Below are 56,293 nucleotides of genomic sequence, written 5' to 3'. Positions count from 1 at the left end.
GGGGGGGGGGGGGGGGCGGCGGGGGCGGGCGCCGCGCGGGCGGGGGCCCGGCGCCCCCGGCCCCCCCGCCCCCGCGCCCGGTCCCGCGGGGGAGGTCGGTGCCGCGCCGAACCCGAGATCCACACACACACCGGGATCGCTGGGTTGCCGGGGCGCCGGCCACCGCCCGGCCGGCGCCCCGGCCCCCACGTCGGCGCCGGGGGGGCTGGTGCCGTGGCCGTCACGGTGGGGTGCACGGGGGCTGAGCTGGGTGGACGGGAAACTGTCGTACCCGCGTTCTAAGTTTCCGCGCATGGTTACCGCGGCTTACTCGTATCTCGCGTCGTCGACACTGGACGACGGGCTCACCCTGCAGACCTCCGGCGGGCCGGCGGCGCACCCGCGATTCTTCACCGGGTTCCTGACCGATCCGGGGGCCGCGGCGACCGGGCTGCTCGCCGTCGCCGAGGTCGCCCGGACGCGGTATTTCCGGCCGCTGCCGCCGGCCAGCCTCGATCCGGTGGTGACCGCCGGGGCGGACCGGCTGCGGTTCGAGTCGTTCTCCGGGTGCTGCGGGGTCTACGCGCGGATGGACGTGCTGCCCGGCGGGCTGGACGGGGAGATCGTCGCGCACGGCACCACCAACGTGGACGTGAACCTGCCGCTGCAGCGGGCGCTGGGCCGGGTCGGGCGGGCCGACCCGATGCACGTGGCGGTCGGGCCGGACGACCTGACCGTGACCACGTTCGACGGTCCGCTGGTCGAGCGGAAGGTGCCGCTGCCCTCGCGCTGGCTGCGCGGCTTCGCCGAGGCGCAGGTGCTGACCTCACGCTTCGACCCGCGGGCCGAGATCGGGGTGGCCGACGCGCGGCTGCTGATCAACCGGCTGCCGGTCACCGACCGGGCGGTGCTCTGGGCGGTCCCGGCCGGGCGCGGCCTGCGGCTGACCTCCCGGCCCGCTCCCGGTGCGGTCTGCCTGCCCGGTGCCGGCCGCCTGACGGCCCTCAAACCCTTCCTGCGGTACGCCACGGCGCTGCGCGTCTACGGCCCCCCGGTGACCGCCGGGAGCGGGCCGGTCGCCAGCACCTGGGAGCTGAGCACGCCGTCGCTGCGCCTCTCGCTGACCCTGTCGCCGGAGCCGCAGCGCGGGTTCTCCGGTGAGGGGGCGGTCCTGGAGTCGCTCGCCGGCGACGAGGTCTCCGACGACGCCGACCTGATCAGCGCCCTGCTCTCCTGGGACCCCACCATCGACGTGGACGGCCTGGCCACCGCGGCCGGGCTGCCCGCCGGGCGGGTCCGGGACGCGCTCACCCAGCTCGGCACCGCGGGGCGGGTCGGCTACGACGTCGCGGAGGCCGGCTACTTCCACCGGACGCTGCCGTACGCGGCGGACGCCGTGGAGCGGATGAACCCCCGGCTGCGCGGCGCCCGGTCCCTGGTCGAGGCGGGCGCGGTGACCGTGGGCGGGGAGGTGTCGGCGGTGGCCAGCGGCGCGGAGACCTACCACGTACGCCATGCGGCGCAGTCCTGCACCTGTCCCTGGTGGGCGAAGCACCGCGGGGAGCGCGGGCCCTGCAAGCACGCGCTCGCGGTCCGGATGGTCCGCAGCGGCGAGACGGCCGGCGCGGAGCTCGACGAGGTGACCGCATGAGCCTCACCTGGGACGAGATCGACCACCGGGCACACCACGCGAAGCCCGCCCGGCTCACCCGCGAACTGCTCGCGATCTCCGAGGAGGAGCGGCTGGCCCTGGCCCCGGCGATCGACGCGGGCATCAAGGCCGCCGACCCGGACCGCTGGTGGAGCCGGGACGGCCAGAACCCCAACCCCGGGTACGCGCTCGCCGTGATCGCCTGCATGCCGTCCGCCGCGCGGGTGGCCGCGGCGCTCTCCCGGCGCGGCATGCGCGGGTGGAACAGCACGGAGCCCGACCACTTCCTGGAGATCGCCCGGGCCCGGGAGCTGACCTGGCTCGGCGACCTCGGCGAGCGGCTCGCCCGGAAGGTGCCGGCCCGGGAGACCTGGGGCGGCGAGTGGCCGTTCGCCGCGGCGGTGCTGGCCGCCGGGGGCGCCGAGCCGCCGGTCACCGAGGGCGTGGTGCGGAGCTGGATCAACGGGCTGCTCCGGCCCGGCCGGCGGGAACCGGTGCCGCCGCTGAGCATCCGGATGCGCGAGGACCCGTTCCTGCACCTGCTGCTCCCGGCGGTCTTCGAGATCGACGGGATGGGCGCCGAGCTCGGCGGCGGGTACTGGGACGAGGCGAGCAGGGAGTGGCAGAGCACCCCGCGGCTGCCGGCCGTGCTCGCGCACCTGGTCGCCGACGGCACGTGTGAGCGCAAGACGATCCTGGACGCCACGATCGACCGGCTGCTGCGCCCGGACAAGCCGGCCGTGCTGCGCCCGTTCGTGATGATCCACGACGCGCTCGCGCCGACCCTGGACGAGTGCGCCGCGCACGCCCTCGACTACGCGCGGATGCTCCCCGAGGCGCCCGGCCCGATCGCGACGCTGGCCCAGCGGGCGCTGCGCACGGTCGGCGACGCCGGGCGCCTGGAGCTGGAGACGCTGCTGGAGGCGAGTGTCCCGGTGCTGTTGCGCACCGAGAAGTCGCTGGTCAAGGCCCAGCTGACCTGGCTGGACCGGGTCGCCCGCCAGGAACCGGAGCGGGCCGGTGAGGTCTGCGAGACCATCGCCGTCGCGTTCGGGCACCCGGCTCTGGACGTACAGGAGAAGGCTCTTGATCTGGTGGGGAAGCGGGTCGCGGCGCTCGATCCCGGCACGGTCGAGCGGCTGGCCGACGCCGCGGTGGCGCTCACCGGTGACCTGCCGGCGCGCGCGGCCGGGCTGTTCGGGACGAGCGTGGCCGAGCCCGCGTACCTGCCGGAGCTGCCGCCGCCCCCGCCGCCGGCCGTGATGCCGGCGCCGATCGCCTCCGCCGCCGAGCTGGCCGAGGAGGTGGTCACCCTGGTCCACGAGCCGTCCGCGGTCGGCTGGGAGCGGGTCCTGGCCGCGCTGGTCGCCCTCTACGCGGCCGGGCGGCAGGCCGACCTCGCCGCCGCGCTGCAGCCGGTCCTCGACCGGTACCCGGGTGACTTCGAGGAGAACACCTGGAACCGCGATGCGGTGACGATGATGCTCGGCGAGGTGATCCGGGCGGCGAGCGGCGCGCCACAGCACCGGAACGTCACCAACTGGATGCAGAGGTCGCTGCGGACGGCATGGCAGGAGGGCCGGCGCGGCGGGACCGACTCGATGTTCTCCGCGAAGCCGGACGGCGTGCTGGCGGTCCGGGTCGCGGAGGTGGCGATCCAGCTGACGGCCAGCATGGTGCCGATGACGGTGGCCACCCCCACCCACGTGACCGGCAGCCTGGACGCGGCCGAGCTGCTGGCCCGCCTGCGCCGGGCCGAGGCCGAGGGCTGGCAGCCGTGGCCGTTCGACTTCGAGCAGGCGCTGCTGCGGCTGCCCCGGGAGACCGATCCGGCGGTCCGCGCCGGTGCCGCCGCGCTCACCTCGCCGGCCGGGCGGCAGTTCGCCGCGTGGATCGACGGCGGCGGGCTGCCCGACCCGGTGGTCACCCGGTTCGAGCAGGCCTCCGACCCACGGAAGCGGCACTGGGAGACGGAGCCGCAGCGCCGGGTGGTGGCGGCCCTGCGACCGGCCCGGGACGGCGGGCTGCGCCTGGAACGCCAACTGGTCACGCTGACCCCGGACGCCGAGCCGGACAACTGGCCGGACGACTTCGCGGACCGGGCCGGGGTGCTCGCCATGGTGCTGCCGCATCACCGGGAGTTCGCGGCGGCGTGGGCGCTGCCCGAACTGGCGGCCCAGGCCGACGAGGACAAGCGCGACGGCGGCACGCTGCTCCCGGTCATCGCCGAGCTGGGCGGGCCGGCCGGTCCGGCGCTGGCGCTCGCGGTGGCGTACGCGTTCGGCGCCCGCCACGACGCCAACCGGGTCGCGGCGCTCGACGCGTTCCTGCTCCTGGCCGCCCGGGGCGAGCCGTCCGCCGCCGCGACCGGCGCCACATCGTTCCCCGCGGCGGCCGGTGCCGAGCTGGGCGCCCTCGCCGCGGCGGGCCTGCTCAAGCTGAGCCGGGCCGTCCCGGCGCTGACCGACGCCTACCGGGCGGGCGCCGCGGCGGCGATGTGGGAGCTGCTCGCGGCGGCGCTCCCCGCGCTCCTCGCGACGACCCCGCGCGGGCTGCCCGACCTGCTGGAGCTCGCCACCCAGGTGGCGGGCACGGTCGGCGCCCGCACCGCGATCCCGGGGCTGGCCGGGGTGGCGGCGCGGCCGGGCGGTACACGGGTGGTGACCGAGGCGAAACGTCTCTGTACCGTGCTCGGACCGGAGGCGGCCGCATGATCCCGCGATGATCATGAGTGTGGCCGCGTGGATCGTGCGGCACCGGCGGCCGGCGCTGATCGGCGCCCTCGGCCTCTGGCTGGCGGTGAGCCTGATGCCGAAGCGGGCGGACGGTCACGCCGGCGTGGCCGGCGGCGCCGTGCTGGGACTGACGTTCATGATCTTCATGCTCCTCTCGATCACCGACCGGGAGGCCGGGCGGACGTACGCGCTGGAGCTCGGCGACCGGTCGCTGCGGACCCCGCGGGGCGGGTTCTTCCCCGGGCTGGGCCTGGCAGGCATCTGGGTCGCCACCCCCCTCAGCGCGGTCGGCGTCTGGCCATGGGTGACGGCCGTCCCGCTCCTGCTCGCCGGTTACTTCGGCGGGCGGTTGTTCGGGAGCGGCCACGCCGTCACCCTCACCCCGGAGGGCCTGGTCGCCGAGCGGTCGCGGGGCACCGTCACCGTGCCGTGGACGGCGATCGGCGGGGTGCGCAACCCCAGGGACGGCGCGGTCCGGCTGGAGATCGCCGAGCCGGAGCTGATCACCGTCACCGGCCGGGTGCGGCACCGCAAGCGCCTGCACGCGGAGCGGCTGAAGGACCGGTACCTGAAGGCCACGATCCGCTACTTCCTCGACCACCCGGAGGAGCGAGAGGCGATCGGGACCCGGGACCGGGTGGAGACGGGCGCCCTGGGACATCTCCTCGACGGCGTGCACTCCTTCACCGGGTGGTGCGCCCTCCCGCTGTTCCTCCGCTCGTTCCTCGACCTCATCGAGGTGCTCGCCGTGCGCGGCTCCCGCGCCACGAACTGACCCGGAGGATCCGCAACCGCACGGCACCGTCACGGGTCCCGGACGTACACCCCCCGACCTGGAATCTCTTTCACATGCCCGGCGGGCCACACCGCCGGACAGACTCGGGGGAGATCTGATTTTGCGTTCGACGCTGCGTAAGACTGTTCTGACGCTGGCCGCTCTCGTCGCCGGTGGTGCCGGCGCCGCGATGGCGACCACGCCGGCTCAGGCCGCGCCGAGCACCACCAAGGCCACCACGAGCACCACCTGCACCACCGACGCGAAGCTGGTCCCGAGCTGCGGCATCCTCTGGGGTGGCGCGGCGGGCGGCTTCACCAGCGCCCCGCGTGACACGGCGCTGAAGAGCTGGGAGGCCGCCAGCGGCCGCACCGCCACCGTGTTCCACGCGTACCACAAGGGCAACGAGCCGTTCCCGACCAAGTCCGAGATTGCGATGACCAGCGACGCCGCGAACCCGCGCGTGCTGCTGCTCAACTGGAAGATCGCCTACAAGTCCACCTGGGCGGCCGTCGCGGCGGGCGAGCAGGACGCCCGGATCGACGCTTTCGCCAAGCGCGCGAAGGCGTACGGTAAGAAGTTCTTCCTGGTCCTGAACCACGAGCCGGAGAACGACGTCATCGCCAAGGCCGGCTCCGGCATGCAGGCGAAGGACTTCGCGGCGATGGAGCGGCACACCATCGCCCGGCTGCGCGCGCAGGGCGTCGGCAACGTCGTCAACGTGCTCGCCTACATGGGCAACGAGAAGTGGATGGCGAAGTCCTGGTGGGCCGACCTCTACCCCGGCGACGACGTGATCGACTGGATCGGCCTGGACTCCTACGTCTCGGTCGAGAAGGGCTACCACTTCGGTAAGTTCGCCGACCTGCTGGACCGTAAGCCCAAGGGTGGCCTCGGCTTCTACGACTGGGCGACCACCAAGCACGCCGCGAAGCCGCTGATGGTCGCCGAGTGGGGCGCCTACCACCGCGTGGGTCACGTCGCCGACAAGTCCGCCGTCTACCGCAGCGTCCTGCCCGAGCTGGCCAAGCGCCCGGCGATCAAGGCGCTCGTGCACTTCGACACCAAGCACGACGACCAGGGCGACCGCGACATCAGCATCGACAGCACCAAGAACGGGCTCGCCGCCTTCCGCAAGCTCGCCGCCGACCCGATCTTCAACGTCAAGATCGGCTGACCTCACCCTCCCCTCACGGAAGTGCCGCCCGGTCCCCCGCCGGGCGGCACTTCCTTTTTGCGGGTACGCGTCACGGCCCGCCCGCCGCGCTCAAGAGGTGCTCCGCCGGCCCGCCCTCCGGGACCGCGCCCCCTTCACCCCGGCCATGATCATGCCGCCGCCGATGATCGCGAACGCGAGGAGCAGGTTGGCGGCGCTCCCCCAGAAGCTGTGCGCGCCGAGGGCGTCCTCGGCCCACGATTCCCCGACGACCGCCCCGAGGAACAGCGCCACGCCCCCGGCCAGGTTCCCCACGACCGCCCGGAGCGACGGCGGCTCGCCCGCAGGCTCGGTGACCGGGCGCGGCTCGACGGCCGCGCGCAGTCGTTCGTACCCGGCCTCGGTGCCGATCGAGTCCCGCTCCGCCGGGCGATCGACGAAGTGCCGGATCGCCACGGCGAGGGGCTGCGGGCGGATCAGCTCCGCCTCGACCCGGTCCTTGCGGAACACCACGCCGGTCGTCGTGACGAGCTCGGGCCGCGCGAAGCTCAGCGTCACCGCGCCGGTCTCCCCCGGGCGGTGCACGCCGCGAAGCGCCTCCCACGGCACCGTCACCGTGCCCAGTTTCCGCTCCGTGACCAGGCCGTCCGGGGTAAGGGTCACCCCACTGCCGTACCAGAGGGATCGAAGAAAGAAGAAGACGCCGCCCCCGAAGAACGCCACGAGCGCCGCCCAGGCCGGATCGAACCGGACGTGGGTGGACTCCCGGACGCCGAGCCCGGCCAGCAGGTTCGCCATCGTGATCAGCAGAAGCCCGAAGGCGACCGGGAAGCCGCTGCTCCTAGTCCGCAGTTCGCCGTCGCGGCGCTCCAGGGTGAACTCCCGCACCCGCCCCGGCTCGGTGAACCCGATCAGGCTGAGGACGAGGACCGCGCTCCCGGCCAGGATCGCGTCGATCACGGCGACCGGGGCGCCGGCGCTCTCGGCCGACGCCGCGATGGCCGTGAGGAGTACCGAGAGCGAAACCGTTCCCCCGACCAGCGCCCTGCGATACCGCACCAGCCACTGCGAAAGCCCCGTGATCATCGCGGCAGTGTAGGCGCCGGGCTTGCCAGGCGTGCCGGACGTGCCGGGCTTGCCGGGCTTGCCAGGCGTGCCGGGCTTGCCGGGCTTGCCAGGCGTGCCGGGCTTGCATCGGCGCTCGTCACCCGGTAGCCAGGGGTCATGACGTGGATCTTCGACGGGCACAACGACCTGGCCATGCGCCTACGGGAAGCGCACGGATCGAGCGTCGAGGGCCTCGGCACCCACCGCCCGGAGTTACAGACCGACATCCCCCGCCTACGGGCCGGCGGGGTGGGCGCCCAGTTCTGGTCCGTCTACGTCCCCTCCGACCAGCCCGAACCGCTCGCGGTCGCGCACACCATGGAACAGATCGACCTCGTGCACCGCCTGATCGCCGCGTACCCGAACGATCTGGAACTCGCCCACACCGCCGACGACGTCGAGCGCATCGTCGCCGCCGGCCGGATCGCCTCCCTGATCGGCATCGAGGGCGGCCACTGCCTGAACCGCTCCCCCGGCGTGCTGCGCTCCTTCGCCCGCCTCGGCGTCCGGTATGTGACGCTGACCCACAACCACCACACGGCCTGGGCCGACTCAGCGGCCCAGGCCCCGGGCTCCCAGCCCACTGCCGCCCAGCCCTCGGGCTCCCAGCCCTCTGTCGGCCAGCCCTCTGTCGGCCAGCCCTCTGTCGGCGGCGGGCCGACGGGTTCCGGGGAGGCCGGTGACCGGGGCCCGGGCGGCGGCGGCCTGACCGGTGAAGGCCACGCCATCGTCCGCGAGATGCAGCGGCTGGGCGTGCTCGTCGATCTCTCCCACGTGGCGCCGCAGACCATGCACGCCGCCCTGGACACCGCCACGCTCCCGGTGATCTTCAGCCACTCCGGCGCCCGCGCGGTGACCGACCATCCCCGCAACGTCCCGGACGACGTCCTGCCCCGCCTGCGCTCCAACGGCGGCGTCGTGCAGGTCCCGGTCGTCGCCCCGTTCGTCTCCCCTGCCGTCCTGGCCTGGCACCGCGCCGCCGACGCGGAGTGGCAGCGCCTCGGCCTGCCCGCGCCGGAGGACGAGTGGCCCCGGGCGCCGTACGCCGGCGAGCCCTCCCCACCGCGAACCCGCTACCACGACCGCGCCGGCGAACCTCGTTTCCGGCCCTGGCTCGCCGCCCACCCGAAGCCCTCCGCGACCGCTCACGACGTGGCGAACCACCTGGACCACATCCGCGACACCATCGGCATCGACCACGTGGGCCTGGGCGGCGATTTCGACGGCACGTTCGAGGTCCCCGCGGACCTCCCCGACGTAGCCTCGTACCCGACCCTGCTGGCGGAACTCCGCACCCGCTCGTGGTCCCCGGCCGACTTGACGAAGCTCACCCACGCCAACGCATTGCGGGTGCTCCGCGCGTCCTCCCAGCACCCGGATCGTCCCTGAGCTCCGTTTTCGCGCCCGCCGCCCTGCCCCCGCCTTAGCCGCCCTGCCCTTAGCCGCCCTGCCCTTAGCCGCCCTGCCCTTAGCCGCCCTGCGCGCCCGCCGCCGTCCCACCCTCAGCCATCCCACCCGCCGCCGGCCCGCCCTTAGCCATCCATCCTTAGCCGTCTCACCCGCAGCAGTTGGTCATTTGGTGCACTGAATCGTCACACAGGGTTATTTTGATACGGAGCGCGTCACGGCAGGTGATCTCGCGACACGTCACGGAAGGTAATCTTGCGGCGCGGTGCGCTCGACACCCCGCCCCTGTCACGGCGGCTCCACCAGGGAGCGGGCCAGCGGCAGCGAGGCGGTCTCCCCGAAGACGGGGCTCCTGGGCGGCGGCGTTACGCTGCGCCGCCCAGGCTCCGGCATGGTGTTTCCGGCCGGAAAGAGTGCGGATCCGCCGGCACCCGCACCTGGGGTTCGCATGCCGGTCGACCGGCGGATCGGCCGGCTCGCACCGCAAAGCTTCTTGGGCTCCACGACGACCACCGGATGATGAGCGGGGTAGCTCGCTCAAACATGAAGATCATACGGTTTAGCGGGCACCCCTCTCACACCCGACCCCATCCATCGATCAAGCCCCTTTCCCGCAGACCGGGACACTCCACATTGACCATTCCCACTACACCGGCTGCCACCTGCCCAGATCTCCCCGGCCGCCGGGCAGGGCGCGCCACCCGCTCGTCCCAGTAACGCTCCGGCGCCGCCGTGAGGTCACGCTACGCAGCCACCCGTCCGGCTTGCCGCAGGCTGGCGCGTCTCTTCCGGAGTGAGCATCCCCTCCGGCGATACGGCTCCGCCGCCCCGGGCCGGCATGCCCACGAACGGCACGAGCGCGACGCCGCACGCACACGAACGGCATGAGCGGGGCGACAGACGCACACGAACGACACGAGCCGGACGACAGACGCACACGAACGACACGAGCCGGACGACAGACGCACACGATCAACCACAAGCGGGGGCGGCAGGTGCCCACGATCCGCGATCGTGTACTTGCACAGCCGCCAGAGGGGCGCCAGAACGACTCAAGCAGCGATCGGGAACTCCCACCGCCCCGGCCAGCCATGATCGTGAACCCGGACCGCCCACAGCACCTATCACTCACGAAGAAACACCCCGCAGGCCACGGCCCGTCCGGCTGCCGCAGACGACGACCCGGCCGGCTGCCGCAGACAACCATCCGCCGGGCTACGCCGGGCAGCCGCCGTTCAGCCCTGCGGGCGGCCGCCCGTAGGGCTATGCCGGGCAGTCATCTGTCCGGCCGTACCAAGCCGCCACGGCCCAACCGCGCTCATATGCCGGGCAGTCACCTGTCCGGCCGCGCCAAGCCGCCACGGCCCAACCGCGCTCAGCGGCTATTCGCGTTCCTCTCCCGGGCTGGCCGGTCCACGCTCTTCGGACGGGCTTGTAGAACTACGCTCCCGTGACGAATCGGTGGCCCCGTCGCCCTCTGCAGGCCCGTCGGCCAGCCCCTCAGCTGCTTCAGTCGCGGGCGGCTGTGGCGGGCGACGGCCACTCCTCGGTCGCGGGGCGGGTCGTCGCCGGGGCCGGTCCGCCGACGCCGCTCCGGCCGGAGTGTTCCCGTTGCTCCCGGACTGCGGAAGGTCGTCTCCGGAGACATCGTGCGCGCCATCACTGCCAGCCGACGCCTCGGGAGACTCGGCCGACTCCGGTCCTTTCGCCGGGGTCCCCTTCACCGGGGTCCCCTTCACCGGGCTCCCCTGAGCAGCGGTTCCCGTCGCAGCGGGCCGCGCCGGGGTAGCCCGCTTCCGAGGCGCACGCGCTCGCTTCGCCGGAGGCACGGCCGGTGTCGCCTCCGGCGCCGGTTCCTCCGGCACGACCGCGGTCGGCTCCTCCGGCACAAGCGGGGTCGGCTCCTCCGGCACAAGCGGGGTCGGCTCCTGTGACACAAACGGGGTCGGCTCCTGTGACACGGTTGCCGGCGGCTCATCCGTGGCCGTCGCGGCGGGCTTGCTTTCGGTAGCCGTCGCGGGCTCCTTCACCGCGGGCTCCTCGACGGCCGTAACAGCCGGCTCCTCGACGGCCGTAGCGGCGGGCTTCTCGGCATCGCCGACAGGCTTCTCCACCACTGCGGACTCCTCCAGCACCGCGGGGTCTTCCAGCACCGCGGGGTCTTCCAGCACCGCGGGGTCCTCCAGCACCGCGGGGTCCTCCAGCACCGCGGAGGTCTCCTCGGTGGCGGAGAGGAGGCCCTTGGGTGCGGTCGGCTCCCGCCCGGCGGTGGGCTCGGCGGGCGGGAGGCCGGTGCCGATGGCGGCGTAGACGGCGGGGCGTTCGCGGCCCAATCTGCGGCCCCACCAGATACCGAGGACGTACACCAGAAGGAATGCCAGCGGGGCCGACCAGACCTTGGCCGGGTTGTCGGAGCCGAGCAGGTCGCCGAAGAAGGCGACGGTGAGCAGCAGCACGAGCACCAGGAAGACGGCGGAGATCCACGGCGCGACCGAGCGCCGCCATCGGCTCTCGCCGTGCGCGTCGCGGCGGAAGAATCGGATGACCGCGATCGCGGCGATGGTCATCAGGGCCAGCACGCCGAGGCCGCCGGAGACCGTACCGAAGAAGAACAGGTCGGTCGTCGGGTTCCAGGTGGCCAGCGCGAAGATCACCAGCACGACGAGGGCGAGCGCGGACTGGGAGAGCGACGCGGTCACCGGGACGTCGTCGCGGGTGCGGGCGAGGTAGCCGGGCAGCACTCCCTCGCGGGCCACGGTCAGCGCGTACCGGGCGACGGTGTGATGGAAGGCCAGCATCGCGGCGAACAGGCTGGTCGCGAAGAAGATCCGGGCCAGGTCCAGCACCGCGGTCGGCAGATAGGGCTCGGGCAGCACGAAGAACAGGTCGCTGAGGTGCTCGGAGGCCACCTGGATGATCTGGTCCGGGCCGGCGACCACGGACATCGCCCAGGCCGATCCGCCGTACAGTACCGCCGCGACCAGCAGTGTCAGGAAGATGGCGCGGGCGACCGTACGGGACGGGTCGCGGGCCTCCGCCGCGTACACCAGCGGTGATTCGAAGCCGACCACCCCGGCGACCGCGCCGACCAGCAGCGACACGCCGCCGACGGTGGCGATCAGGGCGGGGTCGAGAGTCGCGAAGGAGACCGTGCCGCCGGCCGGGTGGCCGACCATGGTCGCGTCGAAGGTGAGAACGATGAGCACCTCGGCGCAGACCAGCACGGTGAGGATGCGCGCGTTGAGGTCGATCGCCAGCCGGCCGAGGAGGGCGACGACCGCCCAGCCGAGCAGCGCCCAGACGATCCACGACACGTCCAGGCCGAACGCGTCGAGCGCGCTGTGGGCGGCCACCCCGAACGCGCCGTAGAGGCCGATCTGCATCGCGTTGTAGGCGAGTAGCGCGACGAAGGCGGTGCCCACGCCGGCCGGCCGGGTCAGGCCCTTGGCGGCGTACGCGTAGAACGCGCCGCTGTTGGGCACGTGGCGCGCCATCGCGGTGAGGCCGACCGCGAAGATCGCGAGCACGATCGCCACGGTGACGTAGGCGACCGGAATGCCTTTCTCCTGCACCTGGCCGTACCCGAGGGGCAGCGCGCCGGCCACCACCGTGAGGGGGGTCATCGCGGAGACGGCGATGATGAACACCGCCCAGGTGCCGAGTCTGCGGGTGGGCTGCCGGGTATGCACCGTCTCGGTCACGGCGCCTCCTGTCCATAGCGGATCAGTGTCAGCAGGCAGAAGATATCGAAAGTACCCGATCTTGGGGGGCCTAGTTTCGGCTGCGCCCGAGACGGGTAGATTCGCCCGGTGCGAATCGGACCTCAACCCCGTGGCCGCCGTGGCACGGTCGAGGAGCCGTACAGTCCGCTGAACCTGCGCCTGGCCCTCGCCGCGTTCGGCATGCTGGTCTGCGCCGTGCTGTCGGTCCTCCTGCTGCGCGCCGGCTGGACCCTGCCGGGCTGGCTGCTCGCCGGGTGGGCGGCGGTCGCACTGATCGACATGGCCGTGATCCAGTTGCGCCGCCGGGCGCGCGATCGCAGCGAGCCGGGCCGGAAGCACTCCCTCTTCGAATGACCCGCGGGGCCGTCCCGCCGATGCCCGCGAGCGCTTCCCGGAGGCACCGGAGAAGGCCCACGCGTCGATGGTGGGGCGGTCAAGATCGGCTGGCGCGTGTCGGGCTCCAACACTCCCGTGGCGCGGTAACGTCCGCTTCGTGAATTGCACCCGTTTTGCCTTTCTTGCGGCAATCGCGGCACTGAATGCGCTGCTCATGTCACCCGCCCAGGCGCAATCGCGGCACGTCGCCCCCGCACCGCGAGCCCAGCAGGGGACGGTGCCCGCCGAGGACGGCCGGGAGCTCACCCGTACGCGATTGACGCTGAACGGGCACCCCCTGCCCGCCGCCCGCTATCGGCCGCTGCCGGCGGCCCGCAAGGCGCCCGGCCGGACCCCGCCGGTCGGCACGGTGCGCAAGTGGGTTGGGCTGAACGACATCACCGGAGATCTGTACCGCAAGGAGTACACGCTGCGGTCGGTCGGCCGGCACATCGAGGTGTGGGTCGCCAACGACATCGCCTTCCCGGCGAACGACTGCCGCAAGAACGCCACCGAGATCACCGATGCCCAGGTCGCGGACCTGACCCACGAGTTCGACACGAACATCTACCCCAAGGAGACGGCGGCGTTCAGCGTGCCACCGGATCGCTCCGGGACCACCGGGACGATGGAGGACGGCGACTTCACCGGCGACGGCGACAAGACCGTCACGCTGGTCGACAACGTACGGGACGACAACTACTTCGACTTCCCGGCGAAGCCGACCTACATCGCGGGGTTCTTCTCGGCGCAGCTCAACGAGTTGTTCGACCGCAACGTGATGACCATCGACGCCTACGACTGGGCGCACCGGCTGGGTCGCCGCCCGGCCAACGACGCGACCGACGACCTGTGCACCAGCCGGCCCTCGCGGCCGCGGATGTACGAGGGGACCTTCGCCCACGAGTGGCAGCATCTGCTGGAGTATTACGTCGACCCGGCGGAGTCGGACTGGCTCAACGAGGGCCTCTCCGATTACGCGCAGACCCTGGTCGGGTACGTCGATGTGCACCGCAGCGTCTACCACCGCGGGTACGACACCCATATCGCGTGTTACCTGGGCTTCGGCAACGTGAAGACGACCTACAACGCCAATCCGCGGGAGTGCGGCGGGCCGCAGAACTCGCTGAACCTCTGGGACGAGGGCGACGCCGACGACGTGCTCGCCGATTACGGCATCTCGTACGCGCTGATGGTCTATCTGCGCGACCGGTTCGGCCCGGCCCTGCTCTCCACGCTGCACCGCGACGCGAAACACCAGGGGATGCCCGCGCTGGTCGCCGCGATGCCGCCCGGGGTCAGGCTCCCCGAGGTGCTGCACGACTTCCAGATCATGACGCTGGTCGACAAGGAGGTCGGCGACCCCGGCGGCACGATCACCGGGGTGCCCCGGAAGCGGGTCACCTCGCCGAGCCTGCGCTCGACGGTGAACCTGGCGAACAAGACCTGTTACGAGACGCCGGGAGCGGCACCGAACGGGGCGGACTTCGTCCGGCTGCCGCGCGGCGCGCTGCACACGGTGACCTTCAAAGGCGCGGACACCCTGACGCCGGCACCGCTGGCCTGGAAGCTCGAGGGCGGACGGCTCTTCGACGGCGACACCCCGGGCACCGACGCGGCCGCGGTCCACCCGGCCGAGGTACCGGCCGCCGACCCGGTCCTGCGGTTCACCTCCACCTACGCCTTCGAGGACGGGTTCGATTACGGATACGTCGCGGTCTCGGACGACGGGGGCAAGACCTACCGGATCGTCCCCGGTGACCGGACCACCAAGGGGCCGCTGGGTCCCGGCATCACCGGCAAGGCCACCGACGCCGAGCTCACGTACGACCTGACCGCGTACGCCGGGCGGAAGGTGCTGCTGAGCTTCCGCTCGGTCACGGACGCCGCGGTGAACACGGGCGGCTGGCACCTCGGCGCGGCCACTGTCGGCGGGACCGCACTGGACACCGGGACCCTGACCGGCTGGAGGTCGCCGACCGAGATCCATCCGGTGGCGGTGCACGGCTGGCGCGTCAGCCTGGTCGGTCTGGGCCACAAGCGCGCCGCCGTGGTGCCGGTGCGGGACGTCGCGGCGCTGCGCGGGTTCCCGAAGGTGGTGGCGATCGTGTCCTACGACGACCCGACCGGCGAGGTCACCCAGTACGCCCCCTACACACTGACGGTCGACGGTGTGGTGCAGCCCGGCGGCTCGGCCGCGGCCTCCGGCGTGGCCGCTCATGCCGGCGGCAGTACGCCGTAGATGAGCGCGGTCGACCCCGACCCGCCCCTGTTGATCTGCCCGCCGCACAGGACCCATGCGCCGGTGGCGGGCAGATCCGCGAGATGGGCCAGCACCTCGAGGCTGATCCGGCGGCGCTGGTAGATCGTCCGCGAGACGGCGAATCCGGCGTCGGTGCTCACATCCGGGCTGAACGCGTCGGTGCCGGTGCCGCCGCGCTCGCCCAGCCGCCCGGTCTCGACCAGCCAGCGTGCGGTCTCCGGAGCGAACCCGGGGTGCTCGGCGAACGCCGGGGTGCCGAACCTCTCCTCCCAGCCGGTCCAGATGACCACCACCGCGTCGTCCGGGATGCGCCCGTGCCGGGCCTCCCACGCCTCGAGGTCGGCGACCGTCACCGCATAGCCCGGGTCGGCGGCGCAGGCGGCCCGGACGTCGACCTTGACCGCGGGCCGGAACAGGTCCGCCGGTTCCAGGTCGTCGGCGAGGGCCGCACCGGCGGTGAAGTGCCCCGGAGCGCCCCAGTGCGTGCCCGTGTGCTCGGCCGAGCACACGGCCTGCAAGTAGTAGCCGTGCTCGCCGAGGGTCGCCACGGTCGCCAGCTCGAAGGGCGGATCACCCGGATACACGCTGATCCGGTCGGGGTCGTTGACGTGCGACAGGCTCACCAGCCTCAGCTGATCCAACATCTCGGTGCCCTCCGGTCTCCGCCGTCATTGCCAGTACGACGACATTGACAGTGTCATGGTGACAGTGTCAAGCTGTTTGGCATGTGGACGATGGAGCAGTTGGTCGAGAGGGTCCGGGTGGCCCTCGCCGCGGAGTACCCCGGCGCGCCCAACGGACGCGTCCGGGACGTGCCGGACCGGCGCTCGATCCGCTGGTACACGACGACCGGCCTGGTCGACCGCCCGCTCGGCACCCGCGGCCGCAACGCGCTGTACGGTCGCCGGCACCTGTTGCAGCTGGTCGCGATCAAGCGCCGGCAGGCGGCCGGGCGCACGCTCGCCGAGATCCAGGCGGAGCTCGCCGGGGCCTCCGACGAGGTGCTCGCCGCGGCCGCCCGCGTGCCCCCGGTGCTGCTGTCCGACGATCAGCCGGTGGCCGACCCGGCGCCGGCACCGCGCCCAGCCTTCTGGAAGGCGGCGCCCACCGGGCGGAATCCGTGGCACGCCGCGGCCGACGATCTGCCCGCCACCTCACCCGCCCCTGCCGAGACGCTGTCGGTGGGCGCCCGGCAGCTTCTGGACGACGGCCTCTTCACCGGCGTGCCGCTCGGGATGGGCGTGATCCTGCTCGTCCCCGGCGCTCTGCACGTCGACCGCCGCGACCTCGACGAGGCCGCCCGACCCCTGCTCGACCTGCTCGCCTCCCGTGGGCTCACCGATAGGAGAGATTCATGATCATTTACGTCAATCCGATGGGGGCCGCCGAGCTGGAGCGCGTCCGGAGCCTGCCCGAGACCGGGTTCGGTGCGCTGCGGACCGACCGGGGCAACCTGCCCCTCGACAGGCTCGACGTCCGTGCCGCCGTCAGCGGCCTGGTGGCACGCACCGAGGTGACCGCCGAGTTCGTCAACACCCACGACACCGCACTGGAGGCGACCTACATCTTCCCGCTGCCCGACCGGGCCGCCGTCACCGGCATGACCATGACCGCCGCGGACCGTACCGTCACCGCCGAACTGCAGGAGCGCGGCGCGGCGCGGGAGCAGTACGACCAGGCCATCGCCGCCGGGCAGCGTGCCTCGATCGCCGAGGAGGAGCGGCCGGACGTCTTCACCATGCGCGCCGGCAACATCCCGCCCGGCGAGCGCGTCGTCGTCCGGTTACACCTGGTCGGCCCGCTGCCGTACGAGGACGGCGCGGCCACCTTCCGGTTCCCGCTGGTCGTCGCGCCCCGCTACGTGCCGGGCGCCCCACTGGCCGGACCGTACTCGGGCGACGGGCAGACGCCGGACACCGACGCGGTGCCGGACGCCTCCCGGATCTCGCCACCGGTGCTGCTGCCCGGCTTCCCGAACCCGCTGCGCCTCTCGCTGGAGGTCACCGTGGACCCGGCCGGGCTGGAGCTCGGCGAGGTCCGCTCCAGCCTGCACACCGTCGCCGAGGAGGACGGCACCCTGCGGATCCACCCCGGCGAGCGCGCCGACCGCGACTTCGTGCTGCGCCTGGAGTACGCACCCGGCGGGCAGACCGCCGTGGCGGTCCCCGACGGCGAGGGCGGCGAGGGCACCTACCAGCTGGTAGTGCTGCCACCGGCCGAGGCGGCCCCGCCACGCCCGAAGGACGTCGTCCTGCTGCTGGACCGGTCCGGCAGCATGAGCGGCTGGAAGATGGTGGCCGCCCGCCGCGCCGCCGCCCGGGTGATCGACACGCTGACCGACGGCGACCGGTTCGCCGTGCTCACCTTCGACAACACCGTGGAGCATCCCGACGGCCTGGACGCGGGGCTGAGCCCGGCGACCGACCGCAACCGGTACCGCGCGGTCGAGCACCTGGCCCGCGCCGACGCCCGCGGCGGGACCGAGATGCTCACCCCGCTGACCAGCGGTCTCGGCCTGCTCACCGACAGCAGCGGGCGTGACCGGGTGCTGGTGCTGGTCACCGACGGCCAGGTCGGCAACGAGGACCAGATCGTCCACGAGGTCGTCCCGCTGATCGGCGCCACCCGGCTGCACACGGTCGGCATCGACCGCGCGGTCAACGCGGGCTTCCTGGGCCGGCTCGCCGCGCTCGGGGCCGGGCGAGCCGAGCTGGTGGAGAGCGAGGACCGGCTGGACGAGGCGATGGAGCACATCCACCGCCGGATCGGCGCGCCGCTGGTCACCGGCCTCGCCGTCGACGGCGAGGGGATCACGGTGGCAGACGGCAGCCGGACGCCGCGGCGGCTGCCCGGTCTCTACCCGGGAGTGCCCCTGGTCGTCACCGGCCGCTACACGGGTGCTGCCGGGGGCGCGTTCACGGTCACCGGGCGTACCCGGGACGACCAGGAGTTCCGGACCCGTGTGACGGTCGAGGAACGCACCGAGCCGGCGGTCACCGCCCAGTGGGCCCGGGCCCGGCTGCGGGACCTGGAGGACGCCTACGCCGCGGGCGATCACCAACTGGAGAAGACCATCGTGGACACCTCGCTGCGCTTCGGCGTGCTCTGCCGCTTCACGGCTTTCGTCGCTGTCGACGAGCGCGTCGTGAACGAGGGTGGACAGGTCAAGCGGGTGACCCAGCCGGTGGAGATGCCGTCCGGTTGGGAGACCCCGGCGCCGGCACCGCCCGGGATCGTCCTCGCGTCCGCGGTGTCGCCGTTCCCCGGCGGGCCCGTCGCGGCGGCGGCGCCGATGTTCGCGCCGTCGCCCTCCGCTGCCCCGCCGTCCGCGCCGGGCTTCGCACCCATCGGCTCGGTCCAGGCCGACATGTCCCCGCCACCGTTCGGCGGAGCGGCCGGTGACCTCCGGGCGGTGGGCTCTCCCGCACCGCGCGCCCACCTCAAGCGCGCCCGGTCGAGGGGCGCGCACTCCGGCGGGGGCGCGCTCACCCTGGACGAGGTGCGCGCGTTGGTCGCCGTCGAGGCCGACCGGCTCCGGGAGGCCACCGGCCGTCCGGCCTACGAGCGGCGCGATCTGCTCGACGACCTGTCCAGTCGGCTGACCGTCCTGCTGACACCGTTACAGGAAGCCGATTTCACCCCGCTCCGCGAGCTGGTCGACCTGCTCGGCGGCGACGGGACGCTGGAGGAGAAGTGGGAGGCCGCCCTGAACGTACTCACCATGTTCGGCGAGGATCCGGCCGCGTCGTCCGACCAGACCCGCAAGCCGTTCTGGAAGCGGTGACCCGACGGGCTCGGGGTGGCCGGGCGCCCCGAGCCCGGCACCCTCGCCGATCAATCCTCCACACGGGAGCAGACGACGAGGGCGCCGATCACGGCGCCGGATCCCCATCCGTCTCAGACACGGGCGGGCGGCAAGTCCGGCGCGCGAAGCCCGCAGAACTGCATGAGAATCCGGCCGGCCGCCCGCCGGCAGCGGCAGCGGCATGCGCGGGCACGGGCACGGGCACGGGCACGGGCACGGGCACGGGCACGGGCACGGGTGACAAGGGCACCGATCGCAAGCGGGAGGGCAGAGGGATGCGGGCCGTGAGGGCACCGGGCAACGGTGATGGGCACCTGGGCTGCGACGATTCTCGCGCGGCAGGCGCCGCCGGAGCGGATGGTGCCGGCATGACCGAACGGCCGCCGCGCGCCTTCGACGATCACGGTAAGTTGGTGCACCGATGTCGATCGAGGGGTGGCTTCGTCAGTGAGCGACGAGGATTTCGGCGACGAGCGCGAGCCGTTGCTGGTACGTCCGTTCCTGACACAGGACGAGCAGTCGGCCGAGCCGGAGCAGGCGGGGACCACGTGGCCCTCGGGGGCCTCGGCGGACTCGCCCACGCAGATGCTCCCGGTGTTCCCGGACTCCCCCACGCAGGCTCTCCCGGTCGTCCCGGAAACGCCGACGCAGGTTCTTCCGGTCTTGTCGGGTACGCCCACCCGGGCTCAACCGGTCGCGTCGGGTACGCCCACGCTGGTTCACCCGGTCACGGCGGGCACGGCCGCGAGGAGCGCCGAGCAGGCCGAGCCGACCGGCCCGGAGCGGCGTCGTCGTCCCCTTCTGATGGCCGGCGCCGGAGCGGCCGTGATCACCGTGCTGGCCGTGACCGGGTATGCGGCCCTGCGGCCGGCGTACGCGCCGACCTGGGCGGACGACTACCCCAACCACGGGCTTCCCGCGGTCACCGGGCCCAGCCCGGACGCCTCGGATCCGCTCGGCGAGGCCGTGACGGGTGGCCCGGACACCGGAACGGCCGGGAACTACGGCGGTGGCTGGATCGGGGGCGGCTCGTCGACCACGGTGCCCACCAGTTCGGTGAGCTCCTCGCCCGCGGCAGCCGGCGACGCCTCGGCCGGGCCGACGGCGAGCGCCACCTCGAACGCACCCGCCGAGGCATCGCCCTCTACCGTGGCACCGGTCACCGGGCCCCTGGTCAACGGCGAGGGGCTCTGCCTCGACCTGCCGGGCGGGTTCACGTTCGACGACAACGTCATCCAGGTGTTCGGGTGCAACGGGTCGTCCGCGCAGGACTGGACGCTGCAGGAGGACGGCACCCTCCGGGTACTGGGGAAATGCGTGATGCTGGTCGGCGATCGCACGGTCCACCTCGTCGGCTGCGACGGCCGGACCACCGCCCAGTGGCAGCTCACCGACGACCGGGAACTGGTGAACGCCGCCAACAGCGACTGCCTGACCGACCCGTCGTCCGGCAAGCGCCCGATGGCCCGGGTCGTGGTCAACGACTGCAACGGCCGCACCAACCAGCGCTGGACGCTCGGCTGACCCCACGGCACGACCCCAACAGCACGACAACCGGCGGACGGTCCGGCCGTCGGCCGGTTGTCGGCGAGCCCTACCAGCGCGGCCAACTGCTGACGCGACCAACTGCTGACGCGGGCAACGACAGCGCGCGGGTGGCGACAGGACACGGGCGGCTGGTGAGCGGGTACCTGGTGAGCGGGTAGCTGGTGAGCGGGGTGGGCGCGTGGATCAGGGGTGGCCGGTCATGGGTGCATCGAGGCGCCTTTGAGGATCTTGTCGACGGCGTTGCGAGGGCCGTGGAGGGCGAGGCCTACCAGGTCGAGTGATGTGGTGGGGACCGCGCGGACGGCGGCGCGGTTGGCGGCGTCGTGGCCGGTGGTGAAGAGGTCGGAGGTGAAGATCGACAGGCGGACGTCGCGGGACAGGGCGCGGGAGTGGGCCGTGGTCAGCAGTTCCTTGCCGCCCTGGAAGACCAGCACCGGCTGGCGGAACATCGGGAGGTACTCGACGTCGCCGCCGTCGCGGTAGGGCTCGCCGATCAGATTCGGGTCGGCTACGGCGAGGCCGCTGACGAGGAAGGCGGTGACGTTCAAGCGCTGCCAGCCGAGGAGGTCGTCACGGAGCAGGACAGCGATCTTGGTGGTGAATCCGGTCATGCCGCTCATCGTCGTGGCTCGGCGTTCACCAGGTCTTGTACGATTTTGACGTGCCGGAGGCGCCCCTGATCCGAGCCTGGCGGCCACCGGTCGACGGTGTCGTGGAAGTGCTGCACGCCCACTTCGGCGACCATGCGTACCCGATGCACGCCCACGACGCGTGGACCGTGCTGCTGGTCGACGACGGAGCGGTCCGGTACGACCTCGACCGCCACGAACACGGGGCGTTCCACGGCCAGGTCACCATCCTGCCGCCGCACGTCCCGCACAACGGCACGGCGGCGAACGCGTCCGGGTTCCGGAAACGGGTCCTCTACCTGGAATCGTCGCAGCTCCCGGCACGGCTCGTCGGCGCTTCCGTCGACAACCCGGCCGTCGTCGACCGCGCGCTGCAACAGCTCGTCTCCGCCGTCCATCGCCTCGCCCGCACGCCCGGTGACGAACCCGCCGCCGACGCGCCGCTCGCCCTCGCCCTCGAACGGCTCCGCGCCCGGCTCGGCGATCATCCCGGCGCGCCGCCGCCCTCCGGCGGCGTCGCTCGCGACCTTCGCGACCTGCTGGAGGCCAACGTCGTCTCCGGTGTCCCGTTGCGTACGGCAGCGGCCGAGCTCCATTTCGCGCCCGCCCATCTCGTCCGGGCGTTCGGCCGGGCGTTCGGCATGTCCCCGCACCAGTACCTGATCTCGCGCCGCGTCGACCTGGCCCGCCGCCTCATCCTGGCCGGGGAGCCGCTGCCGGCCGTCGCGGTGCAGAGCGGCTTCTACGACCAGCCGCATCTGGTCCGCCACTTCAAGCGCATTCTCGGCGTCAGCCCGGGCGTCTACGCACGCTCCCGCCCCTGACCCCCGCACGATTCCAGGCCGGCGCCCGAGGAACGCGGGCGGGCGCGGGGCACGAGCGGGCGCGGGGCGCGAGCGGGCGCGGGGCGCGAGCGGGCGCGGGACGCGGGGGCACGAGCGGGCGCGGGACGCGGGGCACGAGCGGGCGCGGGACGCGGGGGCGCGGGGCGCGAGCGCGGGGGCACGGAGCCGGGCTACATGGGGTGGGTGGGGATCATCCACGACAGCAGTGGGGTGGCCTGGAGGGTGACCAGGAGGCACATGAAGAGGAGCAGGAGCAGGCTCCAGATGAGGACGCGGCGGAAGATGTCGCCCTCGCGGCCGGCCATGCCTACCGCGGAGGCGGCGATGGCCAGGTTCTGAGGGCTGATCATCTTGCCGAGTACGCCGCCGGAGGAGTTGGCGGCGGCCAGCAGGACCGGGTCGAGGCCGGCCTTCGTGGCGGTCTGGACCTGCAGGGCGCCGAAGAGGGCGTTGGAGGACGTATCGGAACCGGTCACCGCCACCCCGATCCAGCCGAGGATCGAGGAGAGGAAGACGAAGACCGTGCCGGCCGTGGCCAGGAAGGCGCCCAGGGTGGCGGTCTGGCCCGACTGGTTGAGGACGTACGCCAGGGCGAGGACCGCCATCACCGTGACGATGGCGTGGCGGAGCTCGTGGTACGTGCGGGCGTAGGCGCGCAGGGCCGCCGTGGGGCGGATGCGCAGGACGGCGGCGGTGAGGACGCCGGCGACGATCATCAGGGTGCCGGCCGCGGGGAGCCAGCCCAGGGTGAAGTTCGTGGAGGAGAGGGGCTTGCCGGTGGCGCCGAGGACGTGCAGGCCGGGCCAGGCGAAGACCACCGTCCACGGCGGATCGGCGAGGGCGGCCTTGATCGGGGGGAGGTTCACGATCGAGAAGATGGCGATGATGATCAGGTACGGGGCGTAGGCGCGGGCCACCTCGGGAGGAGTGTCGCGCGCGGCCACCGCGACCGCCGCCGGTGCGGGGGCGGGGGCAGGGGAAACGGGGGCGGGAGGCGCGTCGGGAACGGGGGGATCGGGAGTAGGGGAAACAGGGGCGGGGGAATCGGCGGGAGGGGTGGGTGCGGACGCGGTTGATGGGCCGGTGGCGGGGACGGGCGGAACGGCGGCGGGGGGCTCTGGGGGCTGGGCGCCGCCTTTTGAGGGGGTGGGTGCGGGAATGGGCGTACGTGAGAAGGGAGGGTGCCAGAAGCGCAGGAGAAGGACCACCGAGGCCGCCGCGGCCAGCGAAGCGACGATGTCGGTGAGCGGGACGCTGATGTAGTTGGCGGCGAGGAACTGGGCGATGCCGAAGACGACGCCGGCGGTGAGGGCGGGGAGCCATGTCTGGCGGAGGCCGCGGCGGCCGTCGACGACCGCGACCAGGATCAACGGGACGACGACGGCGAGGATCGGGGTCTGGCGGCCGACCATGGCGCCGAGCGTGTCGGTGGTGAGGCGGGGGTCCTGCGCGGCGCCGGAGGTGACCGTGCCGAGAGTGACGATCGGGGTGGCGAGGGCACCGAACGCGACCGGGGCGGTGTTGGCGATCAGGGCGACCGAGGCGGCCTTGATCGGCGGGAAGCCGAGGGCCATCAGCATGACGACCGTGACCGCGACCGGAGTGCCGAAGCCGGCGAGGGCCTCGAGCAGGGCGCCGAAACAGAACGCGACGATGATCGCCTGAATGCGGGTGTCCGGGCTGACGCGTTCCATGGAGCGGCGGAGTACGTCGAAATGGCCGCTGACCACGGTCAGGTTGTAGACCCAGATTGCGTTGATCACGATCCAGAGAATCGGGAAGAAGCCGAAAGCGGCGCCCTCGGAGGCGGAGAGAAGCGCCTGGCCGAGCGGCATGGAGTAGACGGCGATCGCGATGATCAAGGCGACCAGCAGGGAGATCAGGCCGGAGAGCCAGGCGCGTACGCGGAAGACGCCGAGCAGCAGGAAGAGCGTCACGAGCGAAAGAACGGCGAAGAGCGCGGAGAGGGCGACGGAGTCACCGATCGGCGCGGTGTCGATCCGGAATGTGTCGGCGAGGAGCTGATCCGTCATGGCAGCCATCCAGAGTCGTCGATTACATGTTCGTAATCTAATCCCTCGGCGCTGTCCATGTCGCCGTCCATTCGCCGTCCATAACCCTTGTCATCGGGTCGACGGCGATGGATGATCCCTGTCGCACATATACCCCGGACAAGGGAAAACATGCATAAATCGTCTTCTATCCTGGCCGTCGCCGTGATGTCGGTGGTCGCGGCGGCCGGGCCCGCCGAGGCTGCGGTCAGTGGCGGGGAGTACGTCGCTCTGGGTGACTCGTTCGCGGCGGGAGTCGGGGCGTACCCCTATCTCGCGGAGAGCGGGGACTGCAAGCAGAGCACCAGCAGCTACCCCCGGACCTGGGCGCGGAACCATCCGGCGTTCACGCTCAAGGACATGACGTGCAGCGGGGCGACCATCGAGGACGTCCGGTCGTCGCAGCTCGGGGCGCTGAGCACGGCGACGGCGCTCGTCACGATCACCGTGGGCGGGAACGACGCGGGATTCACCCAGACCGCGACCACCTGCCTGACGGGGACCGACGACGAGTGCGCCGAGGCGGCGTTCGGGAGCGCCTGGAGTGGACGGCTCGTGGTGCCGTCGCACCTCGAGGAGCTCTATGGGGAGGTCCGGGACCGGGCCCCGAACGCGCGGGTGGTCGTGCTGGGGTATCCCCGGCTGATCGACGAGGGTACGGGGAGTTGCGGGGCGATCACCCCGGGGGCGACCAAGCGGGAGTGGCTGAACATCGCGGCCGACCAGACCGTCGAGGGGATCACGTCGGCGGCGGCGAAGGCCGGGGTGGTGTTCGTGGACGTCCGGGACGGGTTCACCGAGCATCAGGCGTGCAGTGCGGTGCCGTGGATCAACGGGGTCGACCTGGGGCACTACAGCGAGATCTTCCATCCGAACTACACGGGGCATGGGGTCTACACCTACCTGCTGACGGTGTACGCGCAGGGCTGAGCCAGGCGCGCCCGGGGTGCTTCGGGGGCCGGGGATTCGCTCCCCCGGCGGCCGGAGCGGTAGATCGGGTGCTGTTTCGCGTCTGGCCGCCGGCCGGGTGAGAGCCGGCGGCCAGGGGCGGAATACGGCCGGGTTTCGCGTGCGGATGCCGAACGGGTTTCGTGTGTGGATGCCAGCCGGGGACGGGTGTGCTCCTGGGTGGGACGGCACAGTCCGCCCAGCATCCTAGGAGGCTAGTTTGATGGAGTCGGCGCGAGTGACGAAGGCTGAGGGCAGGGCCGCGACGTTAAAGCGTTCCGGCGTTCCTGCTGGTCACATCTGGACCACCTGGGCGGGACGCCGGATCCCATGACAGGGTGCCCGCCCGGACACTCGCCGCCCGCGGATCGCCGGCTCCCCCTGCCCGGGGTTCGGTCATGGACCGGCGGGGCGGCACCCCGCGAGCGGTGAGCCGGCGGTCCAGGGCGCCTCGGCCGATCGGCTGGCGATCCGGGGTGTCTCAGGCCGGTCGAGAGACCCCGGAACACCAGCCACCCCGGGAAAGCTGCGTGGACCCGGGCGGCGGCGGGGACGAAGTCGATGTGCGAGGCGTCTAGGGCCGGGGATGATGTCGCCGGTGGGCTAGGGGGCCGGCGGGGGGCTGCATGGCCTGCCAGATGCGGTCGGCGGTGAACGGGATGGAGGTCATCCGGACGCCGATCGCGTCGCGCAGGGCGTTGGCCAGGGCCGGGGACACCGGGTTGAACGGGCTCTCGCTCATCGACTTGGCGCCCAGCGGGCCGATCTCGTCGGTGGTGTCGGCGAAGTGGACCTCGGTGAACGGGGTGTCGGCGAAGGTCGGCAGGTGGTACTGGCGGAAGCTCGTCGTGGTCACCTCGCCGGAGTCGTCGATGTCGACGTGTTCGGCCAGGGTCGCGCCCAAGGCCTGCGCCACGCCGCCCTCGATCTGGCCGCGGAGCTGGAGCGGGTTCATCACCGTGCCGGCGTCCGCGCTGTGGATGCTCCGCAGGATACGCAGTTCGCCGGTGTCCGGGTCCACGGCGACCTGGAAGTACTGGGCGTTGAACGCGACCGAGCGCGGGGTGCCGTCGAAGTGGCCGTGGGCGATCTCGCCGCCGTTCGCCTTCAGGGCGCGGGCGGCGCGGAGCACGGCCTTGCCGGCCACCACGACGCCGGTCGACGCGAAGGCACCCGTGTCGTGGCGGACCACGTCGGTGTCGGACTGGCGGATCACGATCATGTCGGGGGTGACGCCGAGCTCGTCGGCGGCGATCTGGGCGTGGACCGTGGTGCTGCCGTTGCCGAACTCGGCGGTACCCACCGAGAGCTCGTAGCGGCCCTCGGGGAGGACGCGGATGGTGGCGTCGGCGATGTGGCCGCCGGGCGGGCCCGCGGCGATCATCGCGATGGCCATGCCCTCGCCGACGAGCCAGCCGGGCGGGGCCGGCGCGGGCGCGGGCACGGCGGGCACGGGCGCGGGCGCGGCGGGCGCGGAGAGGGCCGACGGCGCGAACGCCGCGCGCATCCGGTTCAGGCACTGGTCCAGGCCGTAGCTGGCGATCCCCAGGTCCTCCGTGTGATCGCCGGGAGAGGTCAGTTCGTCCCCGGCCCGGACGACGTTCAGCTCGCGGAACGTGACCGGGTCCATGCCGATCATCCGGGACACCTCGTCGAGCACCGACTCGACCGCGAACGTCACCTGGCCCAGCCCGTAGCCGCGGAACGCCCCGGCCGGGACCGTGTGCGTGTAGACGGTATGCGCGTCCGTCCGCATGTTGGCGCACTTGTACACCGCGATCGACTCGTGGCAGCCGTGGAACATCACCGACGGGCCGTGGTTCCCGTACGCGCCGGTGTCGACCAGCACGTTCAGCGTCAGCGCGGTGATCGTCCCGTCCCGCCTGGCGCCGGCCTTCGCGGTCACGATGAACGGGTGCCGGGTGGTGGCGCCGTAGAACTGCTCGGCCCGGGTGTACTCCCACTTCACCGGGCGGCCGGTACGCATCACGGCGAGCGCCACCAGGTCCTCGACGAGCATCTCCTGCTTGCCGCCGAAGCCGCCGCCGACCCGTCCGGCGATCACCCGCACGCTGTCGAGGGGCAGATCGAAGACGGACGCCACCGCCCGCCGGGTCAGGAACGGCGTCTGCGTGCTCGACCGGATGACCAGCCGGCCGTCCTCGTCCCGCCATCCGACGGCCCCGTGCGTCTCCAGGCTGGCGTGCTGCACCCGGGCGGTCCGGAACGTCTCCTCGTACACCGCGTCGGCCTCGGCGAACCCGGCGTCGACGTCGCCGAGCGCCGCGTGCAGCTCCCCGACCACCCGGCCGCCCGCGCGCAGTGCCTCCACCGGATCGACGATCGCCGGGAGGACCTCGTACTCGACGAGCAGCCGCCGGCAGGCCTCCTCGGCCGCCGCCTCCGTGGTGGCGACCACCGCCGCCACGCGCTGGCCCTTGAAGCGGACGATCTCGTCGAGGACCCGGGTGTCCGCCGGGTCCTCGGCCACGTTCTCGTGCTGCGCGGTGGAGAAGAGCGTGTCCGGTGCGTCCTCGTGGGTGAGCACCGTGATCACGCCCTCGACCCGCATCGCGGCGGTACGGTCGATCGCCACGATCCGGGCGTGCGCGTGCGGCGACCGGAGCACCTTGAGGTGCAGCACGCCGGGCACGTCGACGTCGAAGGTGTAGCGCGCGGTCCCGGTCACCACCTGTGGTCCGGCGGGGGCGCCGAGGCTCGCGCCGACCGCGGCGCCCGCCTCCGGCAGCGTGCGGTGCCGGACTCCGGCGACCGCGTCGGCGACCGCGCGATAGCCCGTACACCGGCAGAGGTTGCCCTTGAGGGATCGCGGCAGGTCGCCGCGCTGATCGTCGGTGAGCGCGGCGGTCGTCATGATCAGGCCGGCGGTGCAGAAGCCGCACTGGAAGCCCTGCGCCTCCAGGAACGAACGCTGGACCGGGTGCAGTCCGTCGCCGTCCGCGAGGCCCTCGATCGTGGTCACCCGCCGCCCCTGGGCACGGAAGGCCGGGTAGACGCAGCTGTGCACCGGACGGCCGTCGACGTGCACCGTGCAGGCGCCGCAGTCGCCGCTGTCGCAGCCCTTCTTGACCCCGAAGCAGCCCTCCTCGCGCAGGTAGGTGCGCAGGCACTGCCCCGGCCGCGGCTCCCGCTCGTGGCTCTTCCCGTTGATCTCCACGCTCACTCTGTACCTCCCTCGGCATGCCCTCCTGGCCCTTGCTTCGCTGCGGTGCGGTCGGTCATGCCCCCTCCCCCAACTCGACCCGGATCTGTTCGGCATAGAGCCCGGTCAGGTGCCGTCGCCAGTCCGGATGGCCGTGCACATCGGTCACGTACTGCTCCGCCGGGATCTCCGCCAGCGCCGCCGCCAGCTCGTTCGCGTCCGGCCCCCGGTCGAAGCGCAGCACATGGGGGCGCCTGGTCGCCGCGGTCACGGTGAGCGCCAGGCCGCCCCGGTCCAGCCGCCGCCCGATCAGGAGCGCGGCACTGCGTCCGTTCCTGAACAGACTTCCCCTCCGGTACGACGTCAGCGCGCCCACGGCGGCGGACGGCAGATGGATCGCGCGCAGCAGTTCGCCAGGGCGCAGCACGTTCACGCCCTCCCCGGTGACGAACTCGGCGACCGGCACCCGCCGTTCCGCCCCGTCCGGGCCGATCAGCGCGCAGACGCCGTCCAGCGCCGCGCCGAGGGAGATCATCGGGCCGGCCGGGAGGGACGCACAGAGGTTCCCGCCGACCGTGGCCACGTTCCAGATCTTGAAGGAGGCGAGGAAGGAGTGGCAGCACTGGCCGACGATCGGGTACCGGCCCAGCGTCTCGATCAGCTCGGCGATCGTGCAGGTGGCCGCGATCTCCACCCCGTCGGCGCGCTCGGTCACCGCGGGCCAGCCGGCGGCGGTCAGGTCGAGGAGCCGGACGATCTCCGGGCGGGGCTCGCCGAGCAGGGCCGTCCCGCCGCCCAGCCAGGCGTCCCCGGGGCGCCACTGCCCGGGTGCGGCCGGGCTGATCACTTCGGTAACGGTGTGCAGATCCACGTCAGTACGCTACGCGGCCGTTGTTTCCGATCACCGAATTCTTCCAGATGGAAGGTTACGAATCCGTTTCCGCGGATGACGAACCCGCAGGTCAGCTCGCCGGCACCGGAATCGGCGCGGCGACCGCGGGCAGCGTCAGCGTGAACGTGCTCCCCCGGCCCACCACCGACTGGACCGCGATGGCACCACCGTGGTCGCGCACGATGTCCCGGACGATGGCCAGCCCGAGCCCCGGTCCCTGCACCGCCTGGTCCATCGCGTTCCCGGCCCGGGTGAAGGGGGTGAAGAGCCCCGGCACGTCCTCGGCCGGGATGCCGATCCCGGTGTCGGTGACCGCGACCGTCACGATCCGCTCGTCCCGGCTGACCCGCCAGGTGACGCTGCCGCCGGGCGGGGTGAACTTGATGGCGTTCTCCATCAGCTTGCGCAGCGCGCGGCGCAGCTGGGTCGGGTCGCCCCGGACCCAGGACTGTTCGGCGTCGAAGGTGACGGTGAGGTCCTTGGCCTGTGCGGCGGCGCCCAGCTCGGTGTGGACCACGGTGGCTATCTCCGCCACGTCCAGGTTCTCGGTGACCGCCTCGCCGCCGTCGTCCGGGCGGTCGAGCAGCAGCAGGTCGCCGATGGTGTCGTGCAGCCGGTGGGCGTTGCGGAGGATCGCGGTGAGCGAGCGGTGCTGCGCCGAGGAGAGCGCGCCCTCGTCGGTGTCGGAGAGGATCTCGGTGTAGCCCAGGATGCTGGTCAGCGGGGTGCGCAGCTCGTGGGTGACGGTCTGGATGAAGACGTCCTTGCGCTGGTCGAGCAGGCGCAGCTCGGAGATGAGCATGTCCTGCCGCACCCGGAACGCGACCTGGCGAAGGACGCGCTCGATCTCCCGGGCCACCCCGGCGAGCAGCCGCTGCTCCGGCTCGGTCCAGTCCGGGTTCGCCGGGCGGGTGACGTAGAGGTAGCCGTCCTGGGCCTGGTCGGTGCCGAGGGTGATCGCGCAGCCGCCGCCGGCCAGGGTCACCGCCGCGCCGGGCGCGCCGGCGAACATCTCCGCGGCGGCGTCCGGCACCAGGTCGGGGGCGGTCTCCGGCCAGCGTACGTCCAGGAAACCGGAACCGGGCACGAAGAGCCTGCTCCGCACCGTCTCGGCGCGCAGCGCCGTACCGATCAGCGACGCCACCCGGCGGCCGGTGATCGCCGGATCCCGGACCTCCTGCAGCTCCGCGGCGACGGCCTGGCGCAGGCCGGCGCGGGAGGCCCGGGCGTGCTCGGCGGCGATCAGCTGCTCGGTCTGCGCGGCCAGGTCGTTGAGCTCCTCGATCACGGTACGCAGTTCGGCCGCGCCGGCCGGCTCGGCCCGCGCACTGTGGTCGCCCGCGGCGATGCGCCGGATGGCCGTGCTGACCCGGTCCAGGGGTACGAGCAGCTGCCGCTGGGTCATCCGGACCAGGATCAGCCCCGCGAGCAGGACCGCGAGCGCGAGCACCATCGAGATCACCCCGAGCAGGCGGCCGTTGCGGCGGGCCGCGGCGGCGCTCGTGCGGCGCTCGGTCTGGATCGCCGCGGCGGCCGCGGCGTTCGCCACGCGCAACCGGTCGAAGAGCTGCTTGCCCCGCGCCGCTGTCGCCTCGTCGACGTCCGGCACGCCACCCTGCACGATGGGGGTGGCGTACTCGTCCAGCCACAGCTGAGCGGCCACCCGCTCGGCGGCGATCAGCGCCCGGGTGTCCGCGTCCCGGGCCAGGCCCACGGCCCGGTCCAGGGTGACCAGCGCCGTCGTCCAGCCGTTCTGGTACGGCGCGAGGAAGAGCCTCTCCCCGGTCAGCTGGAAACCGCGCACCCCCGTCTCCGCGTCGGTCATCCGCTGCAGCGCCGTCTGATTCTCCGAGAGCGCCTGGTCGAGGAGCGCCTCCTCGTGCCGCTGGCCCTCGTGCACGCCGGCACTGATCACGAGCTGGACCACGAGGAACGCCACGAAGAGCACGAGCAGCGCGGCGAAGCCCGCGTTGAGGCGGCGGCGCAGGCTCATCGCCGCTCGTCCTCGGGCTCGCTCATGTACGTCACATCGGCAGGTGGCATACGTCACCTAAGGCGACCCGGCCATTCGGTGGAGAGAAACCTCCCCCGTACCGCCACGATCCGGGATTTCTGAGAGGTTACTGGATTTCGTTACCGATCCGTAACCGAAGAGCCGCCCAGTACTTCACGTAATCAACGGCGGCGAATACGCGCACCACATGCCCGGTTTAAGCGCCAGATTCCGGACCTCTCGGGCGCTCACGTCACCCACCGTGAGCAAGATCGAGTGATGTGGGTTACTGACTAGTAGCTCTGGGCCTTGTAGTCCCCGAACAGGAGCGGCAACATTTCCCGAACGTTACGACGGCGGCATCGACTGGCCTCACTGTTGACGGTTGGCAGAAGTGTCGCCCGTCGATGCGAGCCATCGACAGATGGGTTCCGCGAGCCGCCGTCTCTCTTCCATAGGAGGATCCGTGAAGGATGCGCAGAACGCTGCGGCTTCCGGGCGCACTAACTGGCGCCGGTTCGCTGTAGCGGTGGGCGTGCCGACGGTGGTCGCCGGCGGCCTGGTCGTCGCGCTCGCCCAGGGCGCGCTGGCCGCGAACATCACCGTGTCCGGCACCCAGTTCAAGCTGTCCGCGGACAAGCTCGTCGGTGACGGCTTCACCCAGTACAGCGGCTACAAGAACGCGAGCACCGGCACCACCTACATGGCGATGTCGGGCATCCAGAGTGCCGAGCTGACCAACCTGTGCCAGTCGGTGTCCGCCAGCGGCCTCACGCTCCGCATCGAGGCCGGCAAGGACGCCAGCAACCCGGTCAAGGCGAAGGACCTGCTCATCGGCATGTCGGAGCTGGGCGGCGACGCGACGTTCGAGAACATCCAGATCGGCCTGGACGCCTCGACCCTCGACGCCGACGGGCAGGCGACCCACGGCGGCGTCGGCCAGTTCGGCCAGCAGGCCACCAAGGTCACCATCAACAACCTGAAGCAGAAGGCGTACTACACGCAGGCCTCGACGTTCACCCTGAACGGCATGAGCCTGAAGTTCTACGTCGGCGGCAGCCACGAGTGCTACTCGGACTGACCTGATCTGACCGGGGCTCGCGGACCTCACCGCGGGCCCCACCTTCTTGTGCATCTTCTTTTCGCACCACCAGATAGCGAACGCAAGTGGAGGACGAGTGGCGACGGACAACTTCTGGGGCAGATTCCGCCGCTGGCGGAGCACCAGGCCCTTCACGGGCGGCCTGTTGCTGCTCCTCGCCGGGCTGGAGTTGTTCTTCAGCGGGAACATGGACGTGGGTGACATCCACATCCAGATCGGCCCGCAGGGCTACCTCTCCTACGTACTGCCGACCATGCTGCTGCTCACCGGCGGCCTGATCTGGCTCTCCCCCGCGCAGCGGCTCTTCTACGGCATCGTCGGCACGCTGACCGCGCTCTACTCGTTCATCGGGCTGAACCTCGGCGGCTGGTTCCTCGGGATGATCCTCGGCATCGTCGGCGGCGCGCTGGCGATGGCCTGGGTGCCGCCCCGCGACCAGCCCACCGTCGAGGGCCCCGGCCCGGTCGACGCGAGCGACCCGGACAACGCCGGTGAGCCCACGACCGAGACCGACACCACCCGGCAGATCCCGATCGCCGGGCACGACGACCGCCCGCACGAGGCCGCCCCGCTGCGGCCCGCGAGCGACAGCACCATCGTTCCCGGTCTCGGTTCTTCCGAGGCCGGGTCCGGCCGTACCCTCAACCGCAAGGCTCTCGCCCTGATCGTGGTGCCGGCGTTCGTCGGCGCCACGGTGCTGGTCGGCAGCCGCCTCCCGGCCAGCGCGGAGGAGTGCCCGGCCGGGCTGCCCACGGTCGCGACCTCCGCCACGACGTCCGCGGCGTCCTCCGGCGACGACTCGTCGTCGGATTCCTCGGACTCGTCAGATTCGTCCGGCTCGTCGGACTCGTCCGGCTCGTCGGACTCGTCGGGGTCCTCCTCGGACGACGCCGAGACCACCGCATCCGCCTCGGCCGCCGCCTCGGCCTCCCCGTCGGCATCCGCGTCCGCGTCGGAGGACTCCGGCAACGCGATCACGGACGGCATCCAGGACCTGGTCGACGGCGTCAGCAACCTGCTCGGCCTCAGCGACGACGAGTCGTCGTCTCCGAGCGCGTCGCCGTCGGCGTCGGCGTCCACGACCGCCACCCCCGCGGCGACCGCCACCTCCGCCGACGCCACCTCCTCGGCGGACTCCTCCGCCGCCGCCGGGACCACCTCCCCCACCGCGACCTCGGAGTCGTCCGCCGCGGCCACCGAGGACTCCGACACCATCCCCTGCCTCGGCGCGCGCCAGGAGGGGCTCGAGGCGGACGGGGGCATCCCGCGCTCCGCGATCAAGCCGGGCGTGCTCAAGACCGACTCGCTGACGATGTACGACTCGACGTACGAGGGCGTGGCCGACGTGCCGACCGCGGACGGGACGATCGAGGCGCTGCAGTTCAACATGACCAAGGCGGTCAACAAGCCGTTCAGCCTGACCATCGACGAGGCGGGCGGCGCCACCACGGTGATCAAGAGCAACGAGCTGACCACCGAGGGGAACGTGAAGTTCTACACCCCGAAGTTCACCGGCAACCTGTTCGGCCTGATCCCGGTGACGTTCACCCCGGAGGAGCCGCCGCCGCTGACCCTGCCGATCCTCTGGTTCACGAACGTGACCATCGATCTGGCGTACGTCAGCTGCGACACCCTGACCGGCGACCCGCTGACCGTGACCGAGAGCTGACCCGCCCCGGCCGGAGGGCCCCGCCCGGGGCCCTCCGCCATGTCACGCGGAGGCGGGCCAGGTGTCGGTCTGGTAGCCGCGGACGGTGCCCTTGCCGGAGGCCTTGGCGGCGTACATGGCGGTGTCGGCGCGGCGCAGCAGCAGGCTGAGGCTGATCCGCTCGCCGTTCCGGAGCGCGGCGATGCCGATGCTGCCGCCGATCACCACCTCGACGCCGTGCACCAGCATCGGCTCGGCGAGACGGCAGAGCAGCCGCTTGGCCATCGCCTCGGCCGCCCCGCCGGTGTCGGTGACCAGGATGGCGAACTCGTCGCCGCCGAACCGGCTGAGCACGTCGGCGCCGCGCAGCTCGGCGGAGAGCCGCTGGGCGACCATCACCAGGACCTCGTCACCGGCGGCGTGCCCGAGCGTGTCGTTGACCGGTTTGAAGCCGTCCAGGTCGAGCATCATCGCGCAGACGTCGGTGTGCTCCTCGGCGAGGATCTCGGCGGCCCGCTGGTGGAACGCCACCCGGTTGGGCAGCCCGGTCAGCCCGTCGTGGTGCGCCTGGTGGGCCAGGGCGCGCTTCTGCTGCTCCAGGACGACCGCCATGCGGCCGACGGTGATCAGGGTCAGGAACTGCCGCAGGAGTACGAGCGAGAAGCTGGCCAGCAACAGCCACACCAGGACGGGGCCGAGATCGCCGACGCGCGCCTCACGCATCCCGGTGACCCCGACAGCGAGGACCACCGGGACGTACGGGAGAAGCGCCCACGGACCGAAGACCAGCCGCTCGACGGCCTCGTCGCCCGGCTCGGAGATGCGCAGCCGGCTGGAGATCGCGGTGGCCCAGGCACCGAGCACGTACCCGCCGCCCGCGCCGAACGCGTACCAGGCGTCGCCCACCACCCCGTTGCGCAGCGAGAGCATCACCGTGCCGGCCTGCAGCAGGGCGGCCCAGGCGAGCACCTGCTGCGCGGTGACGCCGTCCTTGGGCACCGACTCGGCGAGCGTCACCAGGGCGACCGACGAGCCGAGCACCAGGACGGCGACGATGGTGATCGCGAACCCCTGGGGTACCCCGCCGAGCGCCGCGACCACCTCGGAGAGGACGTACTCCCAGGCGAGCGCGAAGACCGCACCGGAGACCGCCGCCACGTCGAGGATCCGCCGCACCGCCGCGATGCCGTGCAGGCGCGGACCGGCCAGCACGACCGCGATCGGCACCAGTGCCGCCGCGATCATCGAGAGCAGCGAGCCGGGGCCCTGCAGGACCGGCAACGCGGTGGCGGAGAGCAGCAGCACCAGGTTCGACAGCGACCAGGTGAGACAGGCGGCGGCGCCGAAGCCGTACCCGACCCGGACCGGCCGGCTCTCCATCGCCCGCCGCGCCCGCCGCAGGTAGTGCCATCCCGCGTAGCCGCTGGCCGCCGCGATGATCAGGTCAGACAGTGCATATCCGGCCCAGGCCGGCAGCAACGGATGCACAGCCTGCACGGCCGCGGCGAGGAAGAGCCCCGTCGCGAGCGCCGTCCTCAGTCGCATGCCCACCCCGTGTTCTACGGCATCGCCGCGCCCCGGTTGAGAGGTGTACTTGCAGTTGTCCGGCAACCGGCACAACGAGCCGGTCGCCGGAGTATGACATAGATTGATCGCGACTGACGGTCACCGGAGGGGAGCCGAGCGTGTGTCGGAACATCCATCAACTGCACAACTTCGAACCGCCCGCGACGCCTGACGAGGTGCAGGCCGCGGCGCTGCAGTACGTCCGCAAGGTAGCCGGCGCCACCCGCCCCTCCCAGGCCAACCAGGAGGTCTTCGACGCGGCGGTGGCTGCCATCACGGCGGCGACCCAGGCCCTGCTGGACGGCCTGGTGACGAACGCACCCCCGAAGGACCGTGAGACGGAGGCCGCGAAGGCCCGCGCCCGAGCCGAGAAACGCTACGCGAGCTGACCGGTTCGGCCCAGCAAACCCGCCGCCCGATCGCGGGCAGCGCTCAACGAAGGTCTCACCGACCTGCCAGCGAGGCCGACTGCCGGAGCACGGTTCCGGTGACGGCGAGGATGACACGGAAACCGGCTGCGGACAGGGCGAAGTCCAACTTCCCGGATTCTCCGTCAACGAGCAGCGCGATCGTCACCGAGTCGCCCGGGTTGAGCATCAGGCGTTCCAGCTCGGCGGATGAGGTGGCGACGTTCACCGGTGCGAGCCTCCTACCCCCGAGGCTTCCGGCTGCATGGAAAGTGACCTCCGTCGCGAGCAGCCTCGCCGGACTCACCTCCAGCAGGATCGGCGCTTCGATGTCATCCCTCTTCAGCTCGACCCGCCCGGTGTTCTCGAGCCGCACCACGATGATCCGCGGTTCATGAATCGCCGAGCCCTGCCAGGCGACCTCCAACTCGGTCCACGGCACATGCCTGAGCCGGCGCATCAGAGCGCCGTCGTACAGGGTGAGCAGGGTCAGCTCCTTGGAACGTCCCTGTACGTACTGATAAACACCGAACGCCAAGGAGACCAGAGCAACCAGAGGTCCCGCCACGGACCAGGAGAAGGACGCCACCGAAACTCCCCATCGACAATGGTCGCCGATCCCAGCCGCTACCAGCGGGAAAGGCATCTGACAGAGGTCACACGATCGTGTGTAATTCCTTGAGACCCCGTGACCGAAATCAGGTACATCCCTCAATGGTTCGCATATTTCCCCGATTCCAGTAACCCTGGAGACGACGGTCCGGTTTACAGGAGGGAGAGAACGGCAGACACGGCGGCGACAAGCGCGACACAGGTGGACAGGACCGCAACGACCAGGATGGGGATCCCTCCAGCGTCAACCCGGAATCCATCGGATTCCTTCATCAGATGACAACCGTCGGCGTGAAGACTCGGGACGGGCTGCCCACTGGAACCACTGACGACGACATAAAAGATGAGACTGTTTCCGGGATTGAGCAAGATCTTCGGTGCTTGGACATCCCGACCAGCCTTACCCGGAATCGCCTTCCCCTCGAGCATCTCGACCGGGGATCCTGGCGCCTCCCGGAATCCCACCACGGCCTGGACGATCACACCATCGGCGAACCGGACCGAACACGGCCTCTCGATATCCACCGGTTTGACGCTCTCACGGCCGACATTGCTGAATTCAACCTCATGAAGAGTGGGCGCATCGAGCGAGTCCCCTCCACAAAACATGGCGAGATCTTTGAAGGCGGCGATGTCCGGCAACAACGAGATCACCTTGGAACTCGTGGTGATTCTTTTAGCCTGTTTTCGATCCGCGGCGATGAAGTGCCCGAGAAACCCAGCGATCGCGACAACGGCGAAGACGGCGGCTGTCACTACTAGAGCCGTAAAAACCATGCGGTTGACCTCGACGATGAAGATGTATACCGATGGACAGAATGCGGGCGGGGAGCCCCGGCCTCGACGTGGATCCTGCTAGCCGTGACACGCCGCGGCACTATTACACAAGCGAGATATGCAAAACCGTTACCTGAGGCGCCGTGAACCCCTCTCTGCAGCAACAAGTCTTTAATCTTCGGCCGACCCAGAGCTACGAGCTAAACGACCTTGAACCTTCCCGGATGCGCCCTCCCCCTAAATCAGCACATCAACTCACTCATCACGGGAAACCGGAAATCGCGAGCAGTCCTCACCGCGGATCCAGCAGACGGACAAGCGAGCGCATCGCGATGAATACTCCCGCACACCCATGCTCACCGGATTTCAGCACACCTGCTCAACGAAGGAACGGAGCGTTCGATCTGCTACCAGCCTTGTAGCATTGAGGCATGTTGTACGCGATGCCGCCGCTCTGCGGGTTCTGGACGAGCTGAACACCATGCGCGCGGAGCTCCGGGCGCACCTGCGGTCCAAGCCGCGGTAGGAGGGGCAGCTACGGCGGAGTCTGTTCGCGGCGGCGAGGCGCTCCGCTCCGCGCAGGGCGGCAGCTTCCAGCCGGAACGCGACGCGCGTCCCTGGCTCACGTTCGTCCTCACGGCGCACCACCGCCAGGCGCAGCGGGTGCAGCGGCGGTACGAGTGGACCGTACGGCTGTGGAACGATCTCGCCCGGCTCGCCGAGGAACGGGGGCTGGCCGAGCGCACCGTGTCGGCCCTCTACGCGGCGGCGGTCGGTGAGCTGCGGCGCACCACCTATCAGCAGGACGAGAGCCTCAGCCGGGACCAGGCCATCCGGGACATCCAGACGCTGACCCGGGCCGGGCTGCTGGCGCCGCGCGGCAACGCGACGAGCCGGGTCTACCTCCTGAGCGGTGTCGCCGCGGAGATCGCGGAGGCCTCCGCCGCGGCGGTCCGGGGGCCGGGCCGCGACCCGTACCGTTCCTGAGCTCCGCCGGTCAGGTCCAGGAGTGGGTCAGGGTGCGGAGGTGGGTGGCCACCTCGGCCTCGTCCCACCATTCGGTCCAGCGGGGCAGGCGGCCGCCGGTCGCCATGGTGCGCAGCCGCGCGAGGCGCCCGGGGGTGGACGCGGCGGAGGAGCCCGTACCGGAGGGAAGGTCTGCATCGACGAAGACGCATCCGGCGACCGGGTGTGCGGAGGCCTGCACCAGCGAGGGGACCAGCAGGCCCGCGTTGCTGTGGGCGACGAGCACGACGGGACCGCCGGGCGGCAGGCGGTCGACGGCCGCGCCGACCTCGGCGATGACGCGGGGCCAGAACGGCGGATGATCCGGATCGGTCACGGTGGTCAACGACGGGACGATCGCGGTCGCACCCCGGGAGGTCAGCGCGGCGGCCACCGGGGCCCAGGTGAGCGGGCCCAGCAGGAGGCTGTGCAGGAGGACGTACGCGGGGGCGGTCACCGGACGGGACCGGCACCGGGTGAGACGGCGGCGAGCCAGGCGCAGAGGACGGCCAGCGGGAGCTCGACCAGGGCGGCCGTGAGCCACGCCTCGGTCAGCGCCGCGCCGGTGGAGGTGGTCACGTCGAACCAGGCGTCGGCCAGCAGCAGCGTGCACGCGGCGGCGGCGAGCGCACCGGCCAGGCGGTGGGCGCGGTGGACGGCGTACGCCGTGGCCAGCAGCAACGCGGCCAGGGCCAGGTCGAAGCCGACCCAGGTGGTGGTCATCCGGGCGGGCAGGGTCAGCGCCAGGTACACGGTCCACGGGACGGTGGCCGCACCGAGGGCGGCGAAGACCGGGGGCACCCAGCGCGGCGGGCGCTTGCCAGACTCCAACGACTGCTCCCCTCGGGTCACCGCACCACGACGGTAACCCCCGCGCGGGCCGCGGCAGGACCCGGACGCCGGGTGGTCAGGGGGCGGCCCGGCCCGGTCCGTCAGGAACCGGGTGTACGGACGGGGAGGACCGGGTGAGCGACGAGGACGAGGGGGCCGCGGACGGTGCGGTCGTCATGCGCGCGCCGGCCGGGGACGGTGACCTGGGCGAGGCGGTGCGCGCCTTCGAACGGCTGCCGGAGCGGGCGCCCGGCCGGGCCGCCGTCGCCGCCGGTCTGATCGAGGCGATCTTCCGGACCGGGCGGATGCCGCCGCCGGGTGTCGCCCGGGCGATACCCGCTCTGCTCGCGGCCGCCGACGCCGATCCGCCGGCCGCCCCGGGATGGCCGCGGGTGCGGACCGCCGCCGCGGCCATGGTCCTGGTGCAGGGCTCCGCCGCCGACCCGGCCGGGAGCCTGGACCGGCTGGAGGAGCTGGCCGCCGCACACCCCGGCGACCCCGGTCTGCAGACCCTGTTCGCCACCGCCCGGACGGCCCTGCGGTTCGCCGTCGCGGTCCGGCAGGGTGACCCGGGCGCGCTGTCCCGGATGCCCGCGGAGCTCGCCGGCCTGCTCGCCGGGCTGCCCCCGGGGCTGGACCGGCTGCCGGAGGCCGAGGTCCTGCGCCGGATGACCGCGATGGTCGCCGAACAGCGGTTCGACCCCGGCGCCATCCGGGACGTCATCGCGGGCCTGGAGCCGGAGAACGCGGTCCGGGCCGCCGTCGAGGAGTCGTCCGCCGGGATCATCGCGTTCGCCGGGCTCACCGGGGACGGCGCGACCCGGTTCACCGACGACCAGCTGGCCGACTTCGTCGCGCACGCCGAACGGCCCGGCGCCGGCGCCACCGACCGGGCCCTGCGGCACAGCCAGGTGGGCATGGCCGCGCACTGGGCCGGCCGCGAGTCCGATCCCGGCCGCCTCGCGCTCGGCATCGAGCACCTGCGGCTCGCCGTCGAGGTCGCCGGGCCGGACGCCCCGGAGCGGGTGTACCACCTGGGCGTGCTCGCCACCGGGCTGCTGCGCCGGCACGAGGTCTCCGGTACGGGCGCCGACCTGCGCGAGGCCGCCGACGTGATCGAGCGGGCCACCGCCGCGGCCGGCGGGCCGCACCACCCGCAGTGGCAGATGGTCAGCGCGATCGCCGGGCAGATCCGTCGGCTGCGGGGCGACCGGGACGGCACCGACCGGGTCGCCCTCGACGGACTGCGCGGCACCGTCTGGCAGGTGCTGATCCAGCCCGACCTCGCCTCCGCCGCCGTCGTGGTGCGCGCCGCCGGGGACCAGGCCGTCGAGGTGGCCCGCCAGTACCTGGCCGTCGGCGACCCGGCGACCGCCATCGCCGCCCTGGACGCGGGCCGCGGTCTCGCGCTCTTCGCCGCCACCGCGACCGGCTCCCTCGCCGACCGCCTGGCCGGGGCGGGTGAGGACGCGCTCGCGGACCGCTGGCGGACCGCCGCGGCCACCGGCGACCCCGAGGCGATCCCGGCCGGGCTGCGCCGCGACGTGATGACCGTCCTCACCCGGGACGGCGGCGCCGCGGACCTGCTGGACCCGCCGTCGTACGCCGAGATCCAGCGGGCGCTCACCGATCTGGACGCGGACGCTCTGGTGTACCTGGTGCCCGGCGAGGGGGTCCGGCCCGGGCACGCCGTCCTCGCCCCGGCCGCCGGGCCGCCCAGCTTCCTGGCGCTGGCCTCGCTCGGCCCCGGCGCCGTGCCCCGCCTCGACGACTACCTCTCCGCGCTGGCCCAGCGGGACCTGAGCGCCGACGAGGACGGGCCGGACGGCGGTGACGGCCTCGCGTCCCGGCTGGCCGACATCGGCCGCTGGTCCTGGGACGCCGCGATGTGCCCGCTGATCGAGACCTACCTTCCCCGGCTTCCGGTACGGCCGGACCGCCCGCCCCGGATCGTGCTGATCCCGATGGGTGACCTCGCCCGCATCCCGTGGCAGGCGGCCCGCCGCCCGGACGGCCGCTACGCCGTCGAGCTGATCGCGATCTCCCAGGCCGCCTCGGCCCGGATGCTGGTCCGCTCCGCGGCGCTGCCCGCCGTCCCGCTCTCCCCCGCCGGGCTGGTCGTCGGTGACCCGGAGAGCCCGCCTGCGGAGCGGGCCCGGCCGCTGCCCGCGGCCCGGGTGGAGGCGTACGCGATCCGCCAGGCCTTCTATCCCGGCGCCCGCTACCTGGGGCGCCGCCCGGACGGGTCGCCCAGCCGGTCCGGCCGGGGCACCGCCGGCGAGGTCCGCGCCTGGCTCACCACGCCCGGGCCGGCCGCCGGAGCGATGGTCCACCTGGCGTGTCACGGCTTCGTGCAGACCGGCGGGGACCGCGCGACCGCGTACCTGCAGCTCGCCGGCGGCGACCGGGCGACCGGCGGCCCGCAACGCGACGACGGGGACCGGGCGGCCGGCGGCCCGCAACGCGCCGGCCGGGACCGGGGCCGGCTGACCGCGGACGAGCTGGTCACCCTGCTCGGCGCGGTGCCGGAGCGGGCGGTCGGCCTGGTGGTGCTCGCCGCCTGCCGGACCGGCCTGTCGCTGAACGGGTACGACGAGGCGTACAGCCTGGCCACCGCGTTCCTGGCCGGCGGCGCGCGGACCGTGGTGTCGAGTCAGTGGAACGTGCCGGACAGCACCACCTCGGCACTGATGTTCATGGTGCACCGCAAGCTGCGGGTCGAGGGGCGGCCCCCGTGGGCGGCGCTGCGCGAGGCGCAGCTGTGGATGCTCGACCCGGACCGGGAGATCCCCGCGGAGATGCCGGACGCGCTGCGCGACCGGCTGGGCGGCGCCGACCTCGGCGCGGTGGCGGCCTGGGCGGCCTTCCTTCATGGAGGACAGTGATGACACCGGAGAGCCGGGACGTCCGGGACCTGATCGAGGAGGGCGCCGGGCTGACCGACCGCTTCCTGCGCGCCGGGCCGGGCACCCCGGCGGCCCGCCCGCACCTGGACCGGGCGATCGACGTGCTGGAGAGCGCCTACCGGCGCCTCGACGCGGGTCAGATGCTGCGCGGCGGGCTCGCCGGGCAGCTCGGGTGGCTGTACGGCGTACGGCACCTCGCGCACGGCGGGGACCGGGGAGACCGTGTCACGGCGATGCGCCTGCTCGAGGAGTCCCTCGCGTCCCCGCAGCCACAGGCGGTGATCGCGGGCGGCTCGAAGCTCGTGCTGGGACAGCTGCTGCTCGCCGGGATGACCGCGAGGATGAGCTCGCCCGGCGCGATGACGGACCTGATGGCGGGCCGTGGCCGCCCGGACGGGGCGCGCGACGCGGACCGGGCGATCGCCCTGTTCCGGGAGGTCGCCGAGGGCCCGCCGGTCAGCCCGCAGCTGACCTCGGCGGCGCGGACGCTGCTCACCGTCGCCGAGGCGCTCCGGGGGATGGCCGGCGGGCCGGGCGGCATGGACTTCGGCGGGCTGGCCCGCGCGATGAGCGCGATGCAGGACTTCCAGCGGCAGACCGCCGGCGGCGGGACCGGCATGGTCCCGCCGCCGGTCCCGGACCTGTCCGCGCTGCTCGGGCCCGCGGTCACCCGGCCGTTCGACGAGCACGACGAGCCGATCGTGGTACCCGCCCCGGCCCGGGTCGCGGTGGTCGACGGCCCGGTGCCCGGCGGCGGCCCACCGCCGCGGCCGCGCCCGGCGCCGATCGCGGCCGCACCCGCCGCGGAGCTGCGCGCGCTGCTGCCCGGCGATCCGGTCGCCCTGTTGGAGAGCCCGGACCCCGCCGGGGTCGACGAGCGGGTCGCGCTCGCCGCCGCGGCGGCGGAGGCACCCGGCGCGGAGCCCGCCGACCACCTCGCCCTGGCCGCCGCCCTGATCGCCCGGCACCGGGCGGACGGCGGCAGCGGCTGGCCGGGCGGCCCCGACGACCTGCGGATCGCGGCCGGCTGTCTCGCCCGGATCGCGCCGGACCTGCCCGGGATGGCGCCCGGCCAGGTCGCGGCGGCCGTCCGGGTCGACGCCGCGCTGCCCGGGCCGGGGCGGCTCGACGAGGCGTTCACCGAGGTGACGGCCGCACTGCGGAAGAGCGGCATCGCCGCCCTGGTCTTCGGCCCGGCGGTGCTGCACGCCGGCACCGGGCGACTGGAACCGGCGGACCCGGACCGGGCGTGGACCGGGCGGATCGCCGCCCTGGTGCCGGTCGCGGGCGACGCCGTGGTCTCCCACGTCCGGAGCGCCGGGCAGCTCGTCGCGCTGGTCCGCCGGGGCCGCCGTCCGGTCGCCGGGGACCCGGTCTTCGTCGCCAACCCGCGCCGGGACCGGGACGGCGCCACCGTCGACGCGCTGCGGTTGCGCCGCGCCTTCCACCCCCGCTCCACCGGCCTCGGCACCACGGTCGAGCAGTGCGACGGCGCCGGTACGCCCGCCGAGGTCGCCGCCCGCCTGGACGCCTCGCTGCTCCACCTGGGCTGCGGGGTGACGCCCTCGGGCGACCTGGAACTGGCCGGGCCGGCCCTGCTGACCGCCGCCGAGATCGCCGGGACGGCGGCGCCCGCGGGCCCCGGCGGCGTCGCGATCCTGCCGCCGGACCCGGGCGCCCTGACCGGGCTGGGTGCGGCGCTGCTGGCCCGCGGGTACGCCGCGGTGATCGGCTTCACCGCGCCGCTGCCGGAGCGGGTGGCCTCGCTCGTCTACTGGATGCTGCACGCGGCGCTGGTCGACGACGGGGTGGGACCGGCCGGGGCGGTGGCGGCGGCCCGCGCGTGGCTGGCCGATCCGGAGCGCGCGGTGCCGGGCCTGCTGGCCGCCGAGTACGCGAGTGTCACCGCCGATCTCGACCTGCGGGATCCGGCGTACGCCCGGGCCCTGGTCTGCCACGGCCTGTAGCCCGGAGGGTCTGCTCATGCGCGGTGCCGTGCTGCCGAAGAGAGCGGGGTGACCGCCCGCCTCGTCCCGGTGCTGCGCGCCGCCGTGGTGGCGCTGGCCCTCGGCGTGTTCGCGGTACGCCTGGCCGGGTTGCCCGGCGGCTGGCCGGACTGGCTGCCGGACGCCGCCACCTGCGCCGTGCACGGGGTCGTGGTGCTGCTGATGGCGCTGCGCGTCGCGCGGGTCCGGGCGCAGCGGCTCGCCTGGTCGGCGTTCACGCTCAGCGTCTGCACGTACGTGTCCGCCCAGGCGTACGCCTGGGCGCACGGCCCGGGCGCGCCGATGGTGCTGCCGGGCCTCTCCTGGGCCGACATCGGCTGGCTGGCGTACTACCCGCTGGCCTTCGCCGGGCTGCTCTGCCTGCTCTACGACCGGGCGCCCACCGGCCAGGCGCTGCTCGACGGCGCCACCTCGGGTCTGGGCGCCGCGGCGGTCTTCTCCGCGTTCGTCATCGACGGGCTGATCGGCGCGGGCGCCGTCGGCGAGATCGTCGGGCTGGCCTATCCGGTGGCCGACGCGCTCCTGGTGGGCACCCTCTCGGCCCAGCTGGCGCTCGGCGGCTGGAGCGGCGCCACCAGCACGCTGATCATGGGTGGTTTCACCCTGACGGCTGCGGCGGACACCGCGTACACGGTGATCGACGCCGGACCCTCGGGCACCGGGCTGATCGACGTGCTCTACCTGCTGGGCATCGTCGCCATCGGGCTGGCGGCCGGGCAGCCGCAGCGTCCGGTCCGGGACGACGTGGACCGCAACTCGCTGCGGGTGGCGATCCTCTTCGCCGTCGGGGCGCTGGTGGTGCTGCTGGTGGCGAGCCGCGAGCGGATGTCGCTGATCACCGTGTCGCTGGCCGGGCTGACGCTGGTCGCGGTGGTGCTGCGGGTGGTCACCACGTTCCGGGACATGGAGGCGGCGGGACGGCTGCGGCACCTGGAGGCGCGGCGGGACGCGCTGACCGGGCTGGCCAACCGGCGTGCGGTGCTGGAGCGGCTGGAGACCCTGCGGCAGCGGCCGGACCGGGAGCCGGTAGCGCTGCTGCTGCTCGACCTGGACCGGTTCAAGCAGGTCAACGACGTGTACGGGCATCAGGCCGGCGACGACCTGCTGCATCAGGTGGCGCTGCGGCTGGGCGAGGCGGCCGGCGACGGCGTGCTGGTGGGCCGGCTCGGCGGCGACGAGTTCGTGATGGTGGCCGACGGTGCGCCGGCCGGGCCGGAGAGCGTCGCGGCCCTCGCCCGCCGGGTCCGGGAGCGTCTCTGCGACGGCTACCGGCTGACCGGACCGGACGGCACGATCGGCGCGAGCATCGACGTGAGCATCGGTATCGCGATCCGCGACGACGCCGATCCGGGCGGGCTGCTGCGGGACGCGGACATCGCGATGTACCAGGCGAAACGCGCGGGCGGCGGGCACGTCCTGTTCGACCTCGCCTCCTAGCCATTGAGGATCGGGCTCGCCGCCGCCTAGGCTTGGATCGTCATATGTCGATCAATTGCGAGGGTCCGGGCGGGAGCGCGATTGATAGAGATAGAGGCGATCTCACACACCTTCGCTTCCCGTACGGGGGCGGTCGCGGCACTGCGCGACGTCAGCCTCTCGATCGGGACCGGTGAGTTCGTCGCGGTGCTCGGCCGGTCCGGCTGCGGCAAGTCCACGCTGCTCCGGACGATCGCCGGACTGCTGCGGCCGACCGCCGGGCGGGTCCTGGTGGACGGCGCCGCGGTGACCCGCCCGAGCCGCGACGTGCCGCTGATGTTCCAGCGGCCGGCCCTGCTGCCGTGGCGCTCGGTGCTGGACAACGTGCTGCTGCCGGTCGAGTTCGCCGGGCGGCGGCGGGCGGCGTACCGGGAACGCGCCGCCGAGCTGCTCGCGCTGACCGGCCTGGACGGCGCCGAACGGGTGGCGCCCGCCGAGCTCTCCGGCGGCATGCAGCAGCGGGCGGCGCTGTGCCGGTCGCTGATCCTGCGACCGCGGGCACTACTGCTGGACGAGCCGTTCTCCGCGCTCGACGCGATCACCCGCACCGAGCTCGCCGGGGAGCTGCAGCGCATCCACATGACCGAGGGCACCACGATGGTGCTGGTCACCCACTCGATCGAGGAGGCGGTCCTGCTCGCCGACCGGGTCGTGGTCCTCTCCTCCCGGCCGGGCAGCGTCCGGCGGGTGCTCGCCATCGGCATCCCGCGGCCCCGGGCGGCGGACTCCGGGGCGTACCAGGAGAGCGCCGGCAAGCCGGCCGCCGAGCTGCACCACCTGCTGCTGACCGGCGGCCACTAGGTGTCCCGGAACCGGGCCCGGCCGGCGCCACCGAGCTGATGCACCGGGCCCGGCCCGGCCGTGTACGAGGCCGAGCGCCGCGGCGACCACAGCGCCCAGCGCTACCTCCCCCCGATCCCCGCCTGACGGCCACTCCCCTCGCGGTCTTGGCAACCCATGCCTATATATCGACATTCTGAGGGGGAGAGACGCCGGCCGGTGGGGGCGGTGCCGGTCAGGTGAGGCGGGAGAGGACCTCGGCCAGGTCGGCGGCGGCGGCGTCGGCGTGGTGGAGGTCGTCGGGGGTGTAACTGCCGGGGCTGTGCAGCAGGTTGAGGCAGCCGAGGAAGCGGCCGTCGTGGACCACGACCGCGTTGATGGCCGCGCCGAGACGCAGGGCGGCCAGGGTGCCGTGGTGCTCGAACGCGTCGGAGGCCAGGTCGCCCGGGTCGTCGGCGAGGTAGGACTCCTGGCGCACCACGCACTGCTCGATCCAGTCGTCGCCGAGGCCGGCCGAGACGCCGCCGGGGCGGTAGACCTCGGGCATCGAGGTGTAGACCCGGACCAGGTCCCGGCTGCCGGGACGCCAGAGCGAGACCGTCGCCAGCCGCGCGCCGACCCGGTCGACCGCCCGCCCGACGGCCGCCTCGATCGCCGCGGACTCGATCGCCGGGATCGCGAGATCGACGACGTCCTCCTCGACCGGGGCGGGCGAGGATGGCGGCGAAACGGCCGCGGCGGGCGACCGCGGCCGGGGCACCGGCGGGGCGGAGGCGGCGGCGGAGCGGCTGACCAGCATCACTCCGGCGACGGCGATGCAGCCGCCGAGGATCGCGGCGGGGGACGGGACCTGGTCGAGCAGCAGCCAGCCGAGCGTGATGGAGAAGAGCGGGACCGCGAAGAGCAGCGATCCGCCCTCGGCCACGCTCGTCTCCGCGAGGGAGAGGGCCCAGAACGAGTAGGCGAGCACGGTGCTGACCACGACGAGGACCGCGAGCGCGATCCAGGTCCGGCCGGTCCACGCGCCGAGGCGCAGGTCGAACGGGGCGAGCGGGAGGGTCAGCAGGCCGCCCCAGAGGCAGCCCCAGAAGACCATCTCGGTGGCCGGAATGCGGCTGAGCAGCGGTTGCTGCCGGATAAGGTAGAGCGCGAGGATCAACGCCGCCACCAGGATGATCAGTGCGTTCCAGTCGAGGCCGAGACGGCCCCCGCCGAAGACCGCGACCATCGCGACCCCGGCCGTGGCGACGACCGTCCCGGCGACGCCGCGCCGCGTGATCCGCTCGCCGAGCAACAGGTGGCCGAGGATCAGCGCGAAGACCGGTGACGTGTTCAGCAGCAGGCTGGTCGTCCCGGCCGGCACCGTCGTCTGCCCGAGGTTGAGCAGGGTGCCGTACACGGCGTAGCCGATCGCGGAGACCACGAAGACCCGGACCAGGTCACCCCGCCGGGCGGTCAGCGGGCGCCGCCGGATCAGCAGGAAGAGGCCGATCACCAGCGCCGCCCCGAGGAAGCGCACCGGGGTCAGGTCGAGCGGGCTGATCACCCGGAGGAGTTCCCCGGTGGCCACGTAGGTGGGCGCCGACGTGATCACCATCAGGGTGCCGGGACGGCGTAGCCAGGTCAACTGCACGGACGTTCCCCACCCCGGTCGGTTACATGATCTTTACAGGCCGCCATTGCCAACCACAGGCCTTATTCGTACGGTACATCAAATAGCTTGCACGACTGTTTGAATAGGCCTCTGGAAGGGTCCCCGTGGTAGATCGCTCGAACTCCCTCGCCGGCGCCGCGCTGTCGCGCCGATCCCTGCTCGCCGGGTCCGGCCTGGCGGTCCTCTCCACCGCGTTCCTCGCGGCCTGCGGCAGCGGCGGATCCGCCCTGCCGTCCGGCTCGGGCGCCGCCACCGGGACCGCCAAGCAGGGCGGCACGCTGCGGATCGCCCGCCCGCCGGCCTCCACCGCGGAGACCCTCGACCCGGCCAGCTCGCTCTCCGCGTACGAGTACCTCGGCGCGCTCTACAACCGCCTGGTCAAGCTCGACGAGGCGGGCAGCGTCCAGCCCGACCTGGCCGCCTCCTGGGAGACCTCCACCGACGCCAAGACCTGGACGTTCACGCTGCGCACCGGGGTCACCTGGCACGACGGGAAGTCGTTCACCGCGCAGGACGTCGTCTACTCGATCCAGCACATCCTGGACCCGGCGACCAAGTCACCGCAGGCCGCGGTCCTCTCCACCTTCGTCGACGGCGACTCGGTCACCGCGAAGGACGCGACCACCGTCGTCTTCACCCTGGCCAAGCCGAACGCCGAGTTCGCCAGCCTGCTGACCAGCTACAACTGCTACATCATCCCGGACGGCTCGGCCGCCACCATCGGCAAGACCGGCATCGGCACCGGCCCCTTCACGCTCGCCTCCTTCCAGGCCGCCGGCCCCGGCAAGCTGACCCGCAACGACTCCTACTTCGGCGGCAAGGCCAAGCTCGACACCATCGAGTTCTCCTCGATCTCGGACACCCAGGCCCGGGTGAACGCGCTGCTCGCCGGGCAGGTCGACTTCATCTCGCAGACGAACCTCGACTACGCCACCTCGCAGACCGTGCTCGCCTCCTCGGTCGCGACGGTCGCCTCGGTCAAGAACGCCCAGTGGTACACCGTGCCGATGCTGGACACCTCGGCCGAGTTCAAGAACCCGCTGGTCCGCAAGGCGCTCGCGCACGCGTACAACCCCACCGACGTCATGCAGCTCGCGGTGCACGGCGCCGGCACGATCGCGCGCAACAACCCGGTTCCGCCGACCGACGCGTACTACCTGGACTACGGGCTCGACTACGACCTGGACAAGGCGAAGTCGCTGCTCTCTCAGGCCGGGATCAGCTCGCTGTCGGTGGACATCTACACCTCCAGCTACGACTCGGTGCTCAGCCCGCTCGCCCTCGCGCTCAAGGGCAGCGTCGCCGCGGCCGGGATCACGCTGACCGTGAAGAACTCCTCGGCGGACTCCTACTACACCGACGTGTGGATGAAGAAGCCGCTGATGACCAGCTACTGGTACACCGGGCGGCCCATCGACCAGCTGCTCAACCAGCTGTTCCGCTCCGGGTCGTCGTACAACGAGAACGCGTACGCCAACGCCACCCTGGACCAGACCCTGGACGCCGCGCGGGCCACCGTCGACGACGCCAAGCGCAAGACGCTCTACCAGGACGCGCAGAAGATCCTGATCGACGACGGCGCCGTGCTCACCCCGTTCTTCGCCGACCGCCTCGTCGGGATCGGCAAGAACGTGGCCGGCTACCAGGAGTACGGCTTCGAGTTCGACTACCTCGGCATCGGGCTGGTGGCGTAGCAGATGCCGACCCGTATGGTGCTCGTCCGGCTGGGCGGCGCGCTCGTCACGATCCTGCTCTCCGCGGTGCTCGTGTTCGCGGCGATCCAGTCCCTGCCCGGCGACGCGGCCACCCAGATCCTGGGCCAGAACGCGACACCGGAGGCGGTGGCCACGCTGCGCACGCAGCTCGGCCTGGACCAGCCGCCGGTGCAGCGCTTCCTCAGCTGGCTCGGCCACGCGCTGACCGGGGACTTCGGCACCTCCCTGGCGAGCGGCGAGCCGGTCGGGTCCGAGGTCGGGCACGCGCTGCTCAACACCTCGTTCCTGGCCGCGGTCACCATCCTGGTCGGCTTCGTCCTCGCCTGCCTGCTCGGGCTGGTGGCGGGCATCTTCCGGGACCGCTGGCCGGACTCGGTGATCTCCACCCTGGCGCTGATCGGCATGAGCGTGCCCGAGTTCATCGTGGCCACGCTCCTGGTGCTGCTCTTCGCCATCAAGATCCCGATCTTCCCGGCCGTGGTCACCGCCGGGTCGAACGCCACCATCGCCGAACTGCTCCCCTCGATGGCGCTGCCGGCGCTGGCCCTGGTGCTGGTGTCGGCGGCGTACATCATCCGGATGATGCGCACCTCGGTCATCGACGTGATGGAGACCGACTACGTGCGGACCGCCCGGCTCAAGGGGGTGGCGCCGGTCCGGCTGGTCCTGCGCCACGTGGTGCCGAGCGCCATCCTGCCCACCCTGAACGTCATCGCCATGAACGTGGCGTGGCTGATCGGTGGCGTCGTGGTGGTGGAGAGCATCTTCAACTACCCGGGCCTGGGCACCCTGATGATCCGCTCGGTGCAGAACCGGGACCTGCCGGTCATCCTGCTGATCGCGGTACTCAGCGCGGTCACCTACGTGCTCTGCAACCTGCTCGCCGACCTCGCGGCAGTCCTGCTCAACCCGCGTCTGCGCTACCCGAGGAGGGCACGTTGACCGCCACCGCACGCCGCCGGGGACTGCCCCGGGTGGTCCGCTCCATCCTGCGGTCCCGTTCGGCCACCATCGGGTTCGGCCTGGTGCTGCTGCACGTACTGCTCGCCCTGCTGGCCCCGGTGCTGGCCCAGCACGACCCGGTCGTCAACGACCCGAACGCGGTGCTGCAGCTGCCCGGCGGGGCGTACCCGCTCGGCACCGACACGCTGGGCCGCGACATCCTGTCCCGGACGCTGTACGGCGGCCGGTACGCGCTCACCACCAGCCTCACCGCGACCGCCATCGTGGTCCTGCTCGGCACGGTCATCGCCGGGCTGGCCGCGTTCTACGGCGGGTGGCTGGACGATCTGATCACCCGGGTGCTCGACTCGGTGCTGGCCGTCCCGGCGATCCTGTCGCTGCTGGTGGTGGTGACCGTCTTCGGCTCCGGCACCTGGGTACTGATCATGGCGATCGTGGTGGTCTACACCGGCGGGGTGATCCGGATCGTCCGGGCCGCGGCGATGGACGTGCTCCCCCGGGACTACGTCACCGCCGCCCGGGCCCGCGGCGAGGGGGTCTGGTACATCCTGGCCCGCGAGGTGCTGCCGAACATCCTCGACGTGGTCCTGGTCGAGTTCGCGATGCGCGCCTCCTGGGTGCTGCTGCTGATCAGCTCCCTGTCGTTCCTCGGGTTCGGCGCGAACCCGCCGACCCCCGACTGGGGCCTGATGGTCGCCGAGAACCGCAGCCTGATGGCGCTGGTCCCGCTCGCCACGGTCGCCCCGATGGTGTCGCTCGCGACGCTGATCGTCGGCCTCAACCTCGCCTCCGACGGCCTCGCCAAGAGCCTCGGGGTGGACCGGATGAAGGAGATCGTCGGATGACGGCCGTCGTCGAGATCAAGGATCTGGGCGTCTCCTACACCTCCGGGGACCGCCGGGTCGACGTGCTCAGCGAGGTGACCCTGCGGCTGGAACGCGGCGACGTGCTCGGCCTGGTCGGCGAGTCCGGCTCCGGGAAGTCCACCCTCGCCGGCACCCTGCTCGCCTCGCTGCGGACCTCGTCGTTCATCTCCTCCGGCACCGTCACGGTCGAGGGCCAGGACGTCTTCCAGCTGCAGGGGAGGAAGCTGCGGGAGTTCCGGGCCACCCGGGTCGCGCTCGTACCGCAGAACGCGGGCGCCGCGCTGACCCCGACCATGAAGATCGTGGACCAGCTGGCCGAGGCCTTCGCCAAGGAGGGCCTGGCGTCCCGCCAGGAGCGGCGGGCCCGGGCCGAGGAATTGTTGAAGACGGTACGGCTACCGAACCCGGCCGCCGCGTTGGACCGCTACCCGCACCAGTTCTCCGGCGGCCAGCAGCAGCGCATCGGCATCGCCATGGCGCTCGCCGCCCGCCCCTCGGTACTGGTCCTCGACGAGCCGACCACCGGGCTCGACGTGGTCACCCAGGCCGCCATCCTGGACACGCTCTCTCGGCTGCAACGGGAGCTCGGCATGTCGATGGTGCTGGTCAGCCACGACCTCGGCGTGATCGACCGGATGTGCACGCACATCGCGGTGCTGCGCGACGGCCGGATCGTCGAGTCAGGGCCGACCCGGACGGTGCTGAGCGAACCCGCGCACGCCTACACCCGGGGGCTGATCGCCAGCGTGCCGCGGATCGCCGTGCCCGGCATCCCGCCGAGCATCGACGGCACCGACGCCCTCACCGTCCGCGAGGCACCCACCGGCACCGCGAAGGTCCTGGAGGTCCGCGACCTCACCGTCGACTACCGGCACAAGCACGTGCCGGGCACCGGGCCGACCGTGCACGGGGTGGAGCTGGACGTGCACGCCGGGGAGATCGTCGCGCTGGTCGGCGAGTCCGGCTCCGGCAAGTCGACGATCGCCAACGTGATCGCCGGGCTGCAGCGGCGCGAGGCCGGCACGCTCACCCTGAGCGGCGCGACCACCCTGGAACCGACCGTGGCCCGCCGGACCAAGCCGGTCCGCCAGGCGGTCCAGTTCATCTTCCAGAACGCGGACACCTCGCTCAACCCGCGCCGGACCGTCCGGAACGCGGTCGACCGGCCGCTGCGGCTCTTCGACGTGCGCGGCCGGTCGGTCGAGAAGACCCTGGCCGAGGTCGACCTGGACGGCGGGTTCGCCGAGCGCCTCCCCGGGCAGCTCTCCGGCGGGCAGCGGCAGCGGGTCGGCATCGCCCGCGCGATGGCCGCCGAGCCCACCCTGGTGCTCGCCGACGAGATCGTCTCGGCCCTGGACGTCTCGGTGCAGTCGTCGATCCTGCGCCTGATGGACCGGCTCTCCCGGGAGAAGGGCCTCGGCGTCCTCTTCATCACGCACGACCTCGCCGTGGTCCGGGCGGTCGCCGACCGGATCGTGGTGCTCTACCTCGGGCGGGTCGTCGAGCAGGGCCGCGTCGACGACATCTTCGGCGAGGTCGGCCACCCGTACACGAGGATCCTGCTGGACGCGGTGATCGAGCTCGGCGACGACCACGACGCGGCCGCGCCGGCCCGGCAGGACGAGATCCCGGACGCGCCGCCGGAGCACGGGTGCGCGTTCGCGAGCCGCTGCCCGCTCGTCCGGGACGTCTGCCGGGTGGAGACGCCGCCGGTCGTCCCGCTCTCCCCCACCCACACCATCCACTGCCACGTCGTAGGAGCCGAGCAATGAGAATCACCACGACGTTCCCCCGGGCGACGACGGTCTGGGAGCACGTGTGGATCCCGATGCGCGACGGCACCCAGCTGGCCGCCACCATCTGGCTGCCCGAGGACGCGGCGGAGGATCCCGTACCGGTGCTGCTGGAATATCTGCCCTATCGCCGGGGTGACTGGACCGCGCCCCGGGACGCGCAACGCCACCCCTGGTACGCCGGGCACGGCTACGCCTCGGTCCGGGTCGACATGCGCGGCAGCGGCGACTCCGAGGGCGTGATGCTCGACGAGTACCACGCGCAGGAGCAGCAGGACGCGCTCGACGTGATCGCCTGGCTCGCCGCGCAGCCCTGGTCGACCGGGAAGGTCGGCATGTTCGGCATCTCCTGGGGCGGCTTCAACGCGCTGCAGGTCGCCGCCGAACGGCCCCCGGCGCTCAAGGCCATCGTGACGGTCTGCTCCACCGACGACCGGTACGCCGACGACGTGCACTACTACGGCGGCGCGCTGCTCGGCATCGACATGGCCGCCTGGTCCGGCACCATGCTCGCCTTCCAGAGCCGTCCCCCGGCGCCGTGGCGGGTCGGCGAGGACTGGGAGCCGATGTGGAAGGAGCGGATGGAGGCGCTGCGGCCGTTCGCGGAGATCTGGATGTCGCACCAGGAGCGCGACGACTACTGGCGGCACGGGTCGGTCTGCGAGGACTACCGCCGGATCGACGCGGCGGTGCTCGCCGTCGGGGGCTGGGCGGACCCGTACCGGAACGCGGTCCTGAGGTTGATGGAGAACCTGGACGCGCCCTGCCGTGGACTGATCGGCCCCTGGTCGCACCAGTATCCGGACATCGCCCGGACGCCCGGGCCGACCATCGGCTTCCTCCAGGAGACCCTGCGCTGGTGGGACCACTGGCTCAAGGGCGAGCAGAACGGCGTGATGGACGAGCCGCCGCTGCACGTCTACCAGCAGGAGTCGGCCCGCCCGGCGACGCACTACCCGGAACGGCCCGGCACCTGGGTGGCGCTGCCCGGCTGGCCCGCCGCCGAGGTCCCGGAGCGCACCCTCGGCCTGGCCCGGGACTTCCGGACCCTGGCCGCCGGTGCCGACGGGCACGTGGTCGTCGACACCCCGCAGCACACCGGGGTGGACGCGGGCCGGTGGTTCCCGTTCGGCAACCGCTCCGACCTGCCGCCGGACCAGCGCGGCGAGGACGGCCGGTCGGTCGTCTTCGACACCGGGCCGCTGGGGACCGGCCTGAACATCCTCGGCATGCCCCGGCTGCGGCTGCGGGTCGCCGCCTCGGCACCGCGGGCGAACGTGATGGTCCGGCTCTGCGACGTGGCGCCGGACGGCTCGTCCACGCTGATCACCCGGGGCGCGCTCAACCTGGCCCGCCGCAACGGCATGGACCGGGCCGACGAACTCACCCCGGGAGAGTGGGTGGACGCCGAGGTCGAGCTGACCGCGATCGGCTGGACCGTCCCGGCCGGGCACCGGCTGCGGATCGCGCTCTCCACCACCTACTGGCCATGGCTCTGGCCGCACGGCGAGCACGTCGCGGTCACCGTCGACCCGGCGGCGAGCGAACTGATCGTCGGCGACCTCGCCGCCTCTTCTCTGCTTCGCGCGCACCCGGGGTTCGGCGAGCCGGAGCAGGCCGCGGCGCTGCCGATCGTCGCCGGGCCGCCGCCGGTCGTCCGGCCCGAGCGCGAGGTCCGCTACGAGCCGGAGACGGAGCGCTGGGTGCTCACCGTCGACCCGAACTACGGCGGCAACCGGGTCTTCCCGGACGGGCTGAACTACCGGGAGACCGCGCTGGAGCGGTACACCATCGCGGAGGACGACCCGCTCTCCGCGACCGCCGAGTCACAGTGGACCATCGGCCTGGAACGCGGCGACTGGCGGGTCGTCATCGACACCACCTCGCTGATCACCGCCACCGCCACGCATTTCACGCTCACCAACACGGTCCGCGCCACCCTCGGCGATAAGGTCTGGTTCGAACGGACCTTCGTCAAGGACATCGATCGTTCCTCGGTCTGAAAGGATCTCATCTGTGGTGACCGGAGCACGGGAGGCCGGGCGGCCGCGAGCGAAGGCCAAGGCGGAGGCCGAACGCCAGCGGCACCCCACCGAGGTCCGCCGCCGGCTGGTGATCGAGTCCGCCCGCGACCTGATCGCCGACAAGGGCCTCTTCAACGTCAAGGTCCGGGACATCTCGGCCGCCTGCTCGGTCTCCCCCGGCACGATCGTCTACCACTTCCGCAGCCTCGACGAGGTGCTCTGGGAGGTGATCAAGGCGGAGACCGCGGACTTCTACGTCCCCCTCCAGGAGAGCGTCCGCGACTCCGGCGACGCCGCCGCCGAGCTCTTCACCTTCCTCGGCGCGATGTTCTCCGACGACCCGGACACCCGCCGCCACTGGCTGATCTGGCTCGACTTCTGGGCCGCCGCCGCCCGCGAGGACTCCTACGGCGAGTGGATGAACACCCACTACGACGGCTGGCGCCAGGCCCTGCGTGAGATCGCCGAACGCGGCACCGAACAGGGCACCTTCACCTGCGCCGACCCGTCCGCCTTCGCCATCGAGACGGCCGCCCTGGTCGACGGCCTGGCCGCCCAGTGCTACTCCCGCAAGTCCCGGATCACCGTCTCCGAGGCCCGCACCCACCTCCTCCAGGCGGTCGCCTCCCGTCTCTCCATCACCCCATGACCCCTTCTCCCGTACGGTCGGGGCCCGCGACCACGACACCCCACCGCGCGGCTGGTCGTCACGGGTGACCCTGCTGGTCAATTCTGGACTACCTGGGCGGGACGCCGGATCCTGTGACAGGGTGCCCGCCCGAACACTCGCCGCCTGCGGATCGTCGGCTTCGCCTGCCGGGGTTCGTTCATGGACCGGCCGTGCGGCACCCCCGGGCGGTGAGCTGGCGGTCCGGGGCGCCTCGTCCGGTCGGCTGGCGCTCCGGGGTGTCTCGGAGCGGTGGGCTGGCGCTCCGGGGTGTCTCGGAGCGGTGGGCTGGCGCTCCGGGGTGTCTCGGAGCGGTGGGCTGGCGGTCCGGGGTGTCTCGGGCGCCCGAGAGACCCGTGACCCTGCTGGCTTATTCGGTGCTGGTGTCCGTTCGTGGGACTGGGTGGGTAGGTTGTGTGGTTATGTCGATGCAGCCGAAGCCGTGGCCTGA

General features: G+C 72.6%; 40 protein-coding genes. 26 read left to right on the top strand and 14 right to left on the bottom strand.

Annotation, left to right across the window (positions count from 1 at the left end; genetic code table 11):
• The first annotated feature begins 292 nt into the window (after positions 1-292).
• The 4 genes from AB0M08_RS37995 to AB0M08_RS37980 all read left to right on the top strand — a co-directional run bounded on the left by AB0M08_RS37995 (position 293) and on the right by AB0M08_RS37980 (position 6,317).
• The gene (locus AB0M08_RS37995) at positions 293-1,630 is read left to right on the top strand and encodes an SWIM zinc finger family protein (protein WP_364504594.1); all 1,338 of its coding nucleotides are present in this window, start codon (positions 293-295) and stop codon (positions 1,628-1,630) included.
• Positions 1,627-4,344, top strand: a complete 2,718-nt coding sequence (locus AB0M08_RS37990) for a DUF6493 family protein (protein ID WP_364504592.1) — start codon at positions 1,627-1,629, stop codon at positions 4,342-4,344. The genes AB0M08_RS37995 and AB0M08_RS37990 overlap by 4 nt, the downstream gene beginning before the upstream one ends.
• 7 nt (positions 4,345-4,351) lie before the next feature.
• The gene (locus AB0M08_RS37985) at positions 4,352-5,140 is read left to right on the top strand and encodes a hypothetical protein (RefSeq protein ID WP_364504590.1); all 789 of its coding nucleotides are present in this window, start codon (positions 4,352-4,354) and stop codon (positions 5,138-5,140) included.
• Positions 5,141-5,261: 121 nt separating this feature from the next.
• Positions 5,262-6,317, top strand: coding sequence for an endoglucanase (locus AB0M08_RS37980; protein WP_364504588.1), 1,056 nt, complete (start codon positions 5,262-5,264; stop codon positions 6,315-6,317).
• A 90-nt stretch (positions 6,318-6,407) separates the two neighbouring features.
• Here AB0M08_RS37980 and AB0M08_RS37975 read toward each other — a convergent pair whose 3' ends face one another.
• The gene (locus AB0M08_RS37975; RefSeq protein ID WP_364504586.1) at positions 6,408-7,382 is read right to left on the bottom strand and encodes a hypothetical protein; all 975 of its coding nucleotides are present in this window, start codon (positions 7,380-7,382) and stop codon (positions 6,408-6,410) included.
• A 138-nt stretch (positions 7,383-7,520) separates the two neighbouring features.
• On the opposite strand from AB0M08_RS37975, the gene AB0M08_RS37970 reads away from it, so the two are divergent.
• The gene (locus tag AB0M08_RS37970; protein ID WP_364504584.1) at positions 7,521-8,792 is read left to right on the top strand and encodes a dipeptidase; all 1,272 of its coding nucleotides are present in this window, start codon (positions 7,521-7,523) and stop codon (positions 8,790-8,792) included.
• A 1,400-nt stretch (positions 8,793-10,192) separates the two neighbouring features.
• Here the strand turns inward: AB0M08_RS37970 and AB0M08_RS37965 are convergent.
• A complete protein-coding gene (locus tag AB0M08_RS37965; protein WP_364504582.1) occupies positions 10,193-12,511 on the bottom strand; it encodes an amino acid permease in 2,319 nt (772 codons plus the stop codon).
• Between the two features lie 108 nt (positions 12,512-12,619).
• On the opposite strand from AB0M08_RS37965, the gene AB0M08_RS37960 reads away from it, so the two are divergent.
• Both AB0M08_RS37960 and AB0M08_RS37955 read left to right on the top strand, forming a co-directional pair.
• Positions 12,620-12,886, top strand: a complete 267-nt coding sequence (locus tag AB0M08_RS37960) for a hypothetical protein (protein ID WP_364504580.1) — start codon at positions 12,620-12,622, stop codon at positions 12,884-12,886.
• Positions 12,887-13,082: 196 nt separating this feature from the next.
• A complete protein-coding gene (locus AB0M08_RS37955; RefSeq protein ID WP_364504578.1) occupies positions 13,083-15,149 on the top strand; it encodes a peptidase M6 immune inhibitor A in 2,067 nt (688 codons plus the stop codon).
• Here the strand turns inward: AB0M08_RS37955 and AB0M08_RS37950 are convergent.
• Entirely contained in the window at positions 15,125-15,814 is a 690-nt protein-coding gene (locus AB0M08_RS37950) for a cyclase family protein (protein WP_364504576.1), read from the bottom strand. The genes AB0M08_RS37955 and AB0M08_RS37950 overlap by 25 nt on opposite strands.
• 81 nt (positions 15,815-15,895) lie before the next feature.
• On the opposite strand from AB0M08_RS37950, the gene AB0M08_RS37945 reads away from it, so the two are divergent.
• From AB0M08_RS37945 to AB0M08_RS37935, 3 genes are all read left to right on the top strand, one after another.
• Positions 15,896-16,528 carry a MerR family transcriptional regulator gene (locus AB0M08_RS37945; RefSeq protein WP_364504574.1) on the top strand — a complete coding sequence of 211 codons (633 nt, stop codon included), beginning with the start codon at positions 15,896-15,898 and terminating at the stop codon, positions 16,526-16,528.
• Positions 16,525-18,954 (top strand): VIT domain-containing protein, encoded by a 2,430-nt coding sequence (locus AB0M08_RS37940; protein WP_364504572.1) that lies wholly within the window; start codon positions 16,525-16,527, stop codon positions 18,952-18,954. The genes AB0M08_RS37945 and AB0M08_RS37940 overlap by 4 nt, the downstream gene beginning before the upstream one ends.
• A 468-nt stretch (positions 18,955-19,422) precedes the next feature.
• Entirely contained in the window at positions 19,423-20,499 is a 1,077-nt protein-coding gene (locus tag AB0M08_RS37935; RefSeq protein WP_364504570.1) for a ricin-type beta-trefoil lectin domain protein, read from the top strand.
• 221 nt (positions 20,500-20,720) lie between these two features.
• On the opposite strand, the gene AB0M08_RS37930 is transcribed toward AB0M08_RS37935, so the two are convergent.
• On the bottom strand, positions 20,721-21,134 hold the full coding sequence (locus AB0M08_RS37930; protein ID WP_364504568.1) for a DUF2000 domain-containing protein: 414 nt from the start codon (positions 21,132-21,134) through the stop codon (positions 20,721-20,723).
• 50 nt (positions 21,135-21,184) lie between these two features.
• Here AB0M08_RS37930 and AB0M08_RS37925 point away from each other — a divergent pair, with 50 nt between their 5' ends.
• A complete protein-coding gene (locus tag AB0M08_RS37925; RefSeq protein WP_364504566.1) occupies positions 21,185-21,976 on the top strand; it encodes an AraC family transcriptional regulator in 792 nt (263 codons plus the stop codon).
• Between the two features lie 191 nt (positions 21,977-22,167).
• Here the strand turns inward: AB0M08_RS37925 and AB0M08_RS37920 are convergent, their stop codons facing one another.
• Positions 22,168-24,030, bottom strand: a complete 1,863-nt coding sequence (locus AB0M08_RS37920; RefSeq protein WP_364504564.1) for an L-lactate permease — start codon at positions 24,028-24,030, stop codon at positions 22,168-22,170.
• 186 nt (positions 24,031-24,216) lie between these two features.
• Between AB0M08_RS37920 and AB0M08_RS37915 the strand changes: the two genes are divergently transcribed.
• On the top strand, positions 24,217-24,978 hold the full coding sequence (locus tag AB0M08_RS37915; RefSeq protein ID WP_364504562.1) for an SGNH/GDSL hydrolase family protein: 762 nt from the start codon (positions 24,217-24,219) through the stop codon (positions 24,976-24,978).
• Between the two features lie 592 nt (positions 24,979-25,570).
• Here the strand turns inward: AB0M08_RS37915 and AB0M08_RS37910 are convergent.
• The 3 genes from AB0M08_RS37910 to AB0M08_RS37900 all read right to left on the bottom strand — a co-directional run bounded on the left by AB0M08_RS37910 (position 25,571) and on the right by AB0M08_RS37900 (position 31,044).
• On the bottom strand, positions 25,571-28,180 hold the full coding sequence (locus AB0M08_RS37910) for a molybdopterin-dependent oxidoreductase (RefSeq protein ID WP_364504560.1): 2,610 nt from the start codon (positions 28,178-28,180) through the stop codon (positions 25,571-25,573).
• A gap of 55 nt (positions 28,181-28,235) precedes the next feature.
• Complete coding sequence (locus AB0M08_RS37905) at positions 28,236-29,030, bottom strand: FAD binding domain-containing protein (RefSeq protein WP_364504558.1); 795 nt, start codon at positions 29,028-29,030, stop codon at positions 28,236-28,238.
• A 91-nt stretch (positions 29,031-29,121) separates the two neighbouring features.
• Positions 29,122-31,044 carry an ATP-binding protein gene (locus tag AB0M08_RS37900; protein WP_364504556.1) on the bottom strand — a complete coding sequence of 641 codons (1,923 nt, stop codon included), beginning with the start codon at positions 31,042-31,044 and terminating at the stop codon, positions 29,122-29,124.
• Between the two features lie 529 nt (positions 31,045-31,573).
• On the opposite strand from AB0M08_RS37900, the gene AB0M08_RS37895 reads away from it, so the two are divergent.
• Together AB0M08_RS37895 and AB0M08_RS37890 are read left to right on the top strand one after the other, a co-directional pair.
• The gene (locus AB0M08_RS37895) at positions 31,574-32,125 is read left to right on the top strand and encodes a DUF6230 family protein (protein WP_364504554.1); all 552 of its coding nucleotides are present in this window, start codon (positions 31,574-31,576) and stop codon (positions 32,123-32,125) included.
• 97 nt (positions 32,126-32,222) lie between these two features.
• Positions 32,223-33,815, top strand: a complete 1,593-nt coding sequence (locus AB0M08_RS37890) for a DUF6114 domain-containing protein (RefSeq protein WP_364504552.1) — start codon at positions 32,223-32,225, stop codon at positions 33,813-33,815.
• 42 nt (positions 33,816-33,857) lie between these two features.
• On the opposite strand, the gene AB0M08_RS37885 is transcribed toward AB0M08_RS37890, so the two are convergent.
• A complete protein-coding gene (locus AB0M08_RS37885) occupies positions 33,858-35,339 on the bottom strand; it encodes a GGDEF domain-containing protein (protein ID WP_364504550.1) in 1,482 nt (493 codons plus the stop codon).
• 140 nt (positions 35,340-35,479) lie between these two features.
• Here AB0M08_RS37885 and AB0M08_RS37880 point away from each other — a divergent pair, with 140 nt between their 5' ends.
• Positions 35,480-35,749, top strand: a complete 270-nt coding sequence (locus AB0M08_RS37880; protein WP_364504548.1) for a DUF2277 domain-containing protein — start codon at positions 35,480-35,482, stop codon at positions 35,747-35,749.
• A gap of 55 nt (positions 35,750-35,804) precedes the next feature.
• On the opposite strand, the gene AB0M08_RS37875 is transcribed toward AB0M08_RS37880, so the two are convergent.
• Both AB0M08_RS37875 and AB0M08_RS37870 read right to left on the bottom strand, forming a co-directional pair.
• Positions 35,805-36,356: a hypothetical protein gene (locus AB0M08_RS37875; RefSeq protein WP_364504546.1), complete on the bottom strand. Its 552-nt coding sequence runs from the start codon at positions 36,354-36,356 to the stop codon at positions 35,805-35,807.
• Positions 36,357-36,532: 176 nt separating this feature from the next.
• Positions 36,533-37,135 carry a hypothetical protein gene (locus AB0M08_RS37870; RefSeq protein WP_364504544.1) on the bottom strand — a complete coding sequence of 201 codons (603 nt, stop codon included), beginning with the start codon at positions 37,133-37,135 and terminating at the stop codon, positions 36,533-36,535.
• A gap of 684 nt (positions 37,136-37,819) precedes the next feature.
• On the opposite strand from AB0M08_RS37870, the gene AB0M08_RS37865 reads away from it, so the two are divergent.
• Positions 37,820-38,143: a hypothetical protein gene (locus AB0M08_RS37865; protein ID WP_364504542.1), complete on the top strand. Its 324-nt coding sequence runs from the start codon at positions 37,820-37,822 to the stop codon at positions 38,141-38,143.
• Positions 38,144-38,153: 10 nt separating this feature from the next.
• Here AB0M08_RS37865 and AB0M08_RS37860 read toward each other — a convergent pair whose 3' ends face one another.
• Positions 38,154-38,618: a hypothetical protein gene (locus AB0M08_RS37860; protein WP_364504540.1), complete on the bottom strand. Its 465-nt coding sequence runs from the start codon at positions 38,616-38,618 to the stop codon at positions 38,154-38,156.
• Positions 38,615-38,992: a hypothetical protein gene (locus AB0M08_RS37855; RefSeq protein ID WP_364504538.1), complete on the bottom strand. Its 378-nt coding sequence runs from the start codon at positions 38,990-38,992 to the stop codon at positions 38,615-38,617. The genes AB0M08_RS37860 and AB0M08_RS37855 overlap by 4 nt, the downstream gene beginning before the upstream one ends.
• 134 nt (positions 38,993-39,126) lie before the next feature.
• Between AB0M08_RS37855 and AB0M08_RS37850 the strand changes: the two genes are divergently transcribed.
• From AB0M08_RS37850 to AB0M08_RS37835, 4 genes are all read left to right on the top strand, one after another.
• Positions 39,127-41,877 carry a CHAT domain-containing protein gene (locus AB0M08_RS37850; RefSeq protein ID WP_364504536.1) on the top strand — a complete coding sequence of 917 codons (2,751 nt, stop codon included), beginning with the start codon at positions 39,127-39,129 and terminating at the stop codon, positions 41,875-41,877.
• Positions 41,877-43,865: a hypothetical protein gene (locus tag AB0M08_RS37845; RefSeq protein WP_364504534.1), complete on the top strand. Its 1,989-nt coding sequence runs from the start codon at positions 41,877-41,879 to the stop codon at positions 43,863-43,865. Before AB0M08_RS37850 ends, AB0M08_RS37845 begins: the two co-directional genes overlap by 1 nt.
• 48 nt (positions 43,866-43,913) lie before the next feature.
• Complete coding sequence (locus tag AB0M08_RS37840; protein WP_364504532.1) at positions 43,914-45,341, top strand: GGDEF domain-containing protein; 1,428 nt, start codon at positions 43,914-43,916, stop codon at positions 45,339-45,341.
• A gap of 81 nt (positions 45,342-45,422) precedes the next feature.
• Entirely contained in the window at positions 45,423-46,181 is a 759-nt protein-coding gene (locus AB0M08_RS37835; RefSeq protein WP_364504530.1) for an ABC transporter ATP-binding protein, read from the top strand.
• A gap of 214 nt (positions 46,182-46,395) precedes the next feature.
• On the opposite strand, the gene AB0M08_RS37830 is transcribed toward AB0M08_RS37835, so the two are convergent.
• On the bottom strand, positions 46,396-47,793 hold the full coding sequence (locus AB0M08_RS37830) for a DMT family transporter (protein ID WP_364504528.1): 1,398 nt from the start codon (positions 47,791-47,793) through the stop codon (positions 46,396-46,398).
• Positions 47,794-47,918: 125 nt separating this feature from the next.
• Between AB0M08_RS37830 and AB0M08_RS37825 the strand changes: the two genes are divergently transcribed.
• From AB0M08_RS37825 to AB0M08_RS37800, 6 genes are read left to right on the top strand one after another with little or no spacing between them, the layout of a single operon-like run.
• Positions 47,919-49,508 carry an ABC transporter substrate-binding protein gene (locus AB0M08_RS37825; protein WP_364504526.1) on the top strand — a complete coding sequence of 530 codons (1,590 nt, stop codon included), beginning with the start codon at positions 47,919-47,921 and terminating at the stop codon, positions 49,506-49,508.
• A gap of 3 nt (positions 49,509-49,511) precedes the next feature.
• Positions 49,512-50,471, top strand: coding sequence for an ABC transporter permease (locus tag AB0M08_RS37820; RefSeq protein WP_364504524.1), 960 nt, complete (start codon positions 49,512-49,514; stop codon positions 50,469-50,471).
• Complete coding sequence (locus tag AB0M08_RS37815; protein WP_364504522.1) at positions 50,468-51,337, top strand: ABC transporter permease; 870 nt, start codon at positions 50,468-50,470, stop codon at positions 51,335-51,337. The genes AB0M08_RS37820 and AB0M08_RS37815 overlap by 4 nt, the downstream gene beginning before the upstream one ends.
• Positions 51,334-53,130 (top strand): ABC transporter ATP-binding protein, encoded by a 1,797-nt coding sequence (locus tag AB0M08_RS37810; RefSeq protein ID WP_364504520.1) that lies wholly within the window; start codon positions 51,334-51,336, stop codon positions 53,128-53,130. Before AB0M08_RS37815 ends, AB0M08_RS37810 begins: the two co-directional genes overlap by 4 nt.
• On the top strand, positions 53,127-55,154 hold the full coding sequence (locus tag AB0M08_RS37805) for a CocE/NonD family hydrolase (RefSeq protein ID WP_364504518.1): 2,028 nt from the start codon (positions 53,127-53,129) through the stop codon (positions 55,152-55,154). Before AB0M08_RS37810 ends, AB0M08_RS37805 begins: the two co-directional genes overlap by 4 nt.
• A 13-nt stretch (positions 55,155-55,167) precedes the next feature.
• The gene (locus AB0M08_RS37800; RefSeq protein ID WP_364504516.1) at positions 55,168-55,824 is read left to right on the top strand and encodes a TetR/AcrR family transcriptional regulator; all 657 of its coding nucleotides are present in this window, start codon (positions 55,168-55,170) and stop codon (positions 55,822-55,824) included.
• Positions 55,825-56,293 lie beyond the last annotated feature (469 nt).

Source organism: Actinoplanes sp. NPDC051851 (assembly GCF_040681165.1).
Classification (GTDB): Bacteria; Actinomycetota; Actinomycetes; order Mycobacteriales; family Micromonosporaceae; genus Actinoplanes.
Note: the sequence above shows the minus strand (reverse complement) of the source record. Positions and strands in the feature narration are given on the sequence as shown.

Excerpts from the sequence above, each read along its gene's own strand:
- AB0M08_RS37995 (WP_364504594.1), top strand. The coding sequence starts at position 293 with ATGGTTACCGCGGCTTACTCGTATCTCGCGTCGTCGACACTGGACGAC.
- AB0M08_RS37990 (WP_364504592.1), top strand. The coding sequence starts at position 1,627 with ATGAGCCTCACCTGGGACGAGATCGACCACCGGGCACACCACGCGAAG.
- AB0M08_RS37985 (WP_364504590.1), top strand. The coding sequence starts at position 4,352 with ATGATCATGAGTGTGGCCGCGTGGATCGTGCGGCACCGGCGGCCGGCG.
- AB0M08_RS37975 (WP_364504586.1), bottom strand. The coding sequence starts at position 7,382 with ATGATCACGGGGCTTTCGCAGTGGCTGGTGCGGTATCGCAGGGCGCTG.
- AB0M08_RS37970 (WP_364504584.1), top strand. The coding sequence starts at position 7,521 with ATGACGTGGATCTTCGACGGGCACAACGACCTGGCCATGCGCCTACGG.
- AB0M08_RS37955 (WP_364504578.1), top strand. The coding sequence starts at position 13,083 with ATGTCACCCGCCCAGGCGCAATCGCGGCACGTCGCCCCCGCACCGCGA.
- AB0M08_RS37950 (WP_364504576.1), bottom strand. The coding sequence starts at position 15,814 with ATGTTGGATCAGCTGAGGCTGGTGAGCCTGTCGCACGTCAACGACCCC.
- AB0M08_RS37945 (WP_364504574.1), top strand. The coding sequence starts at position 15,896 with ATGTGGACGATGGAGCAGTTGGTCGAGAGGGTCCGGGTGGCCCTCGCC.
- AB0M08_RS37940 (WP_364504572.1), top strand. The coding sequence starts at position 16,525 with ATGATCATTTACGTCAATCCGATGGGGGCCGCCGAGCTGGAGCGCGTC.
- AB0M08_RS37930 (WP_364504568.1), bottom strand. The coding sequence starts at position 21,134 with ATGACCGGATTCACCACCAAGATCGCTGTCCTGCTCCGTGACGACCTC.
- AB0M08_RS37920 (WP_364504564.1), bottom strand. The coding sequence starts at position 24,030 with ATGACGGATCAGCTCCTCGCCGACACATTCCGGATCGACACCGCGCCG.
- AB0M08_RS37915 (WP_364504562.1), top strand. The coding sequence starts at position 24,217 with ATGTCGGTGGTCGCGGCGGCCGGGCCCGCCGAGGCTGCGGTCAGTGGC.
- AB0M08_RS37900 (WP_364504556.1), bottom strand. The coding sequence starts at position 31,044 with ATGAGCCTGCGCCGCCGCCTCAACGCGGGCTTCGCCGCGCTGCTCGTG.
- AB0M08_RS37885 (WP_364504550.1), bottom strand. The coding sequence starts at position 35,339 with ATGCGACTGAGGACGGCGCTCGCGACGGGGCTCTTCCTCGCCGCGGCC.
- AB0M08_RS37845 (WP_364504534.1), top strand. The coding sequence starts at position 41,877 with ATGACACCGGAGAGCCGGGACGTCCGGGACCTGATCGAGGAGGGCGCC.
- AB0M08_RS37820 (WP_364504524.1), top strand. The coding sequence starts at position 49,512 with ATGCCGACCCGTATGGTGCTCGTCCGGCTGGGCGGCGCGCTCGTCACG.
- AB0M08_RS37810 (WP_364504520.1), top strand. The coding sequence starts at position 51,334 with ATGACGGCCGTCGTCGAGATCAAGGATCTGGGCGTCTCCTACACCTCC.
- AB0M08_RS37805 (WP_364504518.1), top strand. The coding sequence starts at position 53,127 with ATGAGAATCACCACGACGTTCCCCCGGGCGACGACGGTCTGGGAGCAC.